Origin of the sequence: Arthrobacter sp. NPDC093128 (assembly GCF_040683875.1) — a bacterium.
Lineage (GTDB): Bacteria > Actinomycetota > Actinomycetes > Actinomycetales > Micrococcaceae > Arthrobacter.
Window position 1 is genome coordinate 1 of sequence record NZ_JBFBEY010000028.1, and the last position, 53,158, is coordinate 53,158.

Genomic DNA, 53,158 nt, shown 5'->3' on the forward strand with positions numbered 1-53,158 from the left:
GTTCAATCGCGGGTCCTCCTTTTTTACAGTGTCGGATCTGGACTTCAGTTCCCCGGACTCCCGCTGGCGGCGCCAATGGTTCAGGGTGCTGTTCGCGATGCCGACTGCCCTGATGAAAGCGCCTTTGGAACCCCATTCGAGGCATTTGTCATACTCATCCAGAATCGCGTGCTTCTGCTCGGTCGTGAAGTGCTTACGGTTCGAAGCACGGGCAGGAATAGCGAAGTCCATTGTGGGCCGTTTCCCCGCCCTTCATGCCAGGCCCGGGCGACAGCAAACCTGTCACACAACAGCCTGACACACAGGGGATTGCGCATGTTTCCGGGACTTCCCAGTGTTTGCAAGGGCCAGAATGCAGTTCGAGTCCCACCTTGGGCACGCATGACCCCTCGTCAGAGGGGTTTTTGCTTTAATGTGTGGACATTGACCCGGTCGGGTCCCTCTGACACTGGCTGCGGACTGTGCCTGGCGCGGCGATCGCCTATTCGGTTGTGTGGGTGGCGGGTTCAGGGTCTTGGCTTGTGGGTCCTCCGCTTGCTGGAATCTGGGCTATGTGCCGTCCTATCTGGCTGTACCGTCGGCCAGTTGTTGGCCCTCACTCATTCATGGCCAGGAGTTGTGGTGACGCCATGACGAAGGCGGATTCTCTTCGACGTTCTTCCTCGGCTAGCTGCTTTCTGGGAACCAGGCAGGGTTAGCTCATCGCGTGTTGTCCGGCCAAAGGGGGTGTGGACAATGTCCACACCTTGTCCACGGCCGGCTTTTCGACCCGCATTTTGATCCCTTCCGCATAGTTCTTCCTTCACCACTTCATGCGTGTCTCTGTTGCAGGCGACATGACTTTGCCGGTGGTTCCTAGGACATTCCTGCCAACGGGAACGTTTCCGGAGGTGTCTGTGGCTGGCGTCCGATCGGGAGCGCAGGTGTGTGGGATCCGGACTCTTCTTCCGGCGGCGGTCCGAGGCTTGGTTGATCCCTAAGACCTGTCTACGGTTGGACACGCGGGGTATGGGGTCCCTCCATCCCATGCATAGGGTCAGTGCCGTTCCTGGTAAGAAAGGTGTCCCGCGCAGACTTTTGCGCTAAAGGAGACGGCTTGGCCGCGACTCTCAGAGTCGGGCCGGTCACCGACCCTCATTCCGCTGAACACGGCGACGAGCATGCAGCTGGTGGCACTGGCATCGTGGACGACGTAGTCGGCTGTTGCTGTCACCGGATGTGTCTGTCAGATTTCGGCGTCGTTCTGATAACGGAGTCACCGCTGGGTGTGAGGGTCCGGAACGCAACTTGGGGGACAGGGAGCGGTTCAAAGTTTCGCGAGGAAATAAGCGACGGAGGAGCGCCGAACGAAACTTTGAATCGAGCCCGGCGCGGAGCGCCCTGGTTGCGTGCAGGACCTGCCCAGCGATGATGGGGGTTCAGAATGACGTTGATGTAAGCTTCGCTGTCGGGTGTGACCCGCTGGCGATCGCCGCCGTCCCGCAGCTATCACCAGGAACAGCTCTTCTCCTCCACCTATGCCTGTGTCTTTGACAGTGCCCGCCTGGAAATACCGGCACCCATCTCGCTGGAGAATTACCTGACTCTGCGACATTTGCTGGTCTCCTTCGATGGGAGGCGCGGCCTGATCGACGACCTCCAGGAGGCCAGAGGGCTGAGTCGGACCGTGGCAGGTTCGACTAGCCACTTTTCCGGCACCATAACGTCATTGAAAGCGGCAGATGTTCTCGTCTCACTCCCGCGCTTTGCCGCTTCAGCCATCGCCCAAGCCGCAGACCTTACGCTTAGCGATCTGCCAATCCCTTCGCCACTGTTCACCGTTTCCATGGTGTGGGTGGTAGCGCGAAGCCGACCCCGCCCACAGTTGGCTTCGGAATTTCATTCGCTCCATCCTTACCCCGGATGACTTGCTGGCCACCATGTCGGGAGCGCAGCTGGGCGAGCCGTAACCTGTGCCGGAAGAGCTCCTACTTTCGCGCAGCTGGTTCACGGATATGCCGTTCGGCTTTTCCTGGGTGGCGTCCTTGCTGGTGCAGATGTCCACGCTCGCAGGCCGCCTCTCCGTGCGCCAACTCGCTCATGGCACCTGCCGGCGGCAGGTGTGCCCCAACGTTGCCACGCGCGAGTCCGAGTCCTGTCCGTCCTGCCGGACGGGACCTACTTGGTCGTTTCCGGCCCTGCTTTACGCAAACGAGCCCTATCCAGTTGCCTGCGTTCGGATGCTCCCGGACGGCGGAAGAGTTGCAACATCCACATTGATTGCCGCCGTATGGCTCCAGTGCGGGGGCGATCACGGCGTGTTTCCGGTGACGGGCCGAGGGGGTGCTGCAGGTGCCACGGCTCCGTCAGGTCTTGGCGTGGTCCTGCCGCTCGAGAAGGCGGGACAGGCCGTAGCCGATGAGCACACCCCAGAAGGCGGCATGGATGTTGAAGAGATCCAGGCCGGAGATCGTGACGACGAAGGTAACCAGGGCTCCCAGGGTGAAGTTTGTGGCGAAGGCGGTTACGAAGGCCTGTTGGAGGGCACGCAGCATGGCGATTCCGCCCAGGGCCAGGATGAAAGCTTCGGGGGTGGCGAGCATGAGGCGGGTGAGTGTGGGGGCCAGCAGGGCGCAGACCAGGGACAGCAGCCCGTAGACCAGCGCGGCGGTGTACTGGCGATTCTTTTGTCCGGTGGCGGTCAGCAGGGCGTTGGTAGGTCCAGTGACGCAGGCGGACACAGCGCCGAATGTTGCGTTGAGCAGTGAGAAGACGCCGGAGCTCATCGCGAAGACATTGACCGGAGGATTGTGTCCTGCGGCCCGGAGCACAGCGGAGCCTTGTCCGTTCTGCACTACGAGGACCGTGAGTGCCAAGGGGATGACCAATTCCAGTTGCGCGGCCCACGTGAACGCGGGGGCTGTAAACACGGGCATGGCCATGATCGGTCCGCCCGGGGACATCGCGAACCGGCCGCTGAGCGCGACGGCGACGACGCCTGCCGCCAAACTGCCGAGGACCGGGGGGAGGCGTTTACCTACGGCCGGCACGGCGCTCAGCACAAGGAACGCCACCACCATGGGTGCCGCTATTGCGGGGTCGGCGTGTGTGGAAGAGACGATGTCCGTCCCGAACCGCAGGAACACTGCCGCGACCATGGCCATAACGATTGGCACGGGAATCGCGGCCATGATTGGACGTACTAGTCCGGACGAACCAAGGGCGAGAATCAGCACCCCAGCGGAGAAAAACGCCCCTACCACTTCAGGAAACGACAGATGCTGCAGCGACGGCCCTAACAGCACGGTCCCCGGGATGGACCAGGCGAAGCCCAACGGCTGGCGATAGACCAGTGACATGACCAGGGTCGCCGCGCCGGCTGAGAGGAACATGGCGAAGACCCACGACGCGAGCTGGGCTTCCGTCAGTCCGCCCAACGACCCGACAGTAAGGGTTACAGCTACCGGCCCGGAAGCGGAGAAGGCCAGCCCGACGACACCGTTCGAGGCATAGTGCGGGCCGATGTCCCGCAGGATGTCGCGTATGCCGGCCGGGCGGCGCGTCGGCCGTTCGATGACGGGTTGGGCTCCTTGGAGCGGGCCGGGTAATGATCCGGTGGTCGCCGACGCGGTCCTTTGAAAGCGGGGCATGATGTCTCCTGGGCGATGACGGAGGTGGGGTCCTGGTGACCAGACGGTCGCCGCTGTGGCTGTCTGGATTCGTCAGCGGATGGAGTTGGGATGCTTGGCTAACGGTGTGACCTTGATTTTCATGAAGGGGTACATCGGGAACCTGCTCAGGACCTGGTGCAGCTCGTCGTTCGATTCGACGTCGAACACCGAATAGTTCGCGTACTCGCCGACCACTCGCCAGATGGTGGCAAGGCGGCCTTCCTGTTGCAGTGCCTGCGAGTATTCCTTCTCCAACCCCTGTAACCGGGTGACGTCCTCAGCGGAGAGGTGCGCCGGGAAGGACACGTCCATGCGGGCCAAAAACAACATTTTTCCTCCTTGATGGTCGGGCTAGCTAGGACAGGCGGTAGGCCGCTAGTTTGTCCTCGTTGATCTCTGCTCCGACCCCCGGCACATCCCGCACGGAGATCGTACCGTCGATGATCCGGAGCGGATCAGCCAGCAGGTCGTCGGCCATATCGAGGAAGTTCGAGAGTTCCCCTGCCCGGCGGCTTGTGGCCTCGTGGGCGGCGCCGAACGTGACGGTCGCAAGCGAGCCGATCTGGGTGTCGATCTGGTTGCCCATGGTCACATCCACACCGAGACCGGTGCATAGCCCCAGTATCTCGGTGGCCTCAGTGAAGCCGGAACGGGCGGTCTTGATACAGATGGCATTGCAGCCGCCGGAAAGCAGTTCCCGGGATACGTCCCCTGCCGTGGGGACGGATTCATCGCCCACCACCGGGATTGGCGATTTATCGACCAGACGGCGGCGGCTCAGCGCTTCCTTGGCGTCGCACGGTTCCTCGAGCATGGTCAGCCCAAGCCCCTCAGTCCTCCGGAGCACCTCGAGGGCTTCGTTCGCGGTCCAGCCGCGGTTCGCGTCAAGGTAGATTTCCACGTCTTCGCCCAGTCCCTCGCGCAGCACATGGCAGGCCTCCACGTCCAGAGACAGCGGCCGGCGGCCCACTTTCAGCTTGAATGTCGTGATGCCATACTCCTGACCGAAACGCAGCGCCTCGTCGAGGAGTTCCTGTGCGGGGCGGAAGCCGAGCATGTGACTGACCCGCATCCGGTCGGTATACCCACCCAGCAGCTTGTGCACAGGAGTGGCGAGCGTCTTGCCGATCGCATCCCACACGGCGATGTCCACGGCGCCTTTGGCGACCTGGTTGTGAATGGTTCTGCGCATCACCGCGTGGATCTTCTCCCGGTCCACAATCTCGAGTCCGGTCAGCTGTGGGGCGAATGTCTTCTCGATGATCGTCCCGATGGACTCTTGCGTCTCGCCGTAGGTATAAGGACGGGGAGGTGCGTCGGCAACTCCTACGACGCCGTCGTCGGTGTACAGGCGCACCAGAACGTGGTCGGCGTTTGCCACCTCGCCGCTGGCGAACTTCAGCGGGTGCGTGTACGGGATGGAGTACGGGATCACTTCGATCCGCTCGATCTTCAACGGCTCGGTTTCCTTTCGATTGTGCCAGGCAGTCCAGTGGTGATGGGAAGAACGGTGCCCCAGGGCTCAATGCCCTGGGGCGCCTCATGGGACGGAAATCAGAAACCCGACCATGTCAAAGGAGCTGTTACTTGGACTGTCCCACTTTGGCCAGGACGTAGTCATATGAGGCTTCTTCGCCGGCCGCGCCATCCGTACGCGGTGTGGTGTTGAGCATCAGCTCCGGCTTGACAGCCGACGCAATGTCGTCCGCATTGTGCGGATCACCGGGGAAGTAGAGCTGCTGGGTCACGGACTGGAACCCGGGCGCTGAGACCTTGATGTGAATGTGGGCCGGGCGCCAGGCGTGCCAGCCCGCAGCACTGATCAGCTGCCCACAGGCTCCATCAGTGGGAATCTGGTACGGAGCCGGGCGCATGGTGTGGAGGACGAATTGTCCATTGCTGTCGGCCTGCACATTGGCGCGGAACAGCCACTCCGGCAGGCCCGGGGCGTACTGGGAATAGAAGCCCGCTGCGTCCGCATGCCAAATCTCGAGCTGTGCACCTTCGATCGGGTTGCCGTCGGTGTCGGTGAAGCGGCCGCTGAACTGCAGCGGAACACCCTCTTCGTTATCACGCATCTCCAGCGTGGCGGGGGACTCCAGCACAGGGGAGTTCGGGACGTAATAGGGACCCTCGATGGTGCCTTTCGTGCCGGGCCGCTCCTGGGAGTTGACATCCTCCACGGTGTGCTCAAGCCACACATCGAGGAACAGCGGCCACTCGCCATCGTTGCCCACCTTAATCAGCCAGGCTTTCAGGGCGTTGTACTCCTCGTAGGTGACTTCGTGTTCGACTACGATGTCGTTGGCCGCTTTGATGAGGGCACCTGCGAGCAAGCTCACGCGCTCCTTGGGAACCCCGGCTCCCGTGGGCTTGCCCGACGCGGCGAAGCGCTCGGTCGCCTTCGAACCGGCCTCCACAGCCGTACCCTCAGTTTCCTGCCGGGTGTCCAACTGATTCTCAGTCATGATGATCTCCACACTCCTCTGTGCATCGGGAACGGGAAATGTTCCGTTTCCCTGAAACGCGCCGGCCGCGGGCAGTGCACCCGCAGGTTCACCGGCCTTCACGTGACGTCCATCTCATGCTAATCAGTCGATAAGGACGAAACAAGGACCTATATAACGCTGATTATGTAGTCTCACGTACATAAAAATACCCTTGGTTTGGACTAGGGTTTTGCCTGATGTGAGCGTTGTCACCCTGCGCCACACTTGGTGGGACACATTCATTCCGCCCGAGGGGTGTGCGTGGCCGCACAGTCGCTGCCCGCCCACCCGCACCTCTCCAAAGAAGGAGCACACCATGACCGAGAATCTGACACGTGTCCGTGAAGTCCTGGCTGACGCCGTCGTTGACGATCGAGAGAACGGCGTCATCCGGGCGAAGCGTGAAATCTTCACCGACCAGGAAATCTTTGAACTGGAGATGAAGCACATCTTCGAGGGAAACTGGGTTTACTTGGCCCATGAATCCCAGATCCCCAACGTGGGAGACTACTTCACCACCTACATTGGCCGGACTCCCGTCGTCCTTACCCGGGACAAGGACGAGAAGATCAACTGCATCGTCAACGCCTGCTCCCACCGGGGCGCCATGCTGTGCAGGCGCAAGACCGATAACCGGACCACTTTCACGTGTCCATTCCACGGCTGGACATTCAAGAACTCCGGCGAGCTCCTGAAGGTCAAGGACTCCCGCAACGCCGGATACCCCGAGACCTTCAACAAGGAAGGCTCACACGACCTCACCAAGGTAGCCCGCTTCGACTCCTACCGGGGCTTCCTGTTCGGCTCATTGAACGCTGATGTCCTCCCGCTGGAGGAACACCTGGGAGATGCCACCAAGGTCATCGATTCGATTGTGGACCAGTCCCCGGAGGGGCTCGAGGTCCTGCGCGGATCATCCACGTATACCTACGACGGCAACTGGAAGGTCCAGGCGGAAAACGGCGCCGACGGCTACCACGTCACCGCCGTGCACTGGAACTATGCTGCGACGACCGCCCGCCGCAGCGCCGGTGACTCTGCAAACAAGACCAAGGCCATGGACGCCGGCAAATGGGGCAAGGTTAAGGGCGGCTTCTATTCCTACGATCACGGGCACCTGCTGCTGTGGCAGGAGTGGACCAACCCCGAGGACCGTCCCCTGTGGGACCGCCGCGATGAGCTCGTCGAAAAGTACGGCGAGGAGATGGCAAACTTCATGATCAACATCTCACGCAACCTCTGCCTGTACCCGAACGTGTACATCATGGACCAGTTCTCGTCGCAGATCCGTCACTTCCGCCCGATTTCAGCGGACCAGACCGAGGTGACGATCTACTGCATCGCACCAAAAGGTGAATCCCAGGAAAACCGCTCGAAGCGCATCCGCCAATATGAGGACTTCTTCAACGCAACGGGCATGGCCACACCGGACGACCTCGAGGAGTTCCGATCCTGCAACAAGACCTACTGGGCCACCTCCGCGCCGTGGAACGATATGACGCGCGGCTCCACTCACGAGATTGCCGGTCCCGACGAGCAGGCCACAGCGCTGGGCATGTCGCGGGTGATCGCCTCAGGTGTGCGCACCGAAGACGAGGGGCTCTACCCGATCCAGCACGGGTACTGGAAGGAAGTAATGGACAAGGCCCTCGCGGACGCGGAAGCCGTTGCCCAGGAATCCTTGCCGGTCACGGCGTAATCGAAACGTTCGATCAAAACAGAGAGTGCTGAAAACCCATGGCCAACCTCACTAACTCCGTCACTACGCTCAAGAGCGCCGACGAAATCGCAACCCTCGAGACAGTCCGTGCCTTCCTTTACCGCGAAGCCCGGCTACTGGATGACCGCCAGTTCGACGAGTGGCTTGAGTGTTACCACCCGGACTCCGAGTACTGGATGCCGGCGTGGGACGTCGACGACCGGCTTACCGTAGACCCCCAGAACGAGATCTCTCTCATCTATTACGACAACCGTGGAGGCATCGAGGACCGGGTCTTCCGGATCAAGACGGACCGCTCCTCCGCCACCTCGCTCCCGGAGCCGCGCACCGGGCACAACATCACCGACGTTGAAGTCCTGGAGCACGACGGCGGCCAGGTCAAGGTGCGCTTTAACTGGTTCACCCTGTACTTCCGGTACAACACCACCGATACCTATTTCGGTACGAGCTTCTACACGATCGACCTCTCCGGCGAGCAGCCGGTGATCCTGAAAAAGAAGGTTGTACTGAAGAACGACTACATCCACCACGTGGTGGATGTCTACATGATCTGACGGCGCCCGGCAGGCGTACAGCGCGGCCGCAGAAGGGCCGCCAGGAGCGGCCCGCCGCCAGATCTGCTCGCAAGAGATAACCGCACTAACTTTCCGGGGGTCGCGAGGATGCGACCCCCAACCAGGAGGAATCATGGGCCATCAGGTAGCCCTCAGTTTCGAAGACGGCGTCACCAAAGTCATCAAAGTTGGCGACTACGAGACCGTGATGGACGCGGCGTACAAGGCGCGCATCAACATCCCTTCAGATTGTCGGGACGGCGCCTGCGGCACGTGCAAGGCCTTTTGCGACTCCGGCTCGTTCGACCCCGGCGACTACATCGACGACGCCATGACCGAAGAGGAGCTTGAGAAGGGCTACCTCCTCACCTGCCAGGCCGTTCCGGAATCGGACCTCGCGATCCAGATCCCGGCCACCTCCGAATCAGCGAAAACCTCGGCTGCCACGTTTACGTCCACGCTGAAGGAACTCGACAAGCATTCGGAATCCACCATCTCCTTCGCGCTGGAGGTGCAGAACCGGGAAGCACTGGCTTTCCTGCCCGGCCAGTACGTCAACATCAAGGTCCCAGGCACCGACGCGGAGCGCTCGTACTCCTTCAGCAACGGCCCGGAAGTGGAAGACGCGTCCTTCATGGTGCGCATCACGCCGCAGGGCGCGATGTCCGAGTACCTGCGTGACCGGGCCGCGGTCGGGGACACCATCGAGTTCACAGGCCCGTACGGCTCCTTCTTCCTTCGCGAACCCAAGCGCCCCCTGCTCCTGCTGGCAGGCGGAACGGGCCTGGCCCCGCTCCTATCCATTCTGGAGAAACTGTCCGAGAACCCTCCTGCCACGCCGGTCCACCTGATTTATGGCGTCTCCCGTGAAGCCGACATCGTGGGACTCGACTGGCTGCGCGCCTACGAAGCGAAGCTGCCGACCTTCACCTGGGATCACATTGCCTCCGAGCCGGGGACTTCCGCACCGCACACAGGCTACGTAACGCAGATCATCCAGCCGTCCCGCCTCAACGACGGTGACGTCGACATCTACCTTTGCGGCCCGCCGCCCATGGTCAACGCCGTCTCTAAGTGGCTGGACACCGAGGACATCCAACCGGCCAACTTCTATTTCGAGCGGTTCGCCCCCAAAGAAGCCACCGGCGGGGACGCCGAGACGGGTGCGCCCGCGTCCGTGGAGAAGCTGGAAAGCGCGGGCGACACCATCAGCCGCGTGGAAGCCATTTCCTCCATGGAGACCGGCCGGCTCGAGTTCCGCAAGGAAGACAGTTTCGCGCACCTGGACGCCCGCATGGGCCTTGAACTTGCCGTGACCGAACTGATGTTGGACCGCCTGAGCAAGGAGCAGCTTCACCAGTTCCGTCGTCTTGCCGAAGCGACCACACGTGCGGTGGACTCTGGGAGGGTTCTTGACCCCGAAGAGTACGTCAGGACCAACGAAGAGTTCCACGAGTACCTGTTCACGATCTCCGACAACCCGATGCTGCTGGAGTCGTACCGACGGCTCGACGTCCACGCGCAAATGGCGGCAACTTTTGCAGAGGGCACCCGCATCTTTGAACGGGTCGCCCAGGACCACCTTGATGTCGTAGCCGCATTTGAGCGAGGCGACAAGGAACGGGCCCGGGAAGTCATCATGGCCCACGCCCGCGATGCGAAGGGCACCATGGCCGAAGCGATCGATGCCATGGGCAAGGGTTCGTGACGGTGGCAGCGTACTCGGGACAGTTCATCACGCCGGGCCGTTTCGCTGGCAAAGTGGCGGTGGTCACGGGCGCGGCCCAGGGAATCGGGCAGAAAGTCGCGGAGCGGATCGGGGCCGAGGGAGGTTCGGTGGTCCTGGTTGACCGCGCAGACATTGTGCAGGACGTGGCCAAGGACATCCAGGACGCCGCGCAGGAGTCAGGGTCCGGCGGGTCAGCCAGCTCCGTCACGGCGGACCTGGAAAGTTTCGCCGGAGCCGAGCGGGTAGTGAACGCCGCCCTGGCCCGCCACGGAAGGATTGATGTACTCGTCAACAACGTGGGAGGGACTATATGGGCCCGCCCCTACGAAGAATACGACGAGGAACAGATTGAACGGGAGATCCGTCGTTCGCTTTTCCCCACCCTGTGGTCATGCCGCGCCGTCCTCCCGACGATGCTGGCCCAGGACTCGGGCACCATCGTCAACGTCTCCTCAGTGGCCACGCGCGGAGTGCACCGCGTCCCCTATGCCGCGGCGAAGGGAGGAGTCAACGCCCTGACCCAGTCCTTGGCCATGGAGGTCGCCGGGCGCGGCATCCGCGTTGTTGCTACCGCCCCGGGCGGCACGGAAGCTCCGCCCCGAAGGGTCAAGCGCGGACCGGAAGCTGAGTCCACCACCGAAAAGGCGTGGTACCAGGCCATTGTGGACCAGACCGTTGAATCGTCCTTTTTGAAGCGGTACGGCACCCTGGACGAACAGGCTGCGCCGATCGTTTTCCTGGCATCCGACGAAGCATCGTATGTCACCGGCAGCGTCCTTCCGGTAGCAGGCGGAGACCTGGGTTGAGCCTGTTGTGACTGATAACCGCTGGCGGGGCCGGGACGTGCGGTCGAGTAAGCTTGCCAGCATGATTCCGGGCCACCACCGCGGCAACCCTGAAGAAGATCTGGCGCTGCTCGGCCGTGCCGAGGTCTTCGAGGAGTTACTGGAGACGCTCCGCACTGTTCGTAAAGGAAACGTGCGTACGGTGGTACTGAGCGGCCCGCGGGGATCCGGGAAGACGGCAGTGTTGGATCTGTTCCTGGAGCACTGCCGTGGCGTCGCGCGTGGCGTGCGCGTGTTGTCCGCCACTGGCGACGAATGGGAAGCGCAGCTCCCGCTCGCCGGCTACTCCCAGCTTATGGCCTCCCCGCCGCTGCGCTCGGCAAAGGACTCTGGCAAAGGGAGCGGCCGTTCAGCGGACCTGGCCGGTGCACTTACCCCCTCCCAAGCCGTCAACTATGCGTCTACCCTGGGTGCACACCTCGACGGGCTTCAATTGCACGGGAGCGTGGTGGTTGCCGTTGATGACGTCCAGCATCTGGACGCAGAAACTCTCCACGTCCTTGTCTTTGTCATGCGGCGGCTGCACAGCAAGAGAATCCTGTTCCTCGTCACGCTGGATCCCGCTCAGGCCCGGCTTGTGCCAGCGGGTGTGTTGGCCTTCCTCACCGGCCATCAGGTTTCCCGTCTTCCATTGGACCCACTGTCCCCGCAGCGGGTCCAGGAGCTCGCGCGGCGTTGGTTCGGCATCGACCTGAACGCGACGGCCGCCCACGAGATCGTGCGGCATACCGGGGGATGGCCCCAACCGGTTGTCGAACTTCTGGGCGAGCTTCCTCCGGAAACCTGGCAGACATGGTTCTCGTCCCTGCCTCCGAGTTCACGCGTGCGGGCCCAGGTGCGCAGTCTCCTCGGAGCCGCCTCACCCGATCTGGTGGCTGTGGCTGAGGCCACGTCCGTGCTCGGCCGCAGTGCCGGGGTGGCTGAGGTTGCCCGTGTCAGTGGGGTCGAATCCGTGATGGATGCCCTCGACGAGGGCCACCGTGCCGGACTGCTGGGCCTGTCAGTGGACCAGGCCCACTCGCTGGTGACATTCTTCGAAGCGGGAACCACCGCGTCCGTCTACGAGCAGATTGCACCCAGCAGGCGCATTCGCCTGCACCGCAAGGCTGCGGACTCGGTTCAGAATGAAGGCGACCGCCTGGGTCACCGGGTGTCGGCTACTCCGGGACCAGACGAGGCCCTTGCCGAGGAGCTTGAGGAGTACGCGCGGCAACAGGCCCTCGTGGGTGCCTGGCACGATGTATCGACCGCACTGTTTTCAGCGTCCCGGCTCTCGGGTGACATCCGCGTCGGTAACGATCGCCAACTGAGGGCAGTAGATGCCCTCGTGGGTTCCGGCAATATTGCCGAGGCACAGATGTGGGCTGCCGCCGTCGACGCCATGGCGCCCTCGCCGCTGCGTTCCTCGGTTCTGGGCTACCTCTCGACGGCCTCCGGACAGAACCACAGCGCACAAACCCAGTTGGAAATGGCTTGGAAAACCAGCAATCCGCAGCGGGACCCGGCGGCTGCCGCGCAGGTGGCCCAGCGTTTGGTCCTGCACGGGGTGGCCTCCTGGGATGGTCCCGTCATCACGCGTTGGGCGGAGCAGGCCATGTCACTGACACAGGTGGGTACGCCTGCCTACATCGAATCGGAGGCCATCTACGGGTTGGGGCTTTACGCCCAGGGCAGGTTGTCTGAAGCCGAGGCCTCTTATCGCCGCGCTTTCGAACACGCGTCAGAGAACGCCCAAAAGCAGCGCGTGCAGATAGGTGCCGGTTGGCTGGCCCTGCGACTGGATGACGCAGAGACCGCGCAGGTGAATTTCGAAGCCGCTGCCCCGACTGAATTCCGCGGCGGCTCTCTGCGGATCTCGCTGTGGGCGGAGGCGTGGTTGGCCCGCACCCAACTTGTGCTCGGCAACTGGGATGCCGCAGCGGCCACGGTTGCACGCGCCTCGGTTCGGCTCGAGACCTCCCGGATGCCGCTGATCCGCCCCCTGTTGTATTGGACCGCCGCCGAGCTGTGGTCCTTGCGTGGGGATTGGGACCGCGCACGGTACTACGTTTCCCAAGCTGCGGTGCAGCCGGGCACCTATCGCGCCATGCAGGTCCCTGCCAGCCTGGCCCGGGCGCGCTTCCATGAGGCCAGGGCGGACTATGAAAGCGCATTGGCTGTGCTGCAGCCGCTGACGGAGTTGGACCCCTGGACAGAGAGCAGAGTGTCGTTTTGGCCGTGGCAGGACTCCTACGTAAATGCCTTGGTCATGACCGACCAGCTGGACACGGCCGACGCCTTTCTTACCGCCTTCGAGCAGGTGCCGCGGGAACGGGCCGTGCCGTCAGACCTGGCAAGAATGGCGTGGGCGCGGGGCCGGCTCGTTGCTGCCCAGGGGGATCCTGACGCCGCCCGGGAGCATTTCGAGGCGGCACTGAGTCATCTGCGCGGGCTCAACCGCCCATATCTGCGGGCCAGGGTGAGCTTTGCCTTCGGGCAAAGCATGCGGCGTGCAGGCAAGAGGCGCTTGGCATCCTCAGTGCTTCGCGTGGCCAGGGATCTCTATGATTCCCTGGGCGCTGCCACGTATGTCGACAGATGCGATCGGGAGCTGAAGGCGACGGGCCTTGATGTGGGCAACATGTCCGACCCGTCTGACGCCGTGCTCGCGGCCGTGACGGGACCGCAGGTCCAGCTCACTGCCCAGGAGCAGTCAGTAGCACAACTCGTGGCGGCCGGGGCCACCAACAAAGAGGCTGCCCGTGCACTGTTCCTGGCCGACAAGACTGTGCAGTACCACCTGACCCGCGTGTACGCGAAGTTCGGGATCCGCTCCCGCAGCGAACTGGCCGCACGTTTTCGTCCCACGGACTGACGCGCTGCCCCTGGACCTGCACCGGTGGCGGCCCGCATCAGGTTAGGACCCGGGCGGACTGGGAGTACGGTTGGGCAGGTCTTTGGTCGCGGAGCCTACGACATCCAGGAAGCTTTGGAGCAGTGATGACCGGTCCTCACGCCGCCAAGCCACGGCCAGCTCCACTTCGGGTGCCTGTTCGATATCGCGGTAAACGACGCCCTCGAGCTGGAGGGCACGGACGCTCGCTGGAAGGATGGCAACGCCACTGCCGGCCGCCACAAAGGAGAGCATCGTGGACGTCTCACTGATTACCTGGGTGATGCGTGGCTGGAAACCCGCCGCGCGGCAGAGCCCTGCGGTGGTCCGGTAAAGCACCGACTCCGGCGGGTAGGAGATAAATTCCTGGTCCTGTAGTTCATGTACGGCCACTGGCCGGTCCAGGGCCAGGGCGCTGAAGGACGGCAACGCTAAGATCAGCGGTTCGCGGGTAACGATGCGGTATTCGATGTCCTGGGAGGCGATGGGCGGGCGCAACAGGGCTGCATCCAAGGTGCCCTCCCGCAGGCCGGCCTCCATCGCAGGGGTGAGCATCTCGCCGTGTAGGTTCAGCGATAACCCAGGGAGTACCTGCTTGGCGCGTCGGACGATCGGGGGCATGACTCCGTAGGTCGCTGAGCCGGAGAACCCCACGCGCAGAACGCCGGTTGCGCCTTGGCCGACCTGGTACACGTCAGCACGGAGAGTTCCTACCGCATTAACGATCTGCCGGCCCCTGTCCAGCAGCGCCTGCCCGGCGGCGGTGAGTTCCACTCTCCGGGTGGTGCGGTTCAGCAGGCGCACACCCAATTGCTCTTCCAACTGCCGTATTTGCTGGGACAGGGGTGGCTGGGCCATGTGCAGGCGTTTTGCCGCACGGCCGAAGTGGCGTTCCTCCGCAACGGCAATAAAGTAGTTCAGTTGCCTGATCTCCATCGGTTTTGCCGTCCCTCCGTATGGCGCCACAGATTAGGCGCCCACCCTATTGATTCCCGGATCAAGTATAAAGCCGACCACTCTTGGGTTCATACGACATAATGGCATCCGGGTTACGCCGGCCCGACACAACAGCAGCGCAGAGGGTGCCCAGGCATGGCCTGGGCACCCTCTCCGTGGATTTGGACCCGTTTATGGCACTGGCCGGCTGCGTTCGGTCAAAGGCGGACCTGGGGAGTGGCGGTGCTGAGCTCCCCTTCGGCGGAGTGCTCCACAATCTCTTCGGCCGTGTGCTCTGCTTCTTCCAGCTTTCGCTGACGGGGGACCAGAACCGTGACGACCGCTCCCAGCAGGGCGACGCCGCCGTAGATGTAGAAGGCGGTGGCGCCTCCGATTCCGGCCGCCGCCAGCCAGCCGCCAATGATTGGTCCGAGAATGCCGCCCAAGCGGCCCACGCTGGCACACCAGGCCACACCTGCTGCCCGCGCGTTGGTGGTGAAGTAGTTTGACTGGAAACCGTAAACCAGCACCTGGGTGCCGAGGGTGCCCACTCCGGCGATGGCGATGCACAGGAACAACATCGGCAGGGGGAAGCCGAAGGTCATGAGCAGCAGTGACATAGTGGCCAGGACGAAGGTGCTGGCAATGACCCGTTGGGGACCGGCCTTGTCAGCGTAGCGCGAGAGCAGCAAACCTCCTGCCACCGCACCGAGGTTCAACGCCAGGGGGAAGAACAGGGCGTATGTCCGCCCATATCCGTAGCCCTCCATGATTTTCGGCAGCCACGTGTTCAAGCCATAGGTCAACAGCAGGCCGGAGAAAGACATCAAGCCCAGAAGTACGGAAGCCACTGCGAACTGTTTGGAAAAAACGGCCGCGAAGCCGGTCTTCTGCGGGGCTGCGCCGATCTGCCGAATGACCTGTTCTTCAATGAGCGAAACGCCGGTCCGCTGCGAAGCAGCCAGGGCCTGCTCCTCACGGCCGCGGGCCAATAGCCAGCGGGGAGACTCCGGAAGTTTGAACCAGGCAATGGGCACGAGCAGGACGAGGGGGAGGGCTCCGATCATGAAGAGTCCGCGCCAGCCAATGTTATTAAGGAGCAGTATGCCCATGACGGAAGCGAACACACCGCCAGCGGGGACGCCGGAATAGACGATCGCGTTGTAAAACTGTCGCCGGCCGGCCGGCGCGAACTCTGCCATCGTGGCGCCAGCGGTGGCGATGACGACACCGAGGCCAACGCCCGTAATGAAGCGCAAAGCGCCGAAAGACGCCACGGAGGTGGTCAGCGCCGTAACGAACATCCCCACCGAGAACCATGCGATGCCCAGGAGCATGAGACGGCGGCGGCCGAAGAAGTCGCCGACCGCGCCGCAGATCAATGATCCGACCAGCACGCCAACGAGCGCCCACGAGCCCAAGAGGCCGGCGGTAGCGGCATCGAAGGCGCCAATCTGGCTTGGGTCGGCGAGCAGTCCCGGAAGGACGGTGCCGTACACAACAAGGTCGTAGCCATCGAATAACAGTGCGGTGCAGATGACGAAGGCCACCCAGTTTGCGGTGCGCGCCTCTTTGCGCGGGTCTTCGGCGATGACGGCGTGGAGCGTAGCCATATATGCCTGTCCTCTCTGACGGAGCATGGAAGTAATGCCGTGGGGTGAACCTGCGTCCCTTGGCTTTGCTCCAGTGTTCCAGAGGTGTGACGCCCGCCATATGCGGCAAATACCCGGGATTAGGCCGGGGTGTGATCCATACTTTCACGATATCAATCAGATATGACTGGCCGTATTTCTGAAAGAGTAGGTCCTGTTGCCAGCGACAGAACGCATCTACAGTGCAGATTCGCCGTTTGTACCCGCCGCGGAGGCTTTGCGGAATTCCGACGGCGAGATGCCGAACTCGGATTTGAAAGCCCTGGCGAGCCACTGGGCGTCGTGGATGCACCATCTCGCAGCGACGTCTGCGATGGTGATGTGGGGATTACGGTAATCAGCAAGGTCGCGACGGACGGCCTGCAGGCGACTCTTGCGGATTAGCCCGGTCAGACCCGTGCCGCTTCTTGCGAACAGCCGCTGGACTGTACGCACGGAGACGTGATGGGCAGAAGCGATCTGCTGCAGGCCCAGGTTCGGGTCCTGCAGGTTTCGATCGACATAAGACTCGATTTCATGCCGGAGGAAATCGGCCATGTCCTCGGTGGAGGGTTCATAATCCTGCAGGACTACACTTGCCAGCAGTGCTTCGCCGGCGGTGGCCAGGTGGTTCCAGGCTGCCGGCGCGGGGACAGTCATGGACGTGCAGGCGCTGATGAACTGTGCCAGCACCGTCCCGGCTCCGGTTGTGGCCGACCAGGGGTGCGACCGTGCTTCGTCAACTGCGGCACGTGGCGCGCCCAGGGACGTTGAAGGCGCCGTCATGACCTCGCATTGCCAGGCGCCTTGGAAGGTGAGCCGGTAGGGCACCGCCGTGTCGTAAAGGCCAAATTCCCCGGGTGCGACGGTCAGCTCGCGTCCGGATTGTTCGATGATGCAGCGCCCGCGGCGCATTGCGCACACTTTGAGTAACTCCGCCGGCGACTGGCGTACCGCACGGGGTGATCGGACGAGTTGCTGTGGGGTGCCCGAGATTCCATATATTCCGACCTGGCCCAGCTCCTTCGCCGCCAGCGCACCGGAAACCTGCCCAGTGGAATTCCCAAGGGCCACCACCTCAAGCCCGCCGAACGTCGACTCCATGTCGTGATACCACGCGTCAGCTATCAAACCCACCGTCATGCACGGAACCTCCTTGTGTGCGGCGAGGACGGCGTCAATCGACAACCTCGATGTCGCCTGGGGACAACCCCGCCCGTTGTGCTACGTGTCACAGTATAGGCACCGGTCCGGATGCACGGACTCTCCTCGGCAACGAACACTTGACGACTGCAAGGCCCAGCGTTGGGTCCTTGGCCTCGAAAGCCGCTCACCGCCGTCGACCCCATACCGTGCGCCGCACGTGTCAGCTTCCGCCAATTCAAGCCTTACCCTGAGGAGCCATTCCAATGAAGGTCACTGCTGCCCTCGCTACCGCGCCCAACGCCCCTTTCGAGATCGTCCAACTCTCCCTGGATGAGCCCCGCCCTGACGAGGTCAGGGTGAAGCTCGTCGCAACCGGCGTCTGTCACACCGACGCGATCGTCCGCGACCAGGTCTACCCCACGCCCTTGCCGGCGGTTCTCGGGCACGAGGGAGCAGGAATAGTCGAGGCGGTCGGCTCCTTGGTGACCTCCGTCGACGTCGGAGACTCTGTGGTCCTTTCCGCCAATTCCTGTGGAGTATGCGGGCAGTGCCTGACCGGACGGCCCGCCTACTGCAGCGAATTCTTCGGCCGGAATTTCGCGGGTACCCGTCCGGACGGTTCCACGGCCTTGAACGATGGCGAGTCAGCAGTCTCCTCACACTTTTTCGGCCAATCGTCGTTCGCGACGCACGTCAACGTTGCTGTTCGCAGCGTCGTGAAGGTAGACGGGAACCTTCCGCTGGAGTTGCTCGGCCCCCTCGGCTGCGGCCTCCAGACAGGGGCCGGTGCGGTCATCAACTCGTTGGACGTACGCCCGGGTTCCAGCATTGTTGTCTTCGGCACCGGCGCCGTTGGCTGCGCGGCTCTCATGGCCGCCGCGGCCGTGGGTGCGACAACCATTGTTGCGGTCGACATTGTCGAGTCCCGGCTGGCCACGGCAAAGGACCTGGGCGCCACTCACGCCATCAACAGCCGCTCCACAGACGTGGCGGCAGAGATAGCGCAGATCACCGGTGGGCGCGGCGTCGACTATGCCCTGGACACCACGGGTATTCCCGCCGTGTTGCGGCAGGCTGCCGACATCCTGGGGTCGGGGGGAACGGTGGCTCTCGTCGGGGCCCCGGCCCCGGGCACAGAGGTGTCCTTCGAAGTTGGGGCTTCGTTACTTAAAGGGTGGCACTTCCGCACCATTATCGAAGGAGATTCCGTGCCCCAGGTCTTCATTCCGCAGCTCATCCGACTCTGGCAGCAAGGAAAGTTCCCGCTGGAAAAGTTGACCAAAACCTTTGCGTTTGCCGACATCAACGACGCTTTCGACGCTTCCGAATCCGGCGAAGTCATCAAGCCTGTCCTGGTCTTCTGACCAGCGGCGGACCCAAACCGGGGACCGCCCCGATTCCATTTCTCCCAACTACGACCCTCCCAGGAGCAAAACTATGACAACAACAACCTTGGAAATCACGGCGACGTTTGCCGGCCTGCCCGTCACCCAGCAGTTCCTCGGCGGGACGTGGCGTGAGGGCAGGTCCGAGAAGACTCTGACAGTCACCAACCCGTACGACGACTCGGTGCTGGCTTCCATCCGCCAGGCCAACAAGCAGGACCTGGACGACGCCTACAGGGCTGCCGAAGCGGCACAAAAGGAGTGGGCCGCCCAGCCTCCTGCCGCCCGACGCCAGGTAATCCTCCGGGCCGCCCAGATCCTGGAGGAGCGTCGCGAGGAAATAGTGGATTGGCTCATCAAAGAGTCCGGCTCGACCGTGGCCAAGGCCCAGGTAGAGGTCTCCCTGGCCGCCGGGATTACCCTGGAGGCGTCCTCCTTCCCCACCCGGGTTCACGGCCGCATTGTTGAGTCCAATACGCCCGGCAAAGAGCTGCGAGTCTACCGGCGCCCCATCGGCGTAGTCGGCATCATCAGCCCGTGGAATTTTCCGCTCCACCTCTCCGAGCGTTCAGTGGCCCCGGCCCTCGCCCTGGGCAATGCCGTGGTCATCAAACCGGCCAGTGACACACCGGTTACGGGCGGGCTGATCCTCGCGAGGGTGTTTGAGGAAGCGGGGTTGCCACCCGGAGTGCTCAACGTGGTCGTGGGCGCCGGATCCGAGATCGGCGACGACTTCGTAACCCACCCGGTTCCCGGGCTGATTTCCTTCACGGGCTCGACGCCGATTGGGCAGAACGTTGGCAAACTCGCCGCCGGTGGTAAGCACCTCAAGCACGTGGCCTTGGAACTCGGCGGTAACGCGCCCCTGGTGGTCCTTGCGGATGCCAATCTGGATGCTGCAGTGGAAGCTGCCGTGTTGGGCAAGTTCCTGCACCAGGGACAGATCTGCATGGCGGTCAACCGCATCATTGTTGAGGCCCCGCTCTATGATGAATTCGTGGAGCGGTTCACCGCCGCGGCCTCCGGGGTACCTTTCGGCGACCCTGCTTCTGCGCAGACCCTGGTGGGGCCGGTGGTCAATGACAGCCAGCTTGAAGGACTGAAAACGAAAATCGCAACGGCCAAGGCTGAGGGCGCCCGCACCGTCCTTGACGGCGAAATCACGGGCCGGGTCGTGCCGCCGCACGTGTTCGCCGATGTCAGTCCCGATATGGAGATTGCCCGCGAGGAGATCTTTGGACCGTTGGTGGGCATCATCAAGGCCGACGACGAAGCCCACGCCCTGGAGTTGGCCAACGCCACCGAATTCGGACTTTCGAGTTCGGTATTCACCCAGGACCTCGATCGCGGCGTGCAATTCGGCCTGGGCGTCAAGGCCGGCATGACGCATATCAATGAGATGCCGGTGCACGACGAATCCCATGTGCCTTTCGGCGGCGAGGGCAACTCCGGACTGGGCCGGTTCAACGGCGACTGGGCTATTGCCGAATTCACCACCGACCACACGGTTGGAGTCAAGCGCCTCTAAGACCGGTTGCCCCGCCGATGCACGCTAAAGCATGCGTCGGCGGGGCATTTCCGTTTCCATCGTGCCGCCTCAGCCATCACGACCCGTATGGATCGGTACGATTTCAATATGAATCATTGGCCCGGATTGCCGGCTGGCATCCGGGCCAATGGATAAGGTGAATTTATGATTAATCCCGCACGCCTGCACTCCGACCTGTCGCGCCTCGGCCGGGAGACCGACATGTTCATGGCCACCGTAGAGTCCCTGTCCGACGACGAAATGGCCGCTCCATCCTTGTGCACGGGGTGGACCCGGGCAGATGTCATCGCCCACATCGCCTCGAACGGTCTGGCCCTGGTCAAGCTCATCGACTGGGCAACCTCCGGCGAAGAGCAGCAACTCTATGCCTCGCAGGAGGCCCGCGCCCGGGAGATAGCCGAGCTGGCCGCCCTGCCCCGCCAGGAACTTCTGGGCAAAGTCCGCCAGTCCTCCGTCTATTTCGCCGAACAGGCCCTTCGGCTGGGCGGGGAGATCGCCGTCGAGGAAGTGCACTTACACGGCAAGCAGATCCCCGCGACGTCCATTGTGGCGTTGCGGATCGCCGAGGTCGTGGTGCACCACCACGACCTCGACACCGCATGGACCATTGAGGAGGCGGATCCGGACTCGGTGCTCAACGCTCTGGAAGCCGCCGTGCGCACCATGCGCGCCAAGGGTGCGCCGGGGATGACCCTAGTGACGGAGGAACGCGACGAGTGGGTGATCGGCGACGGCGCCCTGCGCGTCACGTCCGACAGAGAAGGATTGCTCGAATGGCTGGCCCGCGGAGTTACCGACAACGTCGACGCTGACGGCGCACTGCCTATACTGCCGTCCTGGTAGGCCCGTATCATCGGGCCTTGTCTTGAGCCCGCTTTCAGCAAAAGTGCTCAGCAGTTTGTGCTCGGAATGTGTCCTTACTGGCGTAGCCAGACGACAAAGGGCAGAAGACGACACCAGCACGGTAGGTCAGTGCGAGTGGGTCTTAACGGGTCGCAATCGCGCGCCTTTACTAGGCTGCAGGACCTCTGATTCCCGTCCGCGCAGCTGTGCCCGGTTCGCCCGCGCTGGTGGGCTCGGTTGACAGCCGAGCCCACTGCACGGGTACCGGCAGCAACAGCTTCGTCCGGGTCCACTGATCATCACTCACACCAGATTTATTCGACGCCATTCAAGCATTCCGACAGCCGGCACCTGATTTAAGAGGCGCGCCCTACCGGATCGGCGCGGACGCGAGTGTTGTCAGCGCATTCAGCACCGGAGCAGGGATGCCTGATTTCTCGCCGAGACGAACAATTGCCCCGCCGATGTAGTCTGCCTCCGTACGGCGCCGTGCCTCCCGGTCCTGGAGCATTGAGGTCTTGTGTTCACCGGCATACAGGTAAGCGTTCTCAAGGGCGGCGTCGACTCGCTCCGCGGATAGATGGACACCCTGGGTATTTGCCACGGCAATTGTCTCGTCGACGACGCGGGCCACGAGTTCGCGGGCCGGGACGCTCGCTCCAATTTGGCCTACGGTCTGTCCCGTCACGGCGCTAAGGGTGTTCAGGGCGGCATTGAAGGCAAGCTTCTCCCAGATGGGTTCCTGGATGGCTTCCTCGGCGGAGGCATTCAGTCCAGCCTTGTTGAGGATATCCACCAACCTTTGGAGGAACGGCTCTGTTGTGCCGGTCCAGGTGCCTACCCGCACCTTCCCGCCGGGTCCGGTGATGATGTGGCCCGGCTGTTCAAGGTCAGCGGGAAAGTCAGTAATTCCGGCCAAGGTCCGTTCAGGTGTGAAGGCCCGCGCCAGGATGTCCGCATTTCCGAGGCCGTTTTGTAGCGTCAGGCCGAACGTTGTCGCGGAAATCAGATGCCGAACGGAGGCAACAGCAGCCTCGGTGTGAAAGCTCTTGGTGAAGACGATAATGAGCTCGAGGGTTTCACTGAAGTCGGCGGCCGTTCCCGCCCTGACGGGTGTGTGGCTCGCCGCGCCCTCTGATTCCACAGTGATTCCACGGGAATTGAGGGCTTGAATGGTTGCAGGCGCCGCGTCAATGAAGTAAACCTCGTTGCCTGACAGCTGCAGCCTGCCACCAAAAAGCTGGCCCATTGCGCCTGCACCAAGAACACCTATTTTCATCTAACTTACCTTTGCTTCGTCATGCTTGATTTGGGGGTATCGATTCCGGACCAGCGCTGCGGAGTCACCCTTCGAATTGGGTATTGATCTCGATGAGCGAGGGCCGGTTGCTTTCGAGGGCTTTGTTGAGCGCAGTTTTGAGCGAGGCTGGTGTGCTCACTGATTCGGCCGGAACCCCGTAGCCGTTTGCAATCTGGACAAAGTCCAGTCCTGGCACGTCCAAGCCCGGCGTTTCCCCGGTACCGAGCAGTTTGGAGAAGCCGCGAAGGGCCCCGTACGTTCCGTTTTTCATGATGAGGAAGATGCACGGGACGTTGTACTGGGCTGCCGTCCAGAGGGCAGTGATGCCGTAGTTGGCTGAGCCGTCACCGATGATGCCGATGACGCGGCGTTCCTTGTGCGCCAGTTGGGCGCCGACAGTGGCCGGCAGCCCGAATCCCAAGCCACCGGATGCCGGGAAGAAATAGCTGCCCTGCCCATCAAGGTCCATCTGCTGCCAGAAAGCCGCCGAAGTCGACGTCGATTCCTTGACGTAGACAGTGCCCTTTGGCGCCGTGGTGCGCAGCGTCTCGAAGACCGCCTCCGGATGTACAGCGTTGAACGATCCCTCGGAGGCCGCCGGGATGGGGGCCAGATCAGGCAGTTGACGGCGGCTTGTCTGGTCCACGGCTTCCGCCAGGGTGCGCAGGCTGCCGCGCACTGAGGTGACTATCGAGTCGCCCATTGGCGCACGGGCAGCTTCGCCGGCATCCCCGGTCAGGTGGATGATGCGGGTACCGGACTGCAGATACAGCCCGGGTACGTATTGGTGGTAGCGGAAGACTGGCGCACCAACGACCAGCACCAAGTCATGATCTCCGAGAATGTTTGAGATGTCTTTGATGGAGGCTGGCAATGCACCCCGGAAACTGCGGTGCCGCGTGGGAAACGGGCACCGTGAAGGTGACGGGGCGATCCACACGGGTGCGGCAAGCTTCTCAGCCAGGGCGACGGCGAATTCGTTGGCGTCGTCGGCGTCCACTTCCGGGCCGAGGACCAGGACTGGGTTCCTGGCAGTGTTCAGCTGCACCACGAGGTCCTGGACGATTTCGGCCGGGAGTTCCTGGGCAGCCACAGAAGTGCGTCCGGCCAGGTGCCGGGCCTCCGCCGGGGCCTCCTTATCCCAGTCGTCGTAGGGAATCGACACATACACCGGTCCCTTAGCTGGCAGCAGTGCTGTGTGAATGGCCTGGCTGATGGACCGGGGTACATCCTCAGGGCAGAGCGGCTCGGCGCTCCACTTCACCAGGGGCTTGGGCAGGGTCGGCGCGTCGACGCTGGCCAGCATTGCCTCCAAGCCAACCATTGACCGCACCTGCTGGCCGGCAGTGATCACCAGCGGGGAGTGGGAGTAGACCGCGTTGGTTAGACCACCCATGGCGTTCCCGGATCCGGACGCCGCATGAAGGTTCACAAACGCGGCGCCACCGGACGCCTGAGCGAAGCCATCTGCCATCGAGATCACGGCGCCCTCGTGCAGGCCGAGAATATATTGGAAGTCTTCTGGGAAGTCCTGCAGGAAGGGCAGTTCGTTGGAACCGGGATTGCCGAAGATTGTCGTCAGGTTGTGCTGCCGCAGGATCTCCATTGTTTCGCTGCGTACTGTCCTCGTCACGTGCTGTGCCCTCATTTCTCGCCTTATGGTGCGAATCACACTCCAAATAGGCTAAAACTGACCCTCATATAATTCCAATAAATGATTCGTATGCTGACATAGACTGCCTCTATGGTTAACCGTTCCGATACCTATGACCTGAACCTCGTGCGAATCTTTGTCCACGTTTATGAGGCCCGGAGCGTGACCCGCGCCGCGCAGGAGTTGTATGTCAGCCAGCCTTCAGTCAGCTATGCGCTGGCCAGACTGCGTAAGCTATTCAGGGATGACCTGTTCCTCCGGGGCCCGCAAGGTCTCCTGCCTACTCAGGTTGCCGTCTCCGTGTATCCCCAATTACGGCACGCGCTGGAATCCATGGACGATGCGGTTGATCGCGTGACTACTTTTGACCCTGCTACATCCACCCGCAATTTCCGCCTGCTTCTAACGGATATTGGTGAGATAGCCCTTCTTCCGGCAGTCCTCAAAAGGATTCAGGAATCGGCGCCCTCGACCTCCGTCGAAGTGATTCCGCTCGCCTACGGAACCGCCCGGGAAGACCTAGTCCAGGGAAAGGCCGACGGCGCGATCTGCACGCCTAGAATCGACGCTCCGGACCTGGTCCGGGATCAGCTGTTGGAGCAGTCGTACTGGGGGATATGCTCCGCTCATCATCCACGAATCGGTGACAAGCCGGAGGCTGAGGAGTTTTTTCAAGAGCGGCAGGTGATGATCAGCGAGCAGTTGGGGCATGAGCACCTCCAGCAGCGCATGCGCGAGCTTGCCTACGATCAGCCGGCAGCGGTGAAACTTCCGCATTTTTCTGCGCTGCCCCACGTGCTTGCCGCAACCGACTATCTGAGCATCGTGCCTGAACTTTTGGCGGAGATCTTTGAAAACGATGGACGAGTCAAAAAGTTCAAGCTTCCGTTCACCGTTCCGACCGGCAGCGTCGCGCTATACACATCCCGCCGAACAAGCCCGGCGCCGGCACTCGACTGGTTCAGGGCAATCATTCGCGCTGCTCTTGAAGAGGCGACGCTCTGACGAAGGGTCAACGCCTCAACCCGTTGGGGGCCGGCAATCGCCTGCCAATGCGGGCCGCTTCGACGGCGCCGCAGATTTCGGGGAGACGGTGGCCTGTCTGTGTGGACGGGCTACTTTCGGGGATCGGTCGAATAGGAACTCCGCGCAACATCGAAGAGCGCATCGACGCCCGGATGGCTGCGATCGGCGCGCGCGCAGAGAAAGACTTCGCTCGGTGGCGCATCGCTGATCGGTATAAATGCGATGTCCGGTCTGTGATAGTAATACGTTGCTGATTCTGGCACTATGCTAATTGCTCGATTGATTGCTGCCAGTTCTATCTGCTCCTCGAACGATATTACTGTCGGTCCGTATGGCGGGCTAGTGCCATCAGGAGAAGGATCGAGGGACCACCACCTGTGCCAATCGCTGGGTACGTTGGTTCTGCTCACTCTAGGTTCAGACTGTAAATCGGCGACAGTGAGAGAACTTGCTTTTGACTTTTGATTCCTGCGCGAGATCATGACCATTCGAGGTTCGGAAAACAGCTTCAAGAAGCGTAATCCAGACAGGTCGAGTGGCCCTCTTGAAATACAGGCATCGACCTCCGATGCCGTAACGGATGAACTCTGCTCAGAAAAGTCAACAGAGATAAGTTCAAGTTCAAATTGGGTGTGAGCACTTTCAAAGTCACGAACGAGGGCAGCTGTCAGCGACCCGGCGGCCAGGGCGACAAAACCCAATCTGACTTTATCTCTGCCATTGCGATGAATGGATTCAACCAAGGCATCAAAACGGTCTACTTCTTTGATAATCCGGCCAGCAGTCTCTAATAGCCGCTGTCCCTCGCGTGTTAGTTGGGCGCCGCGAGGTGTTCTGTCGAACAGCTGAATACCAATCTCGTCCTCCAGCTTTCGGATCTGCTCGCTCAGGGATGTTGGTGAGACAAAGAGCTCCAGCGCAGCCCGGCCGAAGTGCCGGTGCTTTGCAACGGCTTGAAACAACATCAACCGGCGCAGATTCAGATTGGTATTAATCCGACTGGCGCCGTCCTCGTTCTCCATCATCTCGCGGCTCTCCGTCCTCGTCCGTCCTCCTGCTGGGGTATGACAACTGTCGCATTACACCGGCTCACTCCGCAGTGGCTTCCGAGCCGGGTACCGGTCAGCGAGGGGATGTGGGCAGCCATGGACTCTCGGGCAGCCGCAGCACGTTTACCCAATGATTCCACAGAGTGGCCTGGGTTACATCGGGTAACTGCCTAGCCTCGACCTAGGGGAAGCGCTGCCGCCGATTGCCGGGATCCGCTTCGGGGTTGAAGGACTTGCTGTTGACCGCCCCAGCGCTCATCCGGCTTTTCCGAAGACGATCCAAACAATCCGGATAGCTTCGATCGTAACATCGATCTAGATTTGTCTTGCATCACATAAGCGGGTGGTTTTAGCCGCCCCGCTCTCAACCATAAACATCCCATTATCAGGAGACATCCATGCGCACCTTTGATCCACGCAATGTATGCGTGAGCCCTAATGAACTGCTCCAAAAGACGTCGAATCCTCGGCATATCGCAATGATCAAAAACTACCGGCTGCATGCCATGTTGGAGGTCGCCGGGCGCTGGAAAGAAATACTCCAGGACAATATGATCGTCGAGAATCCTCATTACTTCATGTTCTACATGGATCAGGCCCTAACCCTGAATGGACGTGATGAAGTAGCAACATTTTACTCCACTCTCGATGGGTCCGGGGGAACGGTATTCGGCCCACTGAGCGAAAAGATGGCCGTAGCGGACTGGGGGCTGGCGATCGAGTCACATTTTGCCCATCATCTGCGTGGCTATCAAATCGAGGCCATGGGGCTGAAAGTCGAGAATTCGGACGGCTATTACCAACTGGAACATTGGTTGAGCACTTTCTGGCCCTATAGCGAAGAATGTCTACTCATCGGTGAGCGGGTTTACGAGAACCCGGCCAGCCGGACCATTCGGGAGATCGATCCTGCCGATTTTGTAACCCCTGAGATCGCAGCAGCCTTGCTGGAACCACTCATCGATGAGTGCCAAATCTAGCTGTTGCGATCGGTCAAGCAGACACAAGCAGAGAGATTGAGGTGCAAAATGCGCGATTTTGAGGGAAAAGCTGGTTTGGTGACTGGGGCGGCCGGAGGGATAGGCCGCGCAACAGCGGTCGCATTTGGACGCGAGGGCGCCGGAGTCGTGGTTGCCGATCTGGAACACTCTCGCGACAAAGCGCTGGAGACAATTGCCCTCGTCGAGGAGGCAGGTGGCAAAGCGATCTTCGTCCCGGTGGACGTTTCAGATTCGACGTCTGTCGCGGAGATGGTCGACCAGACAGTACGGCACTTCGGGCGCCTCGACTTCGCGCACAACAATGCCGGAATCGGGGGAACGGGATTCCTGGCTGATATCGAAGAGGATGAATTTGATCGAATCATCGCAGTCGATCTAAAGGGCGTATGGCTAGCGATGAAATACGAGATTCAATATATGAAAGCCCATGGAGGCGGCACCATTGTCAATACAGCCTCCGAGGCCGGGCTCGTCGGGACGCTGTGGGCCGGAGCATATGTGGCCGCCAAACACGGCGTCGTCGGACTAACGAAGACGGCTGCCGGCGAGTGCGCCAACATGGGAATCAGGATTAACGCAGTCGCCCCCGGCGCAATCAGCACACCCATGGTTAGGCAACTGCCTGCCATGGCGAAGGAGATGATCCTGGCTCCTCAACCGCTGCATCGCCTGGGAACTCCGGATGAAGTGGCCGACGCTGTGGTTTGGCTGTCATCTGAAAAGAGCTCGTTCGTGCTGGGCACAATCCTGTCGGTCGACGGTGGCGCGACGGCAAACGCTGAGTCCTACAACCCTGAGTTAAGTCCGTCCGCTTGACGTCGCCGCCGTGGTGGGCCCGCACGTGGAGCGGTAGATCTGGGTGCGTCAACGAGGATGCGATTGCTACAAACGCAGCGGGTCACTCGTAAGCCTCAAGATCTTCCCGGCGTGCGGGCCCTCCCTGGCGAATCGTTTCAGTAGGCGCCGGTTTTGTTGATGGCCGCAGGACGGGTCCGGGGGCCGGTGACGTCGTGACGCACCATTAGATCGACGTCAGGAAAGAGCAGGAGGCGTCTGTTTCCCCGACGATGACGTGACGGTCGTCCCATGAGACAGTGATGATTCCGCAGTTCGGAAACCCGGCAGGCAGTAGATGCGTCGGAGCCAGGTGTCGGAGCAGGGTTCCCAGGACGGCTCCGTGAGTCACCACCAGCACGTCGCCTGATTCGGTATGCGCCGAATGTTCAGCTGCCGCCACGACAACGTCGAGTCCTCTAACGAGCCGGACGCTCACCTGGCGTGATGTCTCTGCCCGGCCGCTCGGATCATGCCTGTGAACTGCGTCAATGACGCTGTCGAATCCGTTGGCTGTCATATGCGGCCAGTCTGGTGACGCTGGTGCGTACGTGTATCCGTGATCCCGGAAGACCGGACCCCAGAGGGAGGCGTTCGGTTTGCCTTCCCAGCTTCCGAAATTCCATTCCCGCAGCTCGTGCATCTCGGTGGCGGAGAGGTGCGGATGTCCAGTTAGTGCCGCCGCTGCGGTCGTGCGGGTGCGCAAAAGATCGCTGGTGAACGCAGCGGCCAAACGTTCGCCGCGGAATCGCTCGCCCAGAGCCGCGGCCTGGCGTTCCCCTTTTTCGGTAAGAGGGGAATCGCACCAGCCCTGCAGCTGTCCGTTCACGTTGAAGAGCGTCTCCGCGTGCCGGACAAAGTGGATTCGTGCCTTGGCCATCACACCGAGTCGAGGTCCGACGCCAGCAGGGCCGCGATCTCGTCGGCCACACGCTCATCGTCAGTTCCCTCGACCCCGATGACCACTTCGTCACCGTGCCCGATGCCGAGGCTGAGCACCGACAGAAGGCTGTCGGCGTCGACTGTGCGGCCTTTGGCCGTGAGGGTTACGTCGTGGCCGGAGCTGGTTGCGGTGTTAGCAAGGAGCGACGCCGGACGTGCGTGAAGTCCGACTTTGGACGCGATGGAGGTGGTGCGCTGTGCCATGGTGGCCTTTCGGTGATTGGTTCAGGTAGGTGGTGGGTTATTCGGGTGCAGCGCGGGCGATGTGCAGGGCGAGGAACGCGACTTCCTCGTTGGGCAGCCGGACTCCGTGCTTCCCCTGTACGAAGTCACGGACCTTCTCGGCCGAGGCGACAGCACGCGGGTAGCGTCCGCTCAGGCTGTGGAAAAGGAAATCGTCCTCGCTGCTGAGGAGCCGGTCCGTGAAGAACCTCTCAACCAGATACTGCAGGTGGGTGATGAACCGCGCCGAGTGGAGGTCTTCGCGGTGCAGCTGGATCGAGGCCGTATGGGAAACGATCGTCGTGATCTCGCGTATGAGCTGGACAACCCGGAGTGAATCGACACCCTCCCTGCCCACCTCGGCGTTGGCCAGGTGAAAGGCGATGTTGGCCGCTTCGTCCTCCGGAAGGGCAACGCCGAGCCGGTCTTCCATCGCCGACAGGGCCTTGACCCCGACTGCATAATGCTTCGGGTAGACGGTCCGCATCTCCCACGCTAGGCGGTTGACGATCTTGAGACCACGGCGCTGACGGTCGACCGCGAAATGCAAGTGGTCCGTCAGCGCCAGGTAGATGTGCGGGTCCAGAACCAGGCCCTGCTTCACGGCGTCGTCGACAATGGTCCGCGTCAGGTCGATGAATTCCGCGGGAATTTGGGCCAGCAGTTCCACCAGGTTGCGGTGGTCCGCGTCGTCGAGGGAGACGAAAACCCGTTCACCCTCGGACGCCGCGATTTGCGACCCTGCCTTTTGGCCGTATCCGATGCCTTTTCCCAAGAGGACGCGTTCAACGCCCCGGCTGTCTTCCACGAGCACAACGCTGGAGTTGAGCACTTTCTTAATGGTGTGCACTCGAATGTCCTCCAGGATCGGCAGGATCGGCAGGATCGGCAGGGTCGCGATGGGGACCGCTATCAGGCAAGGTCGGCGCCGTTGGACGCGATGACCTTCTGGTACCAGTAGAAGGAGTCCTTCCGCAGCCGTTCCTGGCTGCCGTTCCCAAGGTCGTCCTGATCGACATAGATGAAACCATACCTCTTGGAGATCTGCGAGCTTGAGGCGCTGATCAGGTCAATCGGCGCCCAGCTCACGTAGCCCATCAGATCCACTCCTTCGTCCACGGCCTGGATCATCTGCTCAAAGTGCGCGCGGAAGTAGTCGATGCGGTAGGGGTCGTGGATGCGGCGGTCCGCAGTGAGCTCGTCCCGCATCCCCAGGCCGTTCTCGACGATGAACAGTGGCTTCCCGTAACGGTCGTAGAGGTCGATGAGTGAGATGCGCAGGCCGATGGGGTCGATCTGCCAGCCCCATTCGCTGGAGGGCAGGAATGGGTTTTTTACGCCGAGGACCGTGTTGCCGGGCGTGCGCTCGGCATCGGGCCGGACGGACTCTGTTATGGACATGTAGTAGCTGAACGAGATGAAGTCAACGGGGTGCTCGCGCAGCAGCTCGACGTCACCTTCCTCGAAAGGTATCTTCACGCCGCGCTGTTCCAGCGCCCGAAGGGCGAGGCGGGGATAGGCGCCGTCGGCCTGCACGTCGGTGCACAGGTACAGAAGGCGTTCCTTGGCCTGGGTGGCCGCGACGTCGTCGGGGTGGCACGTGTTGGGGTAGGTGGTGAGCATGGTGAGCATGCATCCCATTTGGGCGTCCGGGGAGATTTCCCGGAGTATTTTCGTGACGGATGCGGATGCGACGAACTGGTGGTGCAGGGCGGTGTAGCACGCCTGCTCGATGTCGCCGTCGACAAGTTCCTCGATGATGGCGCCAGAGGTGAACGGGTGCCGGATGATTCCGTCGATCTCGTTGAAGGTCAGCCACATCTTGACGAGGTGTCCGAAGCGCTCGAAGCAGGTCTTCGCGTACCGTTCGAACAGTTCGATGGTGCGGCGCTCCACCCAGCCGTTGTGCTTGAGGGCGAGGGCAACGGGAGGGTCGTAGTGCGAGAGTGTTACGAGCGGCTCGATGTTCAGGCGGCGCATCTCCGTGAACAAGGCTTCGTAGTAGGCGATTCCTTCCTCGAGAGGCTCAAGTTCTTCGCCGGTGGGGTAGAGCCTTGTCCAGGCAATCGAGACGCGGAGGGTAGTGAAGCCCATTTCTGCGAACAGCGCCAGGTCTCCGGGGTAGCGGTGGTAGAAGTCGATACCGCGGCGTTTCGGGTAGTACTCCACATCGTCATCCTCCAGCGCTGCAGTGATGCCGGCGACAGTGACCGCGTGGTGAAGGGCGTACTCCCTCGGGTCGGCGTTCGGCTTGTAGGTGGCCACGTCGGAGACTGCCGGTCCGCGGCCGCCCTCACGCCATGCGCCTTCGACCTGGTTGGCGGCGATGGCGCCGCCCCATCGGAATCCTTTGGGTAGCGTCATTTGACGAGCTCCTTCTCTTTTGACCTAGTTGTCAGGAGGACCTGGCCAGCTTTTACGCTGCCTGATCCGTCCACTGTCACGGTGTATTTTTTCGGGTTCACCACGAGGACCGGTGTGGTGGTGTCGTAGCCGGCGGCGGTGATTGCGTCGAGGTCGACGTCGAGGAGCAGCTGGCCGACTTCAACGCGGTCGCGGACGGCGATGTGGGCCGTAAAGGGGGCTCCTTCCAGTTGCACGGTGTCGATGCCGACGTGGATGAGAACTTCGACGCCGTCGTCTCCGCGGATGCCGATGGCGTGCTTGGAGTCCATCAGCACGGTCACAACACCGGCGATGGGGGACCGGACCGTGCCGTTCGTGGGACGGATGGCAACGCCTTCCCCGATGATGCCTGCCGAAAACACGGAGTCATCGACTTCCGCGAGCGGGATAACGACGCCGGTCATAGGGCTGGCAAGGTGGCCGGAGCCATGGGCTGGTTCCTTGAGGGCGTGGCTGTCGCCGAGTACCCGGAGCGTGGCCGAGTCCGTGTCCCGCCATAGGATTGCTGCCAGGACGAATGAGACAACGAGTGCTATGCCCAGGCCGATGAGGGCGTTGACGAAGTTCCACGGGTTGGCGGCGTCAACGAACAGCGAAATGCTCGCGAGGCCGGGGCCGACGACGGCGAAACCGGCGACGTGCGTGAGGCCCATGTAGGCACCTGCTGACATGCTGCCGATGATGACGGAGATCAGCGCGCGGCGGTTTTGCAGCGTCACGCCGTAGAGCGCAGGTTCAGTGATTCCGAAGAGTGCTGAAACCCCGGCTGACAGGGCGGTGGCGCGAAGGGTTGTGCTTTTGGTTCGAAGGGCGACGCCGAAGGTTGCGCCGGCCTCACTGATGTTGTGGGCCAGCGACGCCACCAGGTAGAAGGATTCCTTGCCTGCGCTTGCCATGGTGGCGATGGTCGGCGGGATGAAGGCTTTGTGCATACCCACGGAGATGACCAGCGGCAGGACGCCGGCGAGCAGCATCACGGCGACCCAGCCCAATGTGTTGTAGAGGCCGATCATGGCAGCGGTCAGCAGGACGCCTAGCTGGTAGCCGAGGGGTCCCAGCAGGAAGATGGTGGCCGGAACCACGATGATGATGCACATCAGGGGAACGAAGAAAATCCTGATGGGTCCGGGGGTGATCTTCGTAAAGGCCCGTTCCACCACGCTAAGCAGCAGAACCGCAAGGATGGACGGGAAGACCTGGGCGTTGTAGGGCACGGTGGGGACGCCGAGTCCGAAGAGCTGGATACCACCCTCCCGGGAAACGAGGGCCGTGAAGGGCGGAAAGACCAGGACGCCCACGATCCCGAGGGCGAGCGGGCGGTTGACGTCGAGCTTCTTGGCTGCCGTGTAGGCGACTAGCAGGGGAAGGAACCCAAAAACGGCGTCTGGGATGGCCGAGAGCAGCTTGAAGTTATCACTTGCGGGGCTGATCCAGCCCACAGCGGAAGCCAGTACCAGCAACGACTTGAAGATGCCCGCACCGGCGATCGCTGGAATGATCGGGGTAAAGACGCTGACGATGAAATCCATCACCGTTGAACCGCTGTGCTTCCAGGACAGGGGGCGGCGGGTCTGGGTCCCGCTGTCCGCGCCCGCCTGACCGCCGCGCAGTTTCTCGACCGCGTCGAACACCTCGGCGACTTTGCTGCCGACGATGACCTGCGTCTGGGGTCCCTTGACGACGCCGATGACGCCGGGGATGGCTTTCAGGGCTGCCTCGTTGGCCTTGCTGTCGTCTGCCAGGGCGAACCGCAGCCTGGTCGAGCAGTGCTGCAGTCTCGACACGTTTTCGGCTCCGCCGACGTGTTCTAGGATCGCCTTCGCGTTTTCCTGAGTACTCATGGACCCTCCTTTGGATTCAAAGGACAAGCACGCTCCGCTGCGCTTCCGGGCACAAAAAAAGGACCCGACTCTGCTCGATGAGCTTCTGAGTCGGATCCTGCCTGCACTACCAGTCACATGTCCTTGGAGTACTCTAGCGTGATCCGAGGCACAGGTCAACAAATTTGATGTAGTTTCTTGGGACGGGGAGCTCTTTGTCTTCGTGCCCGTGTTGAGGGCCCTGAATATGGGGGCGCCAAACCGGTGGGCGGACAGTAATGCTGTCCGCCCACCAGCTGTACGTTGTCGTCCCAGGAACCCCGTGTGTGGCTCCTAAAGGAGGCAGAGAGGCGAATCCTCAGGCGCCTCTAACCTGACGCAGCGCCACATGCTGGCGTTTACCCCCCTGGGCGTCTGCCGGAGCTGCGCACACAGTCTGTCAGTGCAGCCATGGCCACCGCTAAGAGACCCGCCGGGTCTTGCGCGGCAGCCAGGCGTGATCTGCTGAAAAAGAAGATAGCCATAACTGCTTCCTGAATTTGAGTAGATTCCCGGCGTTACGCGCCCGGGACAGTGATCTGGTTGAGCGTGCCGTGTTCAGTGTCGGGTGTGCAGGGTCCCGGGTAGGACTGGCGCAGCGTCTGCAGGACGCCCCAGGAGAACTCGCCCTCGGCGTCGGAGGAGGCTGTGGTGAAGCCGCTCGGGTCAAACGTGGCAAAGAGCAGGTCTTCGCTTCCCACACTCTTAGTCTCCGCGATGACCTGACCCAACGGGTTGAAAACAGCGCCATAACCGGTTCCGGAGAGCAGCACGTAGGTACTTCCGGTGATCGCGCACATCCGGGCCGCGGTGAGCGCCACCTCGACATCCTCCCACCATTGAACGTCCGCGCCTCGGGCCGCGTTATATGGCCATGCGGCGAAGTGGACGTTCTCGCGTTGGGCGAGCATGTCGAAAGTGCTGTAGGGCCGGAGGTGTTCCCAGCAGGACAGTGCCCCGATCCGTCGCAGCTCCGTCGGGACCACTTCGATGTTGTCCGGCTGCGGGTCATCGGAGAACAGAGCGCGCTCGCCGCCGGAAGGGCGGATCTTTCGACGCACGATCAGCGGCGTCCCCTCCGGCCCGAACACAGCCTGACCCATGTAGAGGTGCTCACCGGCTCGTTCGGCATAACCGATTTCAACCATGACGCTGTGATCACGGGCGGCGGCGCTGAGGCGCTCCACTCAGCGCCGCCGACCACCAGGGTCTGCGCCGCGTAGGCCGCAAGGCGGGTCTGTATCCATTCATCGCTGATCTCGGGGAAGCCGGTCAGCCACAGTTCCCCGAAGGCGACAATCTTTGCCCCCCCGGACGGCTGCCTGTCCGATGAGGCTCACGGCCTTGTTCACTCCGGCTTTCAGGTCAAGCTCGACGGCGGCCGCCGTCACCACTGCGACCGTATACGGCGTAGTGCGTGGAACGACGGCGGGGCTGTTTTTCTTCCTCGGCGCGGCTGATGCCGCTTCGGTGGTGAGGGAGGCCAGCGATGCTGCGAGTCCGGCTGCGGCGATCCCCCGGAACATGGTGCGCCGGGTGGGACCGGCGATGGGACTGTGGGCAAAGTATTCGGGCAGGGAAGTGTCCTTTGGAAGGTGGGGTGACGTGGAATACGGGCAGGATCAGAGTGCGCCGTCGAACTGTTCGGCGGGCTGAGGGAGTGAAGGCTCGGCTTCCGGGGCGGCGCGCAGCACCCTCGGGTTCGCCGTCGGGTTGAATAGCAGCTGCAGCACATCCGGACGGGAATAGTGGCCCACGGGGTCGTAGGCGTTTTTTGCGGCGAGGATCTCGCCGTAGTTGATGTCGGCATAGAGGATCCCTTCCTCCGTCGGCGCCAGGGGTGTTGCGAGGGAACGTCCGTCCGGCCCGTAGATGCGGGCGTGGCCACCACCGAGTTTCAGCAGATCCCGTTTCATATCGGTGTCGGCAAACAAGTCATGCGCTGATTGGCCGATGAGTCCCGTGGGAGCGAGGACGAAGACCTGGCCTTCGACCGCGTACTGCTGGGAAGCCGCGGTGTTCACTTCCGGCCCGAGCAAATATGCTGCGCCTTCGTAGACTGAGAAACTTGGCCACGCCGCGATGTGGAGCTGCTCGTGCTGGCTGAACATGGCGTACTTCGTCAGCGGCTGGATATGTTCGGCGCAGCACAAGGCTCCGAGCCGGCCGAACTCTGAGTCGACGACGGCAATGTCCGAGCCGTCGCCGTCGCCGAACACGGAACGCTCAACATGGGTGGGCTTAAGCTTACGGCGGGTCTTCAATACCTCTCCTGAGCTGCTGATGAGGGCTTGGCCGATATATAGCGACCCGCCGACTCTTTCGCTGTAGCCCAGCGCGATGGCGATTTTAAGTTCTGCCGCGGCCTGCCGGATACGCTCGAAGTGCGCCGAGTCCAGCTCAAGGGAGTTTTGTGCGTAGGGGACGACGAACTGGGATTGCCACGCGACCGAGTCGAGCCAGATCCACCATGGGTATCCGGGAATCCACGTTTCGGGGAAGGCAATGATTTCCGCGCCGTTGCCTGCCGCTTCAGCGGCGAAGGCGATCGTCTTCTCAACCCCGCCGTCGAGGTCGAGCCATACCGGCTCTGCCTGCACGGCGGCCGCGGTGAAGGTTTTGGTGTAGTCAGACATGAGGGCCCATTTCTCCGGTCTCGGATATTTACCCTTTCAGGCTAGGAGAGGGAAGGCCGGCACAGCAGGGCAGACCGTGCAGCGCAGGAGGCATTCCGTGCATGGCTCCCGGAGACAGTCGGTGCCTGCGCGGACCTAGGAGCCGGCGATGATCAGAGCGCGCTCGCGGCGGTAGGCCGCCGGCGTCTGTCCAGTATTTGCCCTGAAGGCCCGCGTGAACGTTGACGAATCCGTGAACCCGCACTCATAGGCAATCGTTGCCACCGGACGTTTTGGGTCGTTGACCAGCATCCCCTGGGCGAGATCGAGGCGCCTCTGCCGGATCATTTCAGCAGGACTCTGGCCGGCTTCCGTGAAGAGGTTGTAGAGCTGCCTGAGGGAGATATGGAAGGCCGCGGCGACAGTTGACGGATCCAAATTCGCGTCGCAGGCATGCTCGCGAACAAACTGTTTGACGCTGGCGTACGTCGCGTCTCCGGATGCGTTTACGTACGTGCCGTCCACAGACCCAAGCGCAACGTCCAGGAGTTCGGCGGCAACGCGTCCGAGGCCCGCTGAGTCCCTGCCGGTTCCCTCGATGGATAACTGCATGATGTATGTCTGCAACAGCCTGAACGGCATTGTCGGTTCGAAGGAGCGGGCGGCGAGCTCATCGAGGCGGCGCCTGCGGGTGGACAATGCGGCTGCAGGCACCTGCAGGACAACTTCGTCGATGGCGGTGGGGAAGTCCAATTCGTAGGGACGGTCCGTGAGATACAGGACTGAATGTCCGGGTTTCTGGGCTGCAAGGCGGCCGTTCTGACTCACTCTCGCTTGCCCCCGCAGGTGGGTGACAAACAGAACGCTTTGCGCGGAGTCGCCATTGGCCTGGTCAGGTGTCCGGTTGAGCACAGAGCCCTCACACTTCACACGGCTGAGCCCGTAGTTAGAATCCAGTTGCTGACGCGATATGTGACCAACAAAGCACTTCGACAATTGGGAAACACGGAGCGGAACGAAACTGCGCGAAACTGCATCTTCCCATTCATCGGCGGAGAGGTCTTGGCTGGGGCTCATGCCTCAAGACTGCCGCGGCCACATTTCCCAGCCATTAGTCAACTGTTTCGCGTGTGTTAAACCGCGACGGGGTGCCTGGCAACTGTTTTGGCTCTCAATGCCCTGGGTGGTTTTGTGTACGCTCGATTCTGACGTAGCCGGCTTCGATGCCGGCGGTGACGCGGTTACTGATCTGCTGCAGGATGAGAGCGGCACCGTTGAAGGGTTTGATGTCGTATTGGCAACGCCCCTGCTTTTGATCGGAAGGTCATGTCCTGGTCCAGCCGAATGACCGATGTAGAGGGAGTCCGACGGGAGTGGGCGATTTACGTGGATCTTCGATTCGGGATCGACAGCCGTGGATGGTCAGAGCTGGGTTGCCATCTGTTAGGCAGGAATTAGGGGTGTGCACAATGTGCACACCCAGGGTTTCGGACCCGGCGGTACCGGTACTGGTACCGGACTGGATCGGATTGGCGAAGTCTTGGGGGGAGTGGCGAAATTCCAAGGGCTGGAATGCAGTTTGAGTCCCATCTCGGGCACGCATAACGCCTCGTCAGAGGGCTTTTTGCTTTTAATGTGTGGACATTGACCCTCCGCGGGTCCCTCTGACACTGGCCGCGGACTGTGCCTGGCGCCGCGGTCGCCCGTGAAGTTGTGGGGGGTAGCGGGGCCAGGGTCCTGGCTGGGGGGCCCTCCGCTTGCTGGTCAGTGGAGCTATTTGTCTCCTTCTCTGGCTTGTTTCCTTGGTCCTTATTGGCCATCACTCATTCATCGGTAAGGGTCCTCCCATGACATGACCCGGGCGAACCTTACCTTCAGAATCTTCATCAGATAGCTGCTTCCTGGGGGCCAGTCAGGGCGGGTGACGGCGGGTTCGTCCGGCCAAACGTGGTGTTGACACTGTCAACACCCACGTCTGTAACGCCGGGCAAGAACGGCTGCGTGCCGATGACCCGGATTTCATACCCGCCGGGCTCCTTTCAGTTTGTGCGCGGGCGCCTTGGCTCTGTGACCCCTCATTGCCTGCGGCGGACGGTTGCGACATGACCGCCGGTCGAGATATCCGTGACGCTCCGCGCCGGGCGGAGACGGAATGGGACTGGCGGATCACCATACCTGAATTTTCTCTGTGTGCGGCGGAGATCCCCGCTGCACCGCGCGGCTTCGGCCCTGCCCTGGCTAAGCTGCAGCAGCCCAAGTAGCCGGTACGCCAGCCGCCATGGGCCCATGCCGCTGTGTCGCCGCTAACCCGTGGGCTGCAGTGAGTTCCGGATCAGTGCAGCCACGCGTTCGGCCTCGGTGTAGGCCCCGTGGGTCCCTGCGGTTGCGGAGGTGTAGTCGCCGGCGAAGTGCAGCGATCCGATCGAACGCTGAAGCTGCGGAAGGGCTTCTGCCCGCTCGGGGCTGAGTAAGGCGAAGCAGTGCTGCCAAGTCTGGGGGTGTATGCCGAGGACCCGGCCGCGAAGCGCGGGTGCCACCGCGTACAGGTCCTCCATCCACTGCCCGACCTGCTGCTCGTCGTCGGCGAACCCGGGGAGGTAGCCTGAGGAATTTCCGTAGCAGGTGAGTTGGACGATGTCCGTGCTGGAGGTCTTGTGGGTGCCGCCCGGGACAGGGTTGATGATGGCGTCGAAGGGCATGCCGGCGGTCACGATGAAGGCCCAGTCCTTGAATTCCGGGAGCCCTTTGATATCTGCGACAATGTTCAGCGTGGTGCTGCCGGGGCTGGCCACCTTGTTAAGCGCGGCTTTCTTCCACTCCGGCAAGTTCCTGACGACGTCCGGTACCACTGGGGCAGGAACTGCTAGGACCACGTGCTTTGCCGTCAGCTTCTCTTCGCCACCGGGGCCGCTAACAGTGACTTGGTAGACGCGCTCTTCCTCGAACAGGGCTACATCTGTTACCCGGGTTTTGTAGCGGACGGTGTGGTCAGGCAGGCGTTTGAGGATGGCGCGTGGAATGGCCTGCATTCCGTCCAGTGCGTAAAGGCGGTTGTTCTTTTCCCGTGCGAGATAGCTGGCGAAATAGCGAAGCGCATACTTCGCCGAGAGATTGGCCGGATCGCCCACGGCGCCTCCACGGATAGCGGTGGCAATGATGTCCCGGACGGCTGGCTGCAGGTCGGCGATCCGGTCGGCCACTGTCTCACCCGAGAGCTTCTCGAGCCCGACTGCGGAAGTCCGGTTATTGGCATAGTCGTGGTATTCCGTGAGGGAGGTGTCAAGGAACTTGATGAGCTCCGTCTTTTCGGACTCTGTGAGATCGAGTCCAGCCACCACTTCCTCGTTGGTTTTGGCCACAACGGTCTTACCGTTGACGTGGATACCGTAGGTTTCAGGGAGGAAGGGCACTGTCTCGATGCCCAGTTCCTTTACCAGCTCTTCTGATTTAGTTCCCTTGTAAACAAACATCGCACCGGAGTTCGCCGACGTTCCAGCCAGTTGGACTGTGTGGGACCGGCCGCCTATATCCTGGCCGGATTCCAGAATGAGGACGTCCATCCCCGTGTCCTGCAGATAGTACGCAGTCCCAAGGCCTGCTGCGCCGCCTCCGACAATTATCACGTCATGCACTGTGGGCTCCTTTTGGAAAAGTAGTTAGTGTGCGTCGTACGTATTGGCGATGTAGACATCGCAGGGCGCGTCGTGCGCCACGCTGTTGGCCACGCTGCCCAGGACGCGTCCGACGCCCCTCATCCTGCGGTTGCCTACCACGATGACGCGGGCTTCCTTTCGGATTGCTTCCCTGATGAGGGCATCCGGTGGCCTGCCCGCAGCTGCGGAGTAGGTGATGTTGATGTCCCCGCCCAGGGTGTCCGCTACGGTCCTCGCGACGTGTTCAGCCTTGTCCGCGTCCGATACCAGCCATTTGTCACTACCGGTCCTGAATACATCTGAACGCTCAGAGTCGAAGGCTGACACAACGTGGAGGGTCGCGCCGAGTGCTGCAGCCAGGTCCCTGGCAGCTTCCGCGGCCTTTCTGGCCGTAGCGCTGCCGTCAACCCCTACAACAATGGTCCCGCTCATGTGCATGCTCCCTTGCTTGCTTTAACAGTTGAGAAGTGGGTCGCCCGCCGGCCACTGCCAGGGCGACGCCGGACGGATATCCGGCGTCGCCCTGGCATGGAAGGATGCTGGCGTTAGAGCTCGCTGGGTGCGCCCGGCTCGCCGACGGAGGGGTCGATCCCGTACTTCTCAAGGAGCTTCTTGATGGTGCCGTCTTCACGGAGCTTCTTGATGTCCTCGTCCAGTGCCTTGCCGAGCGCGTCGTTGTCGAGGCTGGACGGCAGCATGACCTGGCCTACCGCAGCGAACTGGGGGACATTCGCGTTCGGCTTCACGTCGACCACCGTGGCACCCTCGATGGGGGCGCTTTTGAAGCGGTAGTTAGCGGACGCGGAGGATGCGACGAGGGCATCGATGCGGCCCGCTTTGAGATCTCCGTAGATGGATTCGTCGTCCTGGTAGATCTTGAACTTATCTCCAAGCCACTTCTGCATGCTGTCGTTCCAGAGGTTGCCGGCGACCGAGCCGATCACCTTGCCCTCCAGGTTGTCGCTGGTCAGACCCGTCTTGGAGACGATGGCCTGCGGATCGCTCCACAGTGGCGTGCTCATGTAGACGATCTTGGTCCGTTCCTTGGTGCGCAGCCAGTTTCCCGAGCCGATGTCAACGCGCTTGGACTGCACTGACGGGATGACCGCTCCCGCGCCGCCAGAGGTGCTTACCGTGACTTTGAGGCATTCAAGCTTGATCTCGTTGATCAGGTCACCCTCCATGCCGGTGACGCCTTCACCTTGGAGGATTGTGGCGGGTGCATAGTCGTAGCTGGCGACTGTGAGCTCGCCTTCAGTGATTGATTTGAGGTCGCTGTGTGCCGGTTTGCAGTCGGAGGCGCTGCCGGCGGAGCCGTTGCCGCCGCAGGCGGTGAGGGAGACGGCGAGCAGTCCGGCCGCGGCGCCGGCGGAAAGCGCGCGCACGAGGGTACGGGGAGTTCGTGACATGGTTTTTTCTTTCTGTACTGAGGTTGTGGGGCGGATTGCCCTGGATGAGTGGAGTGCGGTCAGTTGCGTTGCAGATGGCGGCCGAGGCGGCGTTCCAGCACCCGGACGAAACCGAGGAAGAGGAGGGTGATGGATCCGTAGATCGCTGCCGTGAGCAGGTAGACGCTGAGGTATTCGAAGGTGATGGATGCGATCTCGAAGCCCTTGGACATCAGTTCCGGTACGGCGATCACGAATGCGAGTGCACTGCCTTGGAAGACGAGTACGGCGAGTCCTGCCAGGGGCGGGGTGGAAATCCGGAGTGCCTGCGGCAGGATGATGAGCCGGAAGCCGGTCCAGCCGCGGAGCCCGGAGGTGAGTGCCGCTTCTTTTTGCCCGAGTGGGACTGAGGCGATGCCGGCGCGGAAGTACTCGGAGGCGTAGGCGCCGGTGTTCCAGGTCAAAGCAATGATCGCCGTGGTCAGGGAAGTCAGGGTAATGCCGGCATCAGGGAGGCTGAAGTACAGCAGGTACAGCAGGACCAAGGCCGGCAGTCCACGCCCGACCTCAACGAACAGGAACGAGATCCATTGCAGCGGTGCGAGTTTCGCCGCTGCCATCACAGCGAATAGCAGGCCGAGGGGGAATCCGAAGAGCAGGGAGAGTCCGGTCAGCTGGAGGCTCACAAGAAGACCTGGAGCGAGGCTTGGCAACCATCCGAGCCACTGGGAAAGCATGTCCATCACGCCACTCCGATTTTCTTGCGTAGCCCGAGGTCGACCTGCCGCGAGACGAGGGCGACGACGAGACTGATCACGATGTAAAGCGCGCCGGCAACGATGAAGGAGAGAAGCCCCTCATGTGTCTGCTTCGCACTTTGTTGGGCGTAGTAGGTGATCTCACGCACCCCGATCGTGGATGCCAGGGCCGAGTCCTTCAGAAGCCCGATGCCGTATGTGGCGATCGCGGGCAGCGCGACACGGAATGCTTGCGGGGTGATGATGTGGCGGACGGTGGTGACGGCGCTCAACCCGAGTGCGTGGGCTGCTTCGCGTTGGCCCTCGGGGATGCTGAGCAGTCCCGAGCGGTAGATCTCGGCCATGAACGCTGAGGCAATGATGGAGAAACCGATGATGGCGGCCTGGATCGTCGACAGCCGCAGCGCGAACTGCGGCAGGCCGAAGTAGATCAGGAACAGCCACGTGATCGGGGGGATGACCCGCACGACGTTGATGTAGAGGAGGGCGATACCCCGGACGATGGCGAACGGTGAGCGGGCGGCCCCGATGAGGACCAGGCCGATGACGCCTCCGATCACGAGCGAGGCGCCCGTGACGTAAAGCGTGAGTCCGACGCCCCGGGCTATCGCGGGCAGGAGTTCTGTGATCATTTCCGGTTCACCTGTCCAGCACTTCTTTGAGGAACTGCCGGGTCCGTTCGTTTTGGGGCTCCGACATCACCTGCTTGCTCGGGCCGATCTCCAGCACGCCGCCGTTGCCCATCACCATGATGCGGTCCGAGACGTCACGGGCGAAGTGCATCTCGTGGGTGACTACGAGCATTGTCATACCCTCGCCTGCGAGGTCACGCATGACGGCGAGGACCTCGAGGCCGATCTCGGGGTCGAGGGCGGATGTCGGCTCGTCGAAGAGCATGACTTTCGGCGACAGGGCCAGGGCCCGGGCGATGGCGATGCGCTGCTGTTGGCCCCCGGAGAGGCGGGCGGGATATGCGTTTGCCTTGTCGGGAAGGCCGACGTGCCTGAGCAATCTGTTGGCGGTCTCCTGTGCCTGCTCCTTGCTCGCGCCGAGCACTTTCCGCTGCGGCAGGGTGATGTTCTCCATCACGGTCAGGTGCGGGAACAGGTTGAAGCTTTGGAAGACCATTCCGGTCACGCGCCGGAGGTGGTCCAGGCTGGCCTTGTCCGGCAACTTTCCACCGGCAACGACGCGGGCGCCGCCAATTTCGATTGTGCCTTCAGTTGGTGTCTCCAGGTAATTCAGGCATCGCAGGAACGTGCTCTTCCCTGCCCCGGAGGGCCCAATGATCGAGACCACCTCGCCCTCGTTCATGACCAGGTTCACATCTGACAACACACGGCTGGCGCCGTAACTCTTGCCGAGCCCGGAAACCACAACCTCGCCAGAGAGCGTGATCGGGGGAGTTTTAGTGCCAAAACTGAAGCTCATTTTTGGTTCCTTTGGATAAATGACGCATCTAACCCTGAGGCTGAGTCGCTGACTTTGTGTTGGCCCGAGGCCCTGGAGACTTGCTCAGAGTTGGAGCAGGCTGGCTTGCGTCCCTGCGTGTGCTGTACGTCACTCTAGCCAGCGAATTACCACCCTGTCTAGATCTGTGATCACAAATCACGCCGAATTTCTTTGCAGCGACGGGAAGAGGTGGAAGCGGAATACGGGGATCTCCGTGCCTACAGCCCAACTGGGTAGTCCCATTCGAGGATGCTCGGCCACCGAAAAACAGCGCGTACGAAGTCAAACAGCCCATGACCGGCCCGGATGAAGATGGAGATGGCCATCAGGGCGGAGCAGCAGATGATCAGCGGCCGGCGGCCCGCCACTCAACGAATTTGAGTGCCGGGATGCAACCGGCGAGGAAGACGATATCGATGATGACCGAGCCAAGGGTGGCCAGATTTGGGTGCGTCCCATCTGCATTTCCTTGGACAGCTGGTCTCGTTGATCGACTCGCTTGGCCTAAGTCCAAGCATGATCAGTCGTCTGTCCGCGATGACCCGGTAGTCGATGTCTCTGAGGGACTCTCCCCGATCTTTTCCGCTCGGTCAACCAGCCGTATATCGAACGTTAGGCAGCGCCCTGATCAGCCAGCCGGCTTTTAATCCGCTCGCTCGCGTCAAGGAGGGAAGCCTCGTTCACGGCTGCGGCGGCTGCCGGATCGCCGTCCCGTGCCGCGGTCACCAGATCCTGCTGATAACGCCAGAGGGAGTCGTCCTTTTCGGCATCCAGGGACCCTTGGGCGCCAACAATTTTGTATGCCCGGCACTGCTGCCAAAGTGCCCTGATCATTTGGAGCAGGACCGGGTTGCCCGCAGCCTCATAGAGGATGGCCAGCATGGCCTCGTCATGGTCCAGCAGGGGGATGACCTGGCGCTCATCGATGGCCTTGCGCATCATTTCGTACTCCGACTGCATCCTGTCGCAGTCCTGGGGCGTGATCTTTTCACTGCCCAGCCGTGCGGCTTCGGTTTCCAGGAGCCTGCGGACGTCATAGACATGTATCAGTTCCTCGAAGGTCAGGCTTTTGACCACCGCCCCTTTGTGGGGTTGGCGCTCTGCGAGGCCCGTCTCCTCAAGCCTGCGGATCGCCTCACGCACAGGCATCACGCTGGTTCCCACCTGCTCGGCGAGATCGCGCACCTTAAGCCGCGAGCCGGCAGGGAGGTCCCCGCTGAGGATCGCGGCGTGAATCACCTCATAAACCTGGTCGGTCAGCAGGGTGGGTTCGGCGCGCTTGGTTATGACCACGAGTCAAATATACGGCCGCCCGGCCCGCAGCCCTTCGCCAGCGGCAGTAACGCTTTCGAAGGGTAAAGAAATTTCGTCAATTGGGGTTGTGTGATCTGTGATCACATCCTAGGGTGGTTTGAGTCACACCAAGCAAAAAGGACCAGGCGGCCAACGGTGCCACGACGCCGGCCAACCTCCTGTTCCTTCCTGGTCCACTTCCTGAAGTCGCTTCCGAAAGGAAAAGCCATGACCCACACAGGCTCCCTCGACCAGGCCGCCGGACCCAGGGGCAAGACGTTCGGTCAAGCGGCAGTGCCCGACGGCGGCGCCGCCGGTCCGGAGCACACGTTCAGGAAGCGAGCAATCGGCTAAGCCCCAAGAAACTTCCGTCGGAGCCGCCGCGGCTTCTTCGGCACCAAAAAGACAAGTACCAACAGCTAGGAATGGGAACCATGAAAGACGCAGTAATCGTCGGCGGCGGACTCGCCGGACTTGCGGCAGCCTGGCGGCTCCGGCACTGGGACACGATTGTCCTGGAGTCCGGGGACCGTGTTGGGGGACGGATTCGCTCGGAACGCCGGGGCGACTACTGGTTGAACTGGGGCGGGCACGTCTTCGCCGGCGCCGGATCATCCACGGACGCGCTGCTCAATGAAGTCGGCGTCATGGCGGTCCAGATCCCCGGGTCCCTGCAGGGCCTGTCCATGAACGGCAAGTTCATCAAGAAGGGGCACATCGCCACCTATCCGTTCCGTATCCCGATGTCTCTGGCGTCTCGGGTGGAGACCCTTCGTGCCGGCATGAAAGTAGTGAGCGGGGTGGCCAAATACACCGGTGTGGTGCGCAAGCGCGTGGGGGAGTCCGGCGCCATGCGGCAGCAGCGCATCTACGACTTCGCGAACGACACCTCCTTCCAGGACTTCATCGGCAACCTGTCAGAGGACGCAGGAGCGCTCTTCAAAACCACTGTCACCCGGTCCGCCGGCGACATGGACGAGATCTCCGCCGGCGCCGGCATCGGCTACTTCAGCTTGGTCCTTGGGTTTGGGCAGGGGCTCAGCCAGGGCATCGTGGGCGGCCCGTCCACCCTGACCGAATCCATCGCGGTGGCGCTAGGTGACCGCGTCCATCTCGGCGCCGTCGTCACCGAAGTAGTCCACAAGAAGGACTCCGTCTTGGTCCGGTACCGGCAGGACGGCGTCGACAGCGAAGTGGAGGCACGCACGGTGGTCCTGGCCACCACCGCCGACGTGTCCCACAAGATCGGCGTGGACCTTCCCGAGGACCTGCGCGGGGCATTGAGCCAGATCAAGTACGGCCCGCACGTCAGCACCGCATTCCTGACCAACGAAACCTCCGCGCGCCCGTGGGATGACATCTACGCGATCGCTGCTCCCAAGCGCTCATTCGCCATCGCCTTGAACCAGGCGAGCATCGTTCGCGGCACCGAGTCCGTGCGCAAGCCCGGCGGCAGCTTTATGACCTTCTCCCCAGCGAGCCTGGGCCGGGCCCTGCTGGAGAAGAGCGAGGAGGAAGTCATCAAGACCCACCTCACCGACCTCGACCAGGTCCTCGGCCACGGTTTCGCCGACAGCGTCGTCGAGGCCAAAGTCGACCGCTGGAAGAATGCCTCCCCTTACTGTTTCCCCGGCCGGGCCAAGATCCAGTCCACCCTGATGCGCGGAACCGACCGCGTCTTCCTGGCAGGGGACTACTTGGGCACCCTGTACACGGAAAGCTCCATCACCACCGGGTTCTCCGCAGGACAGGAGGCCGCCAGCGTGCTGGCCACCCACCGCCAGGCACCGTCGAACACCGGACTGTCGATCGTGGCCTAGCAAAACCCACCTGAACAAACTGCACCACCCACCGAACTTAAGAAGGAACCACTCATGTCCAACAACCTCCGCGGTGTCCTCACCGCCCTGTCCACTCCCTTCAACCAAGACGAGACGATCGACGTCGACACCCTGCGGAAGATCGTGGACCGCTCCATCGACGCCGGTGTCGACGGCGTCGTCGCAGCGGGTTCCACCGGTGAGGTGGGCGCTCTGTCCTCCGAGGAACGGCTGCTCCTCATCGAAACGGTCATCAACCAGGCGAACGGACGCGTGCCGGTCATCGCCAACACCGGCGCCACCTCCACGGCAGAGGCCATCAGGCTGTCGAAGGCCGCGGAGAAGCTGGGCGCAGACGTGCTCATGCTGATCACGCCCTACTACGAGCCGCTGACCCTCGAGGAGACGGTCACCTACATCAAGGACGTGGCCCGGTCCGTCCGGATTCCGGTCATGCTCTACAACATCCCCGCCGTCACCGGCGTGAACCTGGACCCGGACACCGTCCGTGCCCTGGCCGAAGAAGTGGAGAACATCCGCTACATCAAGGACTCCAGCGCCAACTGGGAGCAGGCCCTCCAGCTGATCCACCACCACTCGGACGTCATCGGCACCTTCATCGGCTGGGACGTCTACCTCTACAGCGCGCTGGTCGAGGGTGCTGCCGGCGTCATGGCAGGCACTGCGAATGTGGTGCCCAACGAGATCGTCTCGGTCAGCCGCCTTATCGCCGAGGGTGATCTGTCCGGTGCCCTGGAGCAGTGGAGGAAGGTCTACCCTGTCATCGACGCCCTGCTCTCGGTGCCTTTCATCCCCGCAGTGAAGGCCGGACTTTCCCTGCAGGGCCTGCCGGCCGGCTCGCCCAAGCGCCCCACGGCTGACCTCAGTGCCGAAGACCTGGAGCGCGTGAAGCGTGCCTTGTCCGCCCTTTACCAGACCGTCGGATAACCCATGGGCAGCGACTTCGAAGCGTTCCTTTCGAGTGTTTCCGATGCCATCTGGGCGCCCATGGCCTACGTGGTCCTGGGCCTGGGCGTCCTCTACTCCGTCGCCACCAAGGGGGTACAGTTCCGGCGGATTCCGGACATGCTCCGCCAGCTGAAGGACAGCGAAGGCGGAGAAGGCGGCCTGTCCTCCTTCCAGGCGCTCGTGCTGGCACTGGCCAGCCGGGTGGGTGTGGGCAGCATCGCCGGTGTGGCCACCGCCGTCGGCGCCGGCGGTCCCGGAGCCCTGGTTTGGATGGCCGTCACCGGCCTCGTGGGCTGCACCGTCGGCTACGCCGAGGCAACCCTGTCGCAAACCTTCAAGCGCCAGGTGTTGGACGAGGACCGCCGCAACGCCAACGAGGACATCGGTGGCATGCCGTACTACATCAAGTACGGCCTGAAACTGCCGAAAGTAGGCGCGCTCGTCGCGGTTCTCGGTGTCATCGGCTACGGTTTCGTCTTCCCGGGCCTCCAGGTCAACACGATCGCAGCCAGCGCCAAGCTCGCATTCGGCCTGGACAGCTGGATCCCGGCCGTCCTGGTCACCGTCCTAATCGCCCTGGTCATCTTCGGCGGCACCACCCGCCTGGTGAAGGTGACCCAGGCCCTCGTCCCCGTCCTGGCCATCGGCTACCTGCTCCTGGCACTCGCCGTCATCGGCATCAACATCGGCAGCGTCCCCGCCGCCATAGCCCTGATCTTCCAGTCCGCCATCGGTATCCACCCGGTCCTGGGCGGCATCGCCGGCGCAGCCGTTGCCTGGGGCGTGCGCCGTGCGGTCTTCGCATCATCAAACGGCCTGGGCGAAGCCACCTTCGCTGCGGCCGCTGCACGCACCTCCCATCCGGGCAAGCAGGGCCTGGTCCAGACGTTCAGCATCTACATCGATGTGCTGCTGATCTGCATGGCCACCGGCCTCATGATGGTGGTCTCCGGCAAGTACAACGTTGCGGACGGTTCGGGCGGATACATCGTCAATAACCTTCCGGGCGTCCCGGTTGGCGCCAACTGGGTCCAGGAAGCCATCGACACGCTCGTTCCCGGGTGGGGCGCCGGGTTCGTCGCCGTCGCCGTTCTCCTGTTCGGATTCACGTGCCTGCTGGCCTACTTCTACGTGGCCAATTCCAACCTTCTCTACCTGCTGGACGGGAAGAAGGGACACGGCTGGAAGACGGTTCTTAAGCTCGGCACCATGGCCATCGTCTTCTTCGGTTCCGTGGTCAACGCCCAGCTTATGTGGGCCGCCGGTGACATCGGGCTGGGCCTGATTGCCTGGGTCAACCTCATCTGCCTTGTCTTCCTGTTCCCGCTGGTCCGCAAGATCTACCGCGACTACGAACGGCAGCGGAAGCTCGGGCTGGATCCCACCTTCGACCCCAAAGCCCTGGGTATCGAAGGAGCCGACTTCTGGGAGCGCCCAATCGTCGTCGAACACCACCACCATCACCTGCTCCACACCAGCCACCCCACTGAAAGGACCCCGGGCAAGCCATGACAACCGCAGAAAAGACCCTGTTTACCGTCCGCCGGGCGGAAAGCACCCCCACCCCGTCCCTCCCGCCCTTCGGCCAGTTCATTGGCGGCGCCTTCGTTCCGTCCACCTCGGAGGCAACGGTCGACGTCGTGAATCCGGCTACGGAGGAGGTCCTCACCCAGGTGCCGGCCGGCTCCGTTGAGGACGTTGACGCCGCCGTTGCCGCCGCGCTGGCGGCCAAGGCGGCCTGGGCGGCGAAGACGCCGAAGGACCGCGCCGCAGTGCTGCTGCGTATCGCGGACATCATCGAGGCGAACCGGGAACTGTTCGAAACCCTGGAAGCGGCCAACACGGGCAAGCCGGCGGCGGTGGCTGAAGACGACATCTCCAGCGCCATCGATACTTTCCGGTTTTCAGCCGGCGCCGCCCGTGCCTACAGCACCCTGGGCGCGGACGACTACGCCGAAAACCATACCTCGGTCATCCACCGCGAGCCCGTCGGCGTCGTCGGTGTCATCACGCCCTGGAACTACCCCCTGCTGATGGCCGCCTGGAAGATCGCCCCGGTGCTGGGCGCCGGCAACACCCTGGTGCTCAAGCCTGCGGAGCAGACGCCGCTCACCACGCTGAAGCTGGCTGAACTGATCGCCGGCGAGGTTCCTGCCGGAGTCGTGAACATCGTCACCGGCCCGGGCCGCGTGGTGGGTAACCGGCTCTCGGAGCACCCCGACGTGGACCTGGTGGCCATCACCGGGAGCGTGGGCAGCGGCCAGAAAGTCGCCGCAAGCGCAGCCGGCTCGGTCAAACGGGTCCACCTTGAGCTCGGCGGCAAGGCACCGGTGGTCATTTTTGACGACGCCGACCTCGAAGCGGCCGCGAAAGGCGTCCGCAGCGCCGGGTTCTGGAACGGCGGCCAGGAGTGCGGGTCAGCATGCCGCGTCCTTGTCCACGAATCGGTGGCCGAGAAGTTCACCGAACTGCTAGTCCGGGAGATCAGTGAGATCACGATCGGCACTCCCGGCGCCGGCGACGACGTCGAAATCGGTTCCATGATCTCCAAAGCGCACTACGAGCGCGTCCTGGTCGCACTCGACGATGCCAGGAAGGATGGGCTGACGATCGCCGTCGGCGGCCGCGCCACCGAGGGGCCCGGCTACTTCGTCGAACCCACCGTTATCACCGATGTTCCCGCCGGCGCCCCGATCACCAGCAACGAAATCTTCGGCCCGGTGGTCTCCGTGGAGACCTTCGCCACGGACGAAGAAGCCATCACCCGGGCCAACGAAACCATCTACGGGCTGGCAGCTTCGGTCTGGACCAAGGACTCCGCCCGCTCCCTCTCAGTACCCCGGCGGCTAGATTTCGGCACTGTCTGGGTCAACTCCCACCTAGTCATTGCCACCGAAATGCCCTGGGGCGGCTTCAAAGGCTCAGGCTACGGCCGCGACCTCTCCAGCTACGCCCTGGACGACTTCTCCCGCACCAAACACGTGATGTACAATCGCGGCTGAGCCGTTTAGCTCACGCCACAGGCGTGCACCCCCGGACAGCCCGGGGTGCACGCTCATGTGTGAAATACCAGGAACAGAAACTTGACCGGCAACAAGGAAAGGGCGGCTGGGATCATGGACCTGAGACGCATCAGAGACTGGACCCTCCTCCCCGGCTCCAGCGTGGAGATCCGCCAGCAGTGTAACGCTGTCTGCAGCGGATACGTTGACGCAGTCACCGACGACGGCAAGATCCTTTGGCTCAGCGCTCCCGTACAGGACCGAAGGCTCTTCGAAAAAGCCCAGTTCTACGAAGCCTGGGCCGCTGAGGACCGCGACGGTTTCCACTAGGAGTGACAAGAAGCGCCGGCAGCGAAGCCTGCGTTGCCCCAGATGCCGGAGTGAGCGTCACCTGACCATGGAATTGCTGTGGGAAGCCGCCGGCTGGGCAGGCGCAGTGGCGATACTCGGCGCTTTCCTGGCTGTTTCCATGGGCTGGTGGAAGACCGGCAGGGGCTTCCAGACGGCGAACCTTCTGGGCGCCATCGCCTTCATCATCAACGGGGCCTTTCACGAGGCATGGCCTTCGGTAGCCACGAACGTCGCCTGGTTCCTTATTTCGGCTACCGCGCTCTTCCGCATGCGTTCGGCAAGCCGGCCGCCAGCGCCGACTGTTGTTGACGTGCAGCAGGTTCAGTTCCCGGGCATCCCTGAAACCACCGGGCCCCTGGACGTTGTTGATTCCGCTTAGTCCGCAGTTCATGGCGAGTCAGCGCGTCTTCCAGCGACCTTCAGGCGGAACGTCTCAGCTTCGGCCGGAGTCGCCATTGGAACGGGAGTTCCCGCAGCTACTTCTACTCCCGTGCTTTAAATGCTGTGAGGATTGGGTGGCTGGTCTGGGATTGGCTGGCAGAGTAGGTGCAGGCCGTTCCACCCCGCGGTCGTGACTCATTAAACGCTTGGCCCGTGCCCGGGTGTCCTGTTATCGACTTGTCCGTCCGTTGGGTGGGCGGCCGGCACCTGCCCGGCCAACATCGGTGACTTGATCAGAAGATTGTCCGCCCCCGCGGGGGCGTGGCTCGTCACAGTGCTGTTCCGAAGTGACCTCTACCCGGACTGGTACCGGCCCGTAACGGCCTGACCATGTCCGCGAAATGAGGAAGGTGCCAGAACCGCTATGACTATCGTTGCGTATTCCCACCCGTTTGTCGTGGGTGTCGACACCCACGCCCGGAAGCACGTCTTCGCCATCATTGCCGCGGCAAGCGGCGAACGGATCGAAAACCGGGATTTCCCAGCGACGGGCGCCGGGATCAACCGCGCCATTGCTTGGGTTGCGCGTCGCACCGAGGCCGACCTGGCCACTTATGGGTGATTGAGGGCGCGGCTTCTTACGGTGCCGTGTTGGCCGGTGCTGTCGCAGCTGCCGGCTACCAAGTTGCTGAAGCCACGCGCATGGACGCCCTGCCGCGCCGTGGGGTTGGTAAGGCGGATCCGTTGGACGCGCACCGGATCGCTTCTGCCGTCCTTTCCTTGGAAGAGGATAAGTTGCGCCGGCCACGGTTGAACGAAGGGGTCCGCGCAGCTTGCGGGTCCTAGTCACTGCACGTCATTCGATGACAACCGACCGGACCAGGACCGTGAACGCGTTGACTCGCTGCTCCGGATCAATGATTTGGGTTTCGACGCGCGCAAATCGTTGAGCGGAAGTCAGATACTGGAGGTGTCCCGGTGGCGGGTCCGTGAAGAAGCTCTTGCTGTATCGGTGGCCCGCTCTGAAGCGGTCAGACTGGCCAAGCGCATCGGCGACCTTGACGCTGAGATCAAAGCAAACGGCTCCCGGATCACCGGACTGGTTGAGGTAAGCGAAGCGGCGCCGCTGCTGCAGGAATCCGGCTTCGGACCAGTCACGGCAGCTATTTGTCTTACCGCTTGGTCTCATCAGGGCCGGGTACGCTCCGAGGCGGCTTTCGCCTCCCTGGCCGGGGTCAACCCCATTCCCGCTTCATCTGGAAATACCGTCCGTCATAGGCTCAACCGCGGCGGCGACAGGACCCTGAACAAAGCCCTTCACATCGTTGCTCTTACGAGGATGGCGTTCGATCCAGCGACCATCGAATACGTAGCGAAACGACAAGCAGAAGGGCGAACCAAGAAAGAAATTCGTCGGTGCGTGAAGCGCTACCTCGCCCGACGGATCTACCGCACACTCAATGCCAACAGTCCCCAGCCATTGCTACGTTGACAACCATAGAAGAGTCGATAATGGACGTTTCGTCACAAGCCGGAAGCACTCCTTCCCCCGCATCATGCAAAGGACGCATGCCGTCTCATCGGCAGTGGGGGAGCCAGGTCCGGAAGACTCTCGGTAGATCATAGAGATGCTGCGCCTCTGATTAGGGAGCGCGGCAGCCCCTCGGAGTTGCCTTGAATCTGGCAAAAAGAGAGTGTGGACAATGTCCACACTCTGGGCTGCGGATCGGGTCGTACTGGGGACTGTCTGAATAACGGTGGATCCAGGGTTGGCCTGACACGCCGGGCGTTGCCTGGCGGGGAGGACTGATCATGAGCGACACCATGGATCCCA

The 53,158-nt window shown here is 62.2% G+C and carries 46 protein-coding genes and 2 pseudogenes; 21 read left to right on the forward strand and 27 right to left on the reverse strand.

What is annotated here, in order from left to right; all coding sequences use genetic code 11:
• Positions 1-231 (reverse strand): annotated as a pseudogene (locus AB0N24_RS23640) (hypothetical protein); the annotation flags it as partial.
• An 805-nt stretch (positions 232-1,036) separates the two neighbouring features.
• Positions 1,037-1,213 (reverse strand): hypothetical protein, encoded by a 177-nt coding sequence (locus AB0N24_RS23645; RefSeq protein WP_364129868.1) that lies wholly within the window; start codon positions 1,211-1,213, stop codon positions 1,037-1,039.
• A gap of 240 nt (positions 1,214-1,453) precedes the next feature.
• Between AB0N24_RS23645 and AB0N24_RS23650 the strand changes: the two genes are divergently transcribed.
• The gene (locus AB0N24_RS23650) at positions 1,454-1,906 is read left to right on the forward strand and encodes a LysR substrate-binding domain-containing protein (protein ID WP_364129871.1); all 453 of its coding nucleotides are present in this window, start codon (positions 1,454-1,456) and stop codon (positions 1,904-1,906) included.
• A 439-nt stretch (positions 1,907-2,345) separates the two neighbouring features.
• On the opposite strand, the gene AB0N24_RS23655 is transcribed toward AB0N24_RS23650, so the two are convergent.
• From AB0N24_RS23655 to catA, 4 genes are all read right to left on the reverse strand, one after another.
• Positions 2,346-3,629, reverse strand: a complete 1,284-nt coding sequence (locus tag AB0N24_RS23655; RefSeq protein ID WP_364129874.1) for a benzoate/H(+) symporter BenE family transporter — start codon at positions 3,627-3,629, stop codon at positions 2,346-2,348.
• A 72-nt stretch (positions 3,630-3,701) separates the two neighbouring features.
• Positions 3,702-3,980: a muconolactone Delta-isomerase gene (gene catC / locus AB0N24_RS23660; protein ID WP_364129877.1), complete on the reverse strand. Its 279-nt coding sequence runs from the start codon at positions 3,978-3,980 to the stop codon at positions 3,702-3,704.
• A gap of 25 nt (positions 3,981-4,005) precedes the next feature.
• Positions 4,006-5,106, reverse strand: coding sequence for an enolase C-terminal domain-like protein (locus AB0N24_RS23665; protein ID WP_364129879.1), 1,101 nt, complete (start codon positions 5,104-5,106; stop codon positions 4,006-4,008).
• Between the two features lie 127 nt (positions 5,107-5,233).
• Positions 5,234-6,118 carry a catechol 1,2-dioxygenase gene (gene catA, locus AB0N24_RS23670; protein ID WP_364129882.1) on the reverse strand — a complete coding sequence of 295 codons (885 nt, stop codon included), beginning with the start codon at positions 6,116-6,118 and terminating at the stop codon, positions 5,234-5,236.
• A 337-nt stretch (positions 6,119-6,455) separates the two neighbouring features.
• Here catA and benA point away from each other — a divergent pair, with 337 nt between their 5' ends.
• The 5 genes from benA to AB0N24_RS23695 all read left to right on the forward strand — a co-directional run bounded on the left by benA (position 6,456) and on the right by AB0N24_RS23695 (position 13,841).
• A complete protein-coding gene (benA, locus tag AB0N24_RS23675; RefSeq protein ID WP_364129884.1) occupies positions 6,456-7,838 on the forward strand; it encodes a benzoate 1,2-dioxygenase large subunit in 1,383 nt (460 codons plus the stop codon).
• Between the two features lie 38 nt (positions 7,839-7,876).
• A complete protein-coding gene (gene benB / locus AB0N24_RS23680; RefSeq protein ID WP_364129886.1) occupies positions 7,877-8,413 on the forward strand; it encodes a benzoate 1,2-dioxygenase small subunit in 537 nt (178 codons plus the stop codon).
• A gap of 133 nt (positions 8,414-8,546) precedes the next feature.
• Entirely contained in the window at positions 8,547-10,121 is a 1,575-nt protein-coding gene (gene benC, locus AB0N24_RS23685) for a benzoate 1,2-dioxygenase electron transfer component BenC (protein WP_364129889.1), read from the forward strand.
• Positions 10,118-10,948, forward strand: a complete 831-nt coding sequence (locus AB0N24_RS23690; protein ID WP_364129891.1) for a 1,6-dihydroxycyclohexa-2,4-diene-1-carboxylate dehydrogenase — start codon at positions 10,118-10,120, stop codon at positions 10,946-10,948. The genes benC and AB0N24_RS23690 overlap by 4 nt, the downstream gene beginning before the upstream one ends.
• Before the next feature lie 61 nt (positions 10,949-11,009).
• Positions 11,010-13,841 carry an AAA family ATPase gene (locus AB0N24_RS23695; RefSeq protein WP_364129893.1) on the forward strand — a complete coding sequence of 944 codons (2,832 nt, stop codon included), beginning with the start codon at positions 11,010-11,012 and terminating at the stop codon, positions 13,839-13,841.
• A 42-nt stretch (positions 13,842-13,883) separates the two neighbouring features.
• Here the strand turns inward: AB0N24_RS23695 and AB0N24_RS23700 are convergent, their stop codons facing one another.
• The 3 genes from AB0N24_RS23700 to AB0N24_RS23710 form a co-directional block, all read right to left on the reverse strand.
• Complete coding sequence (locus tag AB0N24_RS23700) at positions 13,884-14,795, reverse strand: LysR family transcriptional regulator (protein ID WP_364129895.1); 912 nt, start codon at positions 14,793-14,795, stop codon at positions 13,884-13,886.
• A gap of 218 nt (positions 14,796-15,013) precedes the next feature.
• Positions 15,014-16,408, reverse strand: coding sequence for an aromatic acid/H+ symport family MFS transporter (locus tag AB0N24_RS23705; RefSeq protein WP_364129897.1), 1,395 nt, complete (start codon positions 16,406-16,408; stop codon positions 15,014-15,016).
• A 216-nt stretch (positions 16,409-16,624) separates the two neighbouring features.
• Positions 16,625-17,569, reverse strand: coding sequence for a helix-turn-helix domain-containing protein (locus tag AB0N24_RS23710; protein WP_364129900.1), 945 nt, complete (start codon positions 17,567-17,569; stop codon positions 16,625-16,627).
• Positions 17,570-17,835: 266 nt separating this feature from the next.
• Between AB0N24_RS23710 and AB0N24_RS23715 the strand changes: the two genes are divergently transcribed.
• The 3 genes from AB0N24_RS23715 to AB0N24_RS23725 all read left to right on the forward strand — a co-directional run bounded on the left by AB0N24_RS23715 (position 17,836) and on the right by AB0N24_RS23725 (position 21,349).
• A complete protein-coding gene (locus AB0N24_RS23715; RefSeq protein WP_364129902.1) occupies positions 17,836-18,936 on the forward strand; it encodes an NAD(P)-dependent alcohol dehydrogenase in 1,101 nt (366 codons plus the stop codon).
• Positions 18,937-19,009: 73 nt separating this feature from the next.
• Complete coding sequence (locus AB0N24_RS23720; protein ID WP_364129904.1) at positions 19,010-20,485, forward strand: aldehyde dehydrogenase family protein; 1,476 nt, start codon at positions 19,010-19,012, stop codon at positions 20,483-20,485.
• Positions 20,486-20,650: 165 nt separating this feature from the next.
• Positions 20,651-21,349 carry a maleylpyruvate isomerase family mycothiol-dependent enzyme gene (locus AB0N24_RS23725; protein ID WP_364129906.1) on the forward strand — a complete coding sequence of 233 codons (699 nt, stop codon included), beginning with the start codon at positions 20,651-20,653 and terminating at the stop codon, positions 21,347-21,349.
• Positions 21,350-21,719: 370 nt separating this feature from the next.
• On the opposite strand, the gene AB0N24_RS23730 is transcribed toward AB0N24_RS23725, so the two are convergent.
• Entirely contained in the window at positions 21,720-22,628 is a 909-nt protein-coding gene (locus AB0N24_RS23730; protein WP_364129909.1) for a 2-dehydropantoate 2-reductase, read from the reverse strand.
• Positions 22,629-22,692: 64 nt separating this feature from the next.
• Positions 22,693-24,282, reverse strand: a complete 1,590-nt coding sequence (gene mdlC, locus AB0N24_RS23735; protein WP_364129911.1) for a benzoylformate decarboxylase — start codon at positions 24,280-24,282, stop codon at positions 22,693-22,695.
• Between the two features lie 111 nt (positions 24,283-24,393).
• Between mdlC and AB0N24_RS23740 the strand changes: the two genes are divergently transcribed.
• Positions 24,394-25,308, forward strand: a complete 915-nt coding sequence (locus tag AB0N24_RS23740) for a LysR family transcriptional regulator (protein ID WP_364129914.1) — start codon at positions 24,394-24,396, stop codon at positions 25,306-25,308.
• 110 nt (positions 25,309-25,418) lie between these two features.
• Here the strand turns inward: AB0N24_RS23740 and AB0N24_RS23745 are convergent, their stop codons facing one another.
• Positions 25,419-26,354 carry a LysR family transcriptional regulator gene (locus tag AB0N24_RS23745; protein ID WP_364129917.1) on the reverse strand — a complete coding sequence of 312 codons (936 nt, stop codon included), beginning with the start codon at positions 26,352-26,354 and terminating at the stop codon, positions 25,419-25,421.
• Positions 26,355-26,776: 422 nt separating this feature from the next.
• Between AB0N24_RS23745 and AB0N24_RS23750 the strand changes: the two genes are divergently transcribed.
• The gene (locus tag AB0N24_RS23750) at positions 26,777-27,358 is read left to right on the forward strand and encodes a hypothetical protein (RefSeq protein ID WP_364129920.1); all 582 of its coding nucleotides are present in this window, start codon (positions 26,777-26,779) and stop codon (positions 27,356-27,358) included.
• Positions 27,359-27,406: 48 nt separating this feature from the next.
• Positions 27,407-28,195, forward strand: a complete 789-nt coding sequence (locus AB0N24_RS23755; protein ID WP_364129923.1) for an SDR family oxidoreductase — start codon at positions 27,407-27,409, stop codon at positions 28,193-28,195.
• Positions 28,196-28,400: 205 nt separating this feature from the next.
• Here the strand turns inward: AB0N24_RS23755 and AB0N24_RS23760 are convergent, their stop codons facing one another.
• From AB0N24_RS23760 to AB0N24_RS23795, 8 genes are all read right to left on the reverse strand, one after another.
• Entirely contained in the window at positions 28,401-29,093 is a 693-nt protein-coding gene (locus AB0N24_RS23760; protein WP_364129925.1) for a histidine phosphatase family protein, read from the reverse strand.
• Positions 29,093-29,359, reverse strand: a complete 267-nt coding sequence (locus AB0N24_RS23765; RefSeq protein WP_364129928.1) for an HPr family phosphocarrier protein — start codon at positions 29,357-29,359, stop codon at positions 29,093-29,095. The genes AB0N24_RS23760 and AB0N24_RS23765 overlap by 1 nt, the downstream gene beginning before the upstream one ends.
• Positions 29,360-29,396: 37 nt before the next feature.
• The gene (locus AB0N24_RS23770; protein ID WP_364129931.1) at positions 29,397-30,227 is read right to left on the reverse strand and encodes a PRD domain-containing protein; all 831 of its coding nucleotides are present in this window, start codon (positions 30,225-30,227) and stop codon (positions 29,397-29,399) included.
• A gap of 62 nt (positions 30,228-30,289) precedes the next feature.
• Positions 30,290-31,741: a family 1 glycosylhydrolase gene (locus AB0N24_RS23775; protein WP_364129934.1), complete on the reverse strand. Its 1,452-nt coding sequence runs from the start codon at positions 31,739-31,741 to the stop codon at positions 30,290-30,292.
• Positions 31,738-33,624, reverse strand: coding sequence for a beta-glucoside-specific PTS transporter subunit IIABC (locus tag AB0N24_RS23780; protein ID WP_364129936.1), 1,887 nt, complete (start codon positions 33,622-33,624; stop codon positions 31,738-31,740). The genes AB0N24_RS23775 and AB0N24_RS23780 overlap by 4 nt, the downstream gene beginning before the upstream one ends.
• Before the next feature lie 536 nt (positions 33,625-34,160).
• Positions 34,161-34,829: a nitrilase-related carbon-nitrogen hydrolase gene (locus AB0N24_RS23785; RefSeq protein WP_364129939.1), complete on the reverse strand. Its 669-nt coding sequence runs from the start codon at positions 34,827-34,829 to the stop codon at positions 34,161-34,163.
• 435 nt (positions 34,830-35,264) lie between these two features.
• A complete protein-coding gene (locus tag AB0N24_RS23790) occupies positions 35,265-36,278 on the reverse strand; it encodes a carbon-nitrogen hydrolase family protein (RefSeq protein ID WP_364129942.1) in 1,014 nt (337 codons plus the stop codon).
• A 135-nt stretch (positions 36,279-36,413) separates the two neighbouring features.
• Positions 36,414-37,334, reverse strand: a complete 921-nt coding sequence (locus AB0N24_RS23795) for a helix-turn-helix domain-containing protein (RefSeq protein WP_364129945.1) — start codon at positions 37,332-37,334, stop codon at positions 36,414-36,416.
• A 1,025-nt stretch (positions 37,335-38,359) separates the two neighbouring features.
• Here AB0N24_RS23795 and AB0N24_RS23800 point away from each other — a divergent pair.
• Positions 38,360-38,518, forward strand: coding sequence for a hypothetical protein (locus AB0N24_RS23800; protein ID WP_364129948.1), 159 nt, complete (start codon positions 38,360-38,362; stop codon positions 38,516-38,518).
• Between the two features lie 42 nt (positions 38,519-38,560).
• Here the strand turns inward: AB0N24_RS23800 and AB0N24_RS23805 are convergent, their stop codons facing one another.
• From AB0N24_RS23805 to AB0N24_RS23835, 7 genes are all read right to left on the reverse strand, one after another.
• Complete coding sequence (locus AB0N24_RS23805) at positions 38,561-39,889, reverse strand: FAD-dependent oxidoreductase (RefSeq protein ID WP_364129951.1); 1,329 nt, start codon at positions 39,887-39,889, stop codon at positions 38,561-38,563.
• Positions 39,890-39,913: 24 nt separating this feature from the next.
• Complete coding sequence (locus AB0N24_RS23810; RefSeq protein ID WP_364129954.1) at positions 39,914-40,342, reverse strand: universal stress protein; 429 nt, start codon at positions 40,340-40,342, stop codon at positions 39,914-39,916.
• Between the two features lie 113 nt (positions 40,343-40,455).
• Positions 40,456-41,319 (reverse strand): ABC transporter substrate-binding protein, encoded by an 864-nt coding sequence (locus tag AB0N24_RS23815; protein WP_364129957.1) that lies wholly within the window; start codon positions 41,317-41,319, stop codon positions 40,456-40,458.
• A 59-nt stretch (positions 41,320-41,378) separates the two neighbouring features.
• Positions 41,379-42,041 (reverse strand): amino acid ABC transporter permease, encoded by a 663-nt coding sequence (locus AB0N24_RS23820; protein WP_364129960.1) that lies wholly within the window; start codon positions 42,039-42,041, stop codon positions 41,379-41,381.
• A complete protein-coding gene (locus tag AB0N24_RS23825; protein ID WP_364129962.1) occupies positions 42,041-42,688 on the reverse strand; it encodes an amino acid ABC transporter permease in 648 nt (215 codons plus the stop codon). The genes AB0N24_RS23820 and AB0N24_RS23825 overlap by 1 nt, the downstream gene beginning before the upstream one ends.
• A 7-nt stretch (positions 42,689-42,695) precedes the next feature.
• Positions 42,696-43,487, reverse strand: a complete 792-nt coding sequence (locus AB0N24_RS23830) for an amino acid ABC transporter ATP-binding protein (RefSeq protein WP_364129965.1) — start codon at positions 43,485-43,487, stop codon at positions 42,696-42,698.
• Between the two features lie 633 nt (positions 43,488-44,120).
• Positions 44,121-44,801: a GntR family transcriptional regulator gene (locus AB0N24_RS23835; RefSeq protein ID WP_364129968.1), complete on the reverse strand. Its 681-nt coding sequence runs from the start codon at positions 44,799-44,801 to the stop codon at positions 44,121-44,123.
• Between the two features lie 228 nt (positions 44,802-45,029).
• On the opposite strand from AB0N24_RS23835, the gene AB0N24_RS23840 reads away from it, so the two are divergent.
• From AB0N24_RS23840 to AB0N24_RS23875, 8 genes and pseudogenes are all read left to right on the forward strand, one after another.
• Positions 45,030-45,155 (forward strand): hypothetical protein, encoded by a 126-nt coding sequence (locus AB0N24_RS23840; RefSeq protein ID WP_364129971.1) that lies wholly within the window; start codon positions 45,030-45,032, stop codon positions 45,153-45,155.
• A gap of 80 nt (positions 45,156-45,235) precedes the next feature.
• A complete protein-coding gene (locus AB0N24_RS23845; protein ID WP_364129973.1) occupies positions 45,236-46,621 on the forward strand; it encodes an FAD-dependent oxidoreductase in 1,386 nt (461 codons plus the stop codon).
• Between the two features lie 54 nt (positions 46,622-46,675).
• Positions 46,676-47,569, forward strand: a complete 894-nt coding sequence (dapA, locus tag AB0N24_RS23850; protein ID WP_364129976.1) for a 4-hydroxy-tetrahydrodipicolinate synthase — start codon at positions 46,676-46,678, stop codon at positions 47,567-47,569.
• Between the two features lie 3 nt (positions 47,570-47,572).
• A complete protein-coding gene (locus tag AB0N24_RS23855; RefSeq protein WP_364129979.1) occupies positions 47,573-49,102 on the forward strand; it encodes an alanine/glycine:cation symporter family protein in 1,530 nt (509 codons plus the stop codon).
• Entirely contained in the window at positions 49,099-50,592 is a 1,494-nt protein-coding gene (locus AB0N24_RS23860; protein ID WP_364129982.1) for an aldehyde dehydrogenase family protein, read from the forward strand. The genes AB0N24_RS23855 and AB0N24_RS23860 overlap by 4 nt, the downstream gene beginning before the upstream one ends.
• 114 nt (positions 50,593-50,706) lie before the next feature.
• The gene (locus AB0N24_RS23865; protein WP_364129985.1) at positions 50,707-50,922 is read left to right on the forward strand and encodes a hypothetical protein; all 216 of its coding nucleotides are present in this window, start codon (positions 50,707-50,709) and stop codon (positions 50,920-50,922) included.
• Positions 50,923-50,989: 67 nt separating this feature from the next.
• Positions 50,990-51,322, forward strand: coding sequence for a hypothetical protein (locus AB0N24_RS23870; protein WP_364129987.1), 333 nt, complete (start codon positions 50,990-50,992; stop codon positions 51,320-51,322).
• Between the two features lie 426 nt (positions 51,323-51,748).
• Positions 51,749-52,816, forward strand: a pseudogene (locus AB0N24_RS23875) (IS110 family transposase).
• Positions 52,817-53,158 lie beyond the last annotated feature (342 nt).

Bases quoted from the DNA above. Each gene is read 5' to 3' on its own strand.
- AB0N24_RS23655 (WP_364129874.1), bottom strand. From the start codon at position 3,629: ATGCCCCGCTTTCAAAGGACCGCGTCGGCGACCACCGGATCATTACCC.
- catC (WP_364129877.1), bottom strand. From the start codon at position 3,980: ATGTTGTTTTTGGCCCGCATGGACGTGTCCTTCCCGGCGCACCTCTCC.
- catA (WP_364129882.1), bottom strand. From the start codon at position 6,118: ATGACTGAGAATCAGTTGGACACCCGGCAGGAAACTGAGGGTACGGCT.
- benA (WP_364129884.1), top strand. From the start codon at position 6,456: ATGACCGAGAATCTGACACGTGTCCGTGAAGTCCTGGCTGACGCCGTC.
- benB (WP_364129886.1), top strand. From the start codon at position 7,877: ATGGCCAACCTCACTAACTCCGTCACTACGCTCAAGAGCGCCGACGAA.
- benC (WP_364129889.1), top strand. From the start codon at position 8,547: ATGGGCCATCAGGTAGCCCTCAGTTTCGAAGACGGCGTCACCAAAGTC.
- AB0N24_RS23695 (WP_364129893.1), top strand. From the start codon at position 11,010: ATGATTCCGGGCCACCACCGCGGCAACCCTGAAGAAGATCTGGCGCTG.
- AB0N24_RS23700 (WP_364129895.1), bottom strand. From the start codon at position 14,795: ATGGAGATCAGGCAACTGAACTACTTTATTGCCGTTGCGGAGGAACGC.
- AB0N24_RS23705 (WP_364129897.1), bottom strand. From the start codon at position 16,408: ATGGCTACGCTCCACGCCGTCATCGCCGAAGACCCGCGCAAAGAGGCG.
- AB0N24_RS23710 (WP_364129900.1), bottom strand. From the start codon at position 17,569: ATGACGGTGGGTTTGATAGCTGACGCGTGGTATCACGACATGGAGTCG.
- AB0N24_RS23715 (WP_364129902.1), top strand. From the start codon at position 17,836: ATGAAGGTCACTGCTGCCCTCGCTACCGCGCCCAACGCCCCTTTCGAG.
- AB0N24_RS23720 (WP_364129904.1), top strand. From the start codon at position 19,010: ATGACAACAACAACCTTGGAAATCACGGCGACGTTTGCCGGCCTGCCC.
- AB0N24_RS23725 (WP_364129906.1), top strand. From the start codon at position 20,651: ATGATTAATCCCGCACGCCTGCACTCCGACCTGTCGCGCCTCGGCCGG.
- AB0N24_RS23730 (WP_364129909.1), bottom strand. From the start codon at position 22,628: ATGAAAATAGGTGTTCTTGGTGCAGGCGCAATGGGCCAGCTTTTTGGT.
- AB0N24_RS23740 (WP_364129914.1), top strand. From the start codon at position 24,394: ATGGTTAACCGTTCCGATACCTATGACCTGAACCTCGTGCGAATCTTT.
- AB0N24_RS23745 (WP_364129917.1), bottom strand. From the start codon at position 26,354: ATGATGGAGAACGAGGACGGCGCCAGTCGGATTAATACCAATCTGAAT.
- AB0N24_RS23750 (WP_364129920.1), top strand. From the start codon at position 26,777: ATGCGCACCTTTGATCCACGCAATGTATGCGTGAGCCCTAATGAACTG.
- AB0N24_RS23755 (WP_364129923.1), top strand. From the start codon at position 27,407: ATGCGCGATTTTGAGGGAAAAGCTGGTTTGGTGACTGGGGCGGCCGGA.
- AB0N24_RS23760 (WP_364129925.1), bottom strand. From the start codon at position 29,093: ATGGCCAAGGCACGAATCCACTTTGTCCGGCACGCGGAGACGCTCTTC.
- AB0N24_RS23765 (WP_364129928.1), bottom strand. From the start codon at position 29,359: ATGGCACAGCGCACCACCTCCATCGCGTCCAAAGTCGGACTTCACGCA.
- AB0N24_RS23775 (WP_364129934.1), bottom strand. From the start codon at position 31,741: ATGACGCTACCCAAAGGATTCCGATGGGGCGGCGCCATCGCCGCCAAC.
- AB0N24_RS23780 (WP_364129936.1), bottom strand. From the start codon at position 33,624: ATGAGTACTCAGGAAAACGCGAAGGCGATCCTAGAACACGTCGGCGGA.
- AB0N24_RS23790 (WP_364129942.1), bottom strand. From the start codon at position 36,278: ATGTCTGACTACACCAAAACCTTCACCGCGGCCGCCGTGCAGGCAGAG.
- AB0N24_RS23795 (WP_364129945.1), bottom strand. From the start codon at position 37,334: ATGAGCCCCAGCCAAGACCTCTCCGCCGATGAATGGGAAGATGCAGTT.
- AB0N24_RS23800 (WP_364129948.1), top strand. From the start codon at position 38,360: ATGACCGCCGGTCGAGATATCCGTGACGCTCCGCGCCGGGCGGAGACG.
- AB0N24_RS23810 (WP_364129954.1), bottom strand. From the start codon at position 40,342: ATGAGCGGGACCATTGTTGTAGGGGTTGACGGCAGCGCTACGGCCAGA.
- AB0N24_RS23815 (WP_364129957.1), bottom strand. From the start codon at position 41,319: ATGTCACGAACTCCCCGTACCCTCGTGCGCGCGCTTTCCGCCGGCGCC.
- AB0N24_RS23820 (WP_364129960.1), bottom strand. From the start codon at position 42,041: ATGGACATGCTTTCCCAGTGGCTCGGATGGTTGCCAAGCCTCGCTCCA.
- AB0N24_RS23825 (WP_364129962.1), bottom strand. From the start codon at position 42,688: ATGATCACAGAACTCCTGCCCGCGATAGCCCGGGGCGTCGGACTCACG.
- AB0N24_RS23830 (WP_364129965.1), bottom strand. From the start codon at position 43,487: ATGAGCTTCAGTTTTGGCACTAAAACTCCCCCGATCACGCTCTCTGGC.
- AB0N24_RS23840 (WP_364129971.1), top strand. From the start codon at position 45,030: ATGACCCACACAGGCTCCCTCGACCAGGCCGCCGGACCCAGGGGCAAG.
- AB0N24_RS23845 (WP_364129973.1), top strand. From the start codon at position 45,236: ATGAAAGACGCAGTAATCGTCGGCGGCGGACTCGCCGGACTTGCGGCA.
- dapA (WP_364129976.1), top strand. From the start codon at position 46,676: ATGTCCAACAACCTCCGCGGTGTCCTCACCGCCCTGTCCACTCCCTTC.
- AB0N24_RS23855 (WP_364129979.1), top strand. From the start codon at position 47,573: ATGGGCAGCGACTTCGAAGCGTTCCTTTCGAGTGTTTCCGATGCCATC.
- AB0N24_RS23860 (WP_364129982.1), top strand. From the start codon at position 49,099: ATGACAACCGCAGAAAAGACCCTGTTTACCGTCCGCCGGGCGGAAAGC.
- AB0N24_RS23865 (WP_364129985.1), top strand. From the start codon at position 50,707: ATGGACCTGAGACGCATCAGAGACTGGACCCTCCTCCCCGGCTCCAGC.
- AB0N24_RS23870 (WP_364129987.1), top strand. From the start codon at position 50,990: ATGGAATTGCTGTGGGAAGCCGCCGGCTGGGCAGGCGCAGTGGCGATA.